The organism is Palleronia aestuarii (genome assembly GCF_003253995.1).
Taxonomy (GTDB): domain Bacteria; phylum Pseudomonadota; class Alphaproteobacteria; order Rhodobacterales; family Rhodobacteraceae; genus Palleronia; species Palleronia aestuarii.
Genome location: NZ_QKZL01000004.1, coordinates 280623 through 336397 on the forward strand (window position 1 = coordinate 280623; position 55775 = coordinate 336397).

The 55775-nt window shown below is 67.1% G+C and carries 57 protein-coding genes and 1 tRNA gene (1 of these 58 only partly in view); 29 read left to right on the plus strand and 29 right to left on the minus strand.

Annotated features, from left to right (window positions below; genetic code table 11):
- The 8 genes from LX81_RS07255 to murI all read right to left on the minus strand — a co-directional run.
- On the minus strand, positions 1-674 hold the beginning of the coding sequence (locus tag LX81_RS07255; protein WP_111536631.1) for a heme lyase CcmF/NrfE family subunit. It extends 1300 nt beyond the left edge of the window; only the first 674 of its 1974 coding nucleotides appear in the window; it begins with the start codon at positions 672-674; its stop codon lies off the left edge, out of view.
- Positions 675-746: 72 nt separating this feature from the next.
- A complete protein-coding gene (locus LX81_RS07260; protein WP_111536632.1) occupies positions 747-1169 on the minus strand; it encodes a hypothetical protein in 423 nt (140 codons plus the stop codon).
- A 112-nt stretch (positions 1170-1281) separates the two neighbouring features.
- Positions 1282-1470: a hypothetical protein gene (locus LX81_RS07265; protein ID WP_111536633.1), complete on the minus strand. Its 189-nt coding sequence runs from the start codon at positions 1468-1470 to the stop codon at positions 1282-1284.
- The gene (locus tag LX81_RS07270; protein WP_211322719.1) at positions 1460-2074 is read right to left on the minus strand and encodes a holin family protein; all 615 of its coding nucleotides are present in this window, start codon (positions 2072-2074) and stop codon (positions 1460-1462) included. Before LX81_RS07270 ends, LX81_RS07265 begins: the two co-directional genes overlap by 11 nt.
- Entirely contained in the window at positions 2065-2676 is a 612-nt protein-coding gene (locus LX81_RS07275; protein ID WP_111536634.1) for a holin-associated N-acetylmuramidase, read from the minus strand. The genes LX81_RS07270 and LX81_RS07275 overlap by 10 nt, the downstream gene beginning before the upstream one ends.
- Before the next feature lie 49 nt (positions 2677-2725).
- A complete protein-coding gene (ccmE, locus tag LX81_RS07280) occupies positions 2726-3184 on the minus strand; it encodes a cytochrome c maturation protein CcmE (RefSeq protein WP_111536635.1) in 459 nt (152 codons plus the stop codon).
- 7 nt (positions 3185-3191) lie between these two features.
- Complete coding sequence (gene argC / locus LX81_RS07285; protein ID WP_111536636.1) at positions 3192-4220, minus strand: N-acetyl-gamma-glutamyl-phosphate reductase; 1029 nt, start codon at positions 4218-4220, stop codon at positions 3192-3194.
- A 58-nt stretch (positions 4221-4278) separates the two neighbouring features.
- On the minus strand, positions 4279-5088 hold the full coding sequence (gene murI / locus LX81_RS07290) for a glutamate racemase (RefSeq protein ID WP_111536637.1): 810 nt from the start codon (positions 5086-5088) through the stop codon (positions 4279-4281).
- Between the two features lie 403 nt (positions 5089-5491).
- On the opposite strand from murI, the gene LX81_RS07295 reads away from it, so the two are divergent.
- The 5 genes from LX81_RS07295 (at position 5492) to grxD (ending at position 9829) form a co-directional block, all read left to right on the plus strand.
- Positions 5492-6409, plus strand: coding sequence for a LysR family transcriptional regulator (locus tag LX81_RS07295; protein WP_111536638.1), 918 nt, complete (start codon positions 5492-5494; stop codon positions 6407-6409).
- A 318-nt stretch (positions 6410-6727) separates the two neighbouring features.
- Positions 6728-8890: a phosphoribosylformylglycinamidine synthase subunit PurL gene (gene purL / locus LX81_RS07300; RefSeq protein WP_111536639.1), complete on the plus strand. Its 2163-nt coding sequence runs from the start codon at positions 6728-6730 to the stop codon at positions 8888-8890.
- Between the two features lie 80 nt (positions 8891-8970).
- The gene (locus LX81_RS07305; RefSeq protein WP_111536640.1) at positions 8971-9213 is read left to right on the plus strand and encodes a BolA/IbaG family iron-sulfur metabolism protein; all 243 of its coding nucleotides are present in this window, start codon (positions 8971-8973) and stop codon (positions 9211-9213) included.
- The gene (locus tag LX81_RS07310; RefSeq protein WP_111536641.1) at positions 9210-9473 is read left to right on the plus strand and encodes a hypothetical protein; all 264 of its coding nucleotides are present in this window, start codon (positions 9210-9212) and stop codon (positions 9471-9473) included. The genes LX81_RS07305 and LX81_RS07310 overlap by 4 nt, the downstream gene beginning before the upstream one ends.
- Positions 9470-9829, plus strand: coding sequence for a Grx4 family monothiol glutaredoxin (gene grxD, locus LX81_RS07315; RefSeq protein WP_111536642.1), 360 nt, complete (start codon positions 9470-9472; stop codon positions 9827-9829). The genes LX81_RS07310 and grxD overlap by 4 nt, the downstream gene beginning before the upstream one ends.
- A gap of 24 nt (positions 9830-9853) precedes the next feature.
- Here grxD and LX81_RS07320 read toward each other — a convergent pair whose 3' ends face one another.
- The 3 genes from LX81_RS07320 to LX81_RS07330 all read right to left on the minus strand — a co-directional run bounded on the left by LX81_RS07320 (position 9854) and on the right by LX81_RS07330 (position 11583).
- Positions 9854-10249 (minus strand): cell division protein ZapA, encoded by a 396-nt coding sequence (locus LX81_RS07320; protein ID WP_111536643.1) that lies wholly within the window; start codon positions 10247-10249, stop codon positions 9854-9856.
- Entirely contained in the window at positions 10242-10655 is a 414-nt protein-coding gene (locus tag LX81_RS07325; RefSeq protein WP_111536644.1) for a hypothetical protein, read from the minus strand. Before LX81_RS07325 ends, LX81_RS07320 begins: the two co-directional genes overlap by 8 nt.
- A 343-nt stretch (positions 10656-10998) precedes the next feature.
- Complete coding sequence (locus LX81_RS07330) at positions 10999-11583, minus strand: TetR/AcrR family transcriptional regulator (RefSeq protein WP_111536645.1); 585 nt, start codon at positions 11581-11583, stop codon at positions 10999-11001.
- Between the two features lie 154 nt (positions 11584-11737).
- On the opposite strand from LX81_RS07330, the gene LX81_RS07335 reads away from it, so the two are divergent.
- From LX81_RS07335 to LX81_RS07345, 3 genes are read left to right on the plus strand one after another with little or no spacing between them, the layout of a single operon-like run.
- Positions 11738-12235 (plus strand): (2Fe-2S)-binding protein, encoded by a 498-nt coding sequence (locus LX81_RS07335; protein WP_111536646.1) that lies wholly within the window; start codon positions 11738-11740, stop codon positions 12233-12235.
- The gene (locus tag LX81_RS07340; protein ID WP_111536647.1) at positions 12232-13284 is read left to right on the plus strand and encodes an FAD binding domain-containing protein; all 1053 of its coding nucleotides are present in this window, start codon (positions 12232-12234) and stop codon (positions 13282-13284) included. The genes LX81_RS07335 and LX81_RS07340 overlap by 4 nt, the downstream gene beginning before the upstream one ends.
- Positions 13277-15517 carry a xanthine dehydrogenase family protein molybdopterin-binding subunit gene (locus tag LX81_RS07345; protein ID WP_111536648.1) on the plus strand — a complete coding sequence of 747 codons (2241 nt, stop codon included), beginning with the start codon at positions 13277-13279 and terminating at the stop codon, positions 15515-15517. Before LX81_RS07340 ends, LX81_RS07345 begins: the two co-directional genes overlap by 8 nt.
- 156 nt (positions 15518-15673) lie before the next feature.
- Here LX81_RS07345 and LX81_RS07350 read toward each other — a convergent pair.
- Positions 15674-15759 (minus strand) — tRNA-Leu (locus tag LX81_RS07350).
- Between the two features lie 103 nt (positions 15760-15862).
- The gene (locus LX81_RS07355; RefSeq protein ID WP_111536649.1) at positions 15863-17188 is read right to left on the minus strand and encodes a peptidoglycan-binding domain-containing protein; all 1326 of its coding nucleotides are present in this window, start codon (positions 17186-17188) and stop codon (positions 15863-15865) included.
- A 77-nt stretch (positions 17189-17265) separates the two neighbouring features.
- Between LX81_RS07355 and lipB the strand changes: the two genes are divergently transcribed.
- Positions 17266-17970, plus strand: coding sequence for a lipoyl(octanoyl) transferase LipB (gene lipB / locus LX81_RS07360; protein WP_272939474.1), 705 nt, complete (start codon positions 17266-17268; stop codon positions 17968-17970).
- On the opposite strand, the gene LX81_RS07365 is transcribed toward lipB, so the two are convergent.
- Positions 17967-18401 (minus strand): nucleoside deaminase, encoded by a 435-nt coding sequence (locus LX81_RS07365; RefSeq protein WP_111536651.1) that lies wholly within the window; start codon positions 18399-18401, stop codon positions 17967-17969. The genes lipB and LX81_RS07365 overlap by 4 nt on opposite strands.
- 52 nt (positions 18402-18453) lie before the next feature.
- Between LX81_RS07365 and LX81_RS07370 the strand changes: the two genes are divergently transcribed.
- From LX81_RS07370 to LX81_RS07405, 8 genes are all read left to right on the plus strand, one after another.
- The gene (locus LX81_RS07370) at positions 18454-19239 is read left to right on the plus strand and encodes a pseudouridine synthase (protein ID WP_234822518.1); all 786 of its coding nucleotides are present in this window, start codon (positions 18454-18456) and stop codon (positions 19237-19239) included.
- Between the two features lie 90 nt (positions 19240-19329).
- Complete coding sequence (locus LX81_RS07375; protein ID WP_111536653.1) at positions 19330-19533, plus strand: hypothetical protein; 204 nt, start codon at positions 19330-19332, stop codon at positions 19531-19533.
- Complete coding sequence (locus LX81_RS07380; RefSeq protein ID WP_111536654.1) at positions 19533-20432, plus strand: 5-bromo-4-chloroindolyl phosphate hydrolysis family protein; 900 nt, start codon at positions 19533-19535, stop codon at positions 20430-20432. Before LX81_RS07375 ends, LX81_RS07380 begins: the two co-directional genes overlap by 1 nt.
- 17 nt (positions 20433-20449) lie before the next feature.
- Positions 20450-21604, plus strand: a complete 1155-nt coding sequence (locus LX81_RS07385; RefSeq protein ID WP_111536655.1) for a toxic anion resistance protein — start codon at positions 20450-20452, stop codon at positions 21602-21604.
- A gap of 3 nt (positions 21605-21607) precedes the next feature.
- On the plus strand, positions 21608-22570 hold the full coding sequence (locus LX81_RS07390) for a DUF2927 domain-containing protein (protein WP_111536656.1): 963 nt from the start codon (positions 21608-21610) through the stop codon (positions 22568-22570).
- 39 nt (positions 22571-22609) lie between these two features.
- On the plus strand, positions 22610-23716 hold the full coding sequence (locus LX81_RS07395; protein WP_111536657.1) for an SPFH domain-containing protein: 1107 nt from the start codon (positions 22610-22612) through the stop codon (positions 23714-23716).
- Between the two features lie 83 nt (positions 23717-23799).
- Complete coding sequence (locus LX81_RS07400; RefSeq protein ID WP_234822522.1) at positions 23800-24840, plus strand: TFIIB-type zinc ribbon-containing protein; 1041 nt, start codon at positions 23800-23802, stop codon at positions 24838-24840.
- Between the two features lie 12 nt (positions 24841-24852).
- On the plus strand, positions 24853-25776 hold the full coding sequence (locus tag LX81_RS07405; protein WP_111536659.1) for a carbohydrate kinase family protein: 924 nt from the start codon (positions 24853-24855) through the stop codon (positions 25774-25776).
- Between the two features lie 3 nt (positions 25777-25779).
- Here LX81_RS07405 and LX81_RS07410 read toward each other — a convergent pair whose 3' ends face one another.
- The 6 genes from LX81_RS07410 to LX81_RS07435 all read right to left on the minus strand — a co-directional run bounded on the left by LX81_RS07410 (position 25780) and on the right by LX81_RS07435 (position 32619).
- Positions 25780-26334, minus strand: coding sequence for a PqiC family protein (locus LX81_RS07410; protein ID WP_111536660.1), 555 nt, complete (start codon positions 26332-26334; stop codon positions 25780-25782).
- A 1-nt stretch (position 26335) separates the two neighbouring features.
- Entirely contained in the window at positions 26336-29188 is a 2853-nt protein-coding gene (locus LX81_RS07415) for a PqiB family protein (RefSeq protein WP_111536661.1), read from the minus strand.
- Entirely contained in the window at positions 29185-29829 is a 645-nt protein-coding gene (locus LX81_RS07420) for a paraquat-inducible protein A (protein ID WP_111536662.1), read from the minus strand. The genes LX81_RS07415 and LX81_RS07420 overlap by 4 nt, the downstream gene beginning before the upstream one ends.
- Positions 29793-30485, minus strand: a complete 693-nt coding sequence (locus LX81_RS07425; protein ID WP_308418330.1) for a paraquat-inducible protein A — start codon at positions 30483-30485, stop codon at positions 29793-29795. Before LX81_RS07425 ends, LX81_RS07420 begins: the two co-directional genes overlap by 37 nt.
- 176 nt (positions 30486-30661) lie before the next feature.
- Positions 30662-32359 (minus strand): adenine deaminase, encoded by a 1698-nt coding sequence (ade, locus tag LX81_RS07430; protein WP_111536663.1) that lies wholly within the window; start codon positions 32357-32359, stop codon positions 30662-30664.
- Between the two features lie 23 nt (positions 32360-32382).
- Positions 32383-32619 (minus strand): Lrp/AsnC ligand binding domain-containing protein, encoded by a 237-nt coding sequence (locus LX81_RS07435; RefSeq protein WP_111536664.1) that lies wholly within the window; start codon positions 32617-32619, stop codon positions 32383-32385.
- A gap of 110 nt (positions 32620-32729) precedes the next feature.
- Between LX81_RS07435 and LX81_RS07440 the strand changes: the two genes are divergently transcribed.
- Together LX81_RS07440 and LX81_RS07445 are read left to right on the plus strand one after the other, a co-directional pair.
- Positions 32730-33476: an SDR family NAD(P)-dependent oxidoreductase gene (locus LX81_RS07440; RefSeq protein ID WP_111536665.1), complete on the plus strand. Its 747-nt coding sequence runs from the start codon at positions 32730-32732 to the stop codon at positions 33474-33476.
- Between the two features lie 8 nt (positions 33477-33484).
- Positions 33485-34672 (plus strand): pyridoxal phosphate-dependent aminotransferase, encoded by a 1188-nt coding sequence (locus tag LX81_RS07445; RefSeq protein WP_111536666.1) that lies wholly within the window; start codon positions 33485-33487, stop codon positions 34670-34672.
- An 18-nt stretch (positions 34673-34690) separates the two neighbouring features.
- Here LX81_RS07445 and LX81_RS07450 read toward each other — a convergent pair whose 3' ends face one another.
- Positions 34691-34933: an accessory factor UbiK family protein gene (locus tag LX81_RS07450; RefSeq protein WP_111536667.1), complete on the minus strand. Its 243-nt coding sequence runs from the start codon at positions 34931-34933 to the stop codon at positions 34691-34693.
- A gap of 92 nt (positions 34934-35025) precedes the next feature.
- Between LX81_RS07450 and lgt the strand changes: the two genes are divergently transcribed.
- The 4 genes from lgt to LX81_RS07470 all read left to right on the plus strand — a co-directional run bounded on the left by lgt (position 35026) and on the right by LX81_RS07470 (position 38745).
- Positions 35026-35922: a prolipoprotein diacylglyceryl transferase gene (gene lgt, locus LX81_RS07455; RefSeq protein ID WP_111536668.1), complete on the plus strand. Its 897-nt coding sequence runs from the start codon at positions 35026-35028 to the stop codon at positions 35920-35922.
- The gene (locus LX81_RS07460; protein WP_111536669.1) at positions 35919-36986 is read left to right on the plus strand and encodes a class I SAM-dependent methyltransferase; all 1068 of its coding nucleotides are present in this window, start codon (positions 35919-35921) and stop codon (positions 36984-36986) included. Before lgt ends, LX81_RS07460 begins: the two co-directional genes overlap by 4 nt.
- A gap of 1 nt (position 36987) precedes the next feature.
- Entirely contained in the window at positions 36988-37746 is a 759-nt protein-coding gene (gene pgeF / locus LX81_RS07465) for a peptidoglycan editing factor PgeF (protein ID WP_111536670.1), read from the plus strand.
- A 237-nt stretch (positions 37747-37983) separates the two neighbouring features.
- On the plus strand, positions 37984-38745 hold the full coding sequence (locus LX81_RS07470) for a Hint domain-containing protein (RefSeq protein ID WP_111536671.1): 762 nt from the start codon (positions 37984-37986) through the stop codon (positions 38743-38745).
- A 45-nt stretch (positions 38746-38790) separates the two neighbouring features.
- Here LX81_RS07470 and LX81_RS07475 read toward each other — a convergent pair whose 3' ends face one another.
- The gene (locus tag LX81_RS07475; protein WP_111536672.1) at positions 38791-39291 is read right to left on the minus strand and encodes an Lrp/AsnC family transcriptional regulator; all 501 of its coding nucleotides are present in this window, start codon (positions 39289-39291) and stop codon (positions 38791-38793) included.
- A gap of 167 nt (positions 39292-39458) precedes the next feature.
- Between LX81_RS07475 and trxB the strand changes: the two genes are divergently transcribed.
- Positions 39459-40469, plus strand: coding sequence for a thioredoxin-disulfide reductase (gene trxB, locus LX81_RS07480; RefSeq protein ID WP_111536673.1), 1011 nt, complete (start codon positions 39459-39461; stop codon positions 40467-40469).
- A 340-nt stretch (positions 40470-40809) separates the two neighbouring features.
- The gene (locus LX81_RS07485) at positions 40810-42516 is read left to right on the plus strand and encodes a bifunctional sulfate adenylyltransferase/adenylylsulfate kinase (RefSeq protein WP_111536674.1); all 1707 of its coding nucleotides are present in this window, start codon (positions 40810-40812) and stop codon (positions 42514-42516) included.
- 270 nt (positions 42517-42786) lie between these two features.
- Here LX81_RS07485 and LX81_RS07490 read toward each other — a convergent pair whose 3' ends face one another.
- On the minus strand, positions 42787-43026 hold the full coding sequence (locus LX81_RS07490; protein ID WP_111536675.1) for a hypothetical protein: 240 nt from the start codon (positions 43024-43026) through the stop codon (positions 42787-42789).
- A 29-nt stretch (positions 43027-43055) separates the two neighbouring features.
- Positions 43056-44309 (minus strand): S8 family serine peptidase, encoded by a 1254-nt coding sequence (locus LX81_RS07495; RefSeq protein ID WP_170133866.1) that lies wholly within the window; start codon positions 44307-44309, stop codon positions 43056-43058.
- Positions 44310-44788: 479 nt separating this feature from the next.
- On the opposite strand from LX81_RS07495, the gene LX81_RS07500 reads away from it, so the two are divergent.
- Together LX81_RS07500 and LX81_RS07505 are read left to right on the plus strand one after the other, a co-directional pair.
- The gene (locus LX81_RS07500; protein WP_170133867.1) at positions 44789-46183 is read left to right on the plus strand and encodes an efflux RND transporter periplasmic adaptor subunit; all 1395 of its coding nucleotides are present in this window, start codon (positions 44789-44791) and stop codon (positions 46181-46183) included.
- The gene (locus LX81_RS07505) at positions 46180-49320 is read left to right on the plus strand and encodes an efflux RND transporter permease subunit (RefSeq protein ID WP_111536678.1); all 3141 of its coding nucleotides are present in this window, start codon (positions 46180-46182) and stop codon (positions 49318-49320) included. Before LX81_RS07500 ends, LX81_RS07505 begins: the two co-directional genes overlap by 4 nt.
- 54 nt (positions 49321-49374) lie before the next feature.
- On the opposite strand, the gene modC is transcribed toward LX81_RS07505, so the two are convergent.
- The 5 genes from modC to gph all read right to left on the minus strand — a co-directional run bounded on the left by modC (position 49375) and on the right by gph (position 53153).
- Positions 49375-50469, minus strand: coding sequence for a molybdenum ABC transporter ATP-binding protein (gene modC / locus LX81_RS07510; protein WP_111536679.1), 1095 nt, complete (start codon positions 50467-50469; stop codon positions 49375-49377).
- Positions 50469-51164 carry a molybdate ABC transporter permease subunit gene (gene modB / locus LX81_RS07515; protein WP_111536680.1) on the minus strand — a complete coding sequence of 232 codons (696 nt, stop codon included), beginning with the start codon at positions 51162-51164 and terminating at the stop codon, positions 50469-50471. Before modB ends, modC begins: the two co-directional genes overlap by 1 nt.
- A gap of 2 nt (positions 51165-51166) precedes the next feature.
- Positions 51167-51943 (minus strand): molybdate ABC transporter substrate-binding protein, encoded by a 777-nt coding sequence (gene modA, locus LX81_RS07520; protein ID WP_111536681.1) that lies wholly within the window; start codon positions 51941-51943, stop codon positions 51167-51169.
- Between the two features lie 64 nt (positions 51944-52007).
- Positions 52008-52385: a winged helix-turn-helix domain-containing protein gene (locus LX81_RS07525; protein WP_234822519.1), complete on the minus strand. Its 378-nt coding sequence runs from the start codon at positions 52383-52385 to the stop codon at positions 52008-52010.
- 108 nt (positions 52386-52493) lie between these two features.
- Positions 52494-53153 (minus strand): phosphoglycolate phosphatase, encoded by a 660-nt coding sequence (gph, locus tag LX81_RS07530; RefSeq protein WP_111536682.1) that lies wholly within the window; start codon positions 53151-53153, stop codon positions 52494-52496.
- A gap of 199 nt (positions 53154-53352) precedes the next feature.
- On the opposite strand from gph, the gene LX81_RS07535 reads away from it, so the two are divergent.
- Both LX81_RS07535 and LX81_RS07540 read left to right on the plus strand, forming a co-directional pair.
- Entirely contained in the window at positions 53353-54450 is a 1098-nt protein-coding gene (locus LX81_RS07535) for an ABC transporter ATP-binding protein (protein WP_111536683.1), read from the plus strand.
- Positions 54451-54548: 98 nt separating this feature from the next.
- The gene (locus tag LX81_RS07540; RefSeq protein ID WP_111536684.1) at positions 54549-55700 is read left to right on the plus strand and encodes an extracellular solute-binding protein; all 1152 of its coding nucleotides are present in this window, start codon (positions 54549-54551) and stop codon (positions 55698-55700) included.
- Positions 55701-55775: the final 75 nt, after the last annotated feature.

A 55775-nucleotide genomic window follows, 5' to 3' on the forward strand; every position in this document is an offset into this window, starting at 1 on the left:
CCGAGTGCGATCCCCACGGTAAGAAACATCCAGGCCGCCAGGGTCCAGGGCCGGACCCACCGCCCCCAAGCTGCATCGACCCGCCCCTCGATCAGCGCAGCGACGGCGAAGGAGAAGGTCATGGAGAGGCCGACATAGCCCAAGTAGAGGAAGGGGGGATGGAACGCGAGGCCCGGATCCTGCAGAAGCGGATTGAGATCCCCCCCGTTCATCGGCGGCATATCGATGCGGGTGAAGGGGTTCGATGTGAAGATGAGGAACGCCAGGAAGGCGACGCTTATCGCACCTTGCACGCCAAGGACCCGCGCACGCAGCGTCGGACTGAGATTGCCGCCGAACCAGGCCGCGAGGGCCCCGTAAAACGCCAGAATGAGGCACCAGAGCAGCATCGAGCCCTCGTGGTTCCCCCAGACGCCGCTGATCTTGTAGAGCATCGGCTTCGCGGTGTGCGAATTCGCCGTCACCAGGCGGAGGGAGAAGTCGGACGTGACGAAGCCGTATGTCAGCGCCGCGAAGGACAGGAGCAGGACGAAGAACTGCGCCGTCGCGGCGGGCTCGCCTGCCGCCATCCAGCCACGCCACCCACGCGACGCGCCGGCGAGCGGCAGGACTGTTTGAACGACGGCCAGAATAAGACCGAGTATGAGAGCGAAGTGCCCGAATTCGATGACCATGCTGCGATCATAATCGCAACATGCGTCAACGCCAATGGGACGCACGCCGATGTGCGCCCATGCCGCGCAGGCCTAGAACGCGATGACCGCCAGAGCCGACAACGCGACCGCCGCAGAGGCGGGGATCACGAAGAAGAATTGCGGCAGATTGAACGAGCGCTGGATGACGGCGAGATGCATGATTGCGCCGGCGATATAGAATGAGACGAAGACGAAGAGCACGGGATGCTCCAACATGCCGATCGGCCGTCCTAGCAGAGTGTAGATCCACCACCAGCCAATGACGAACGCGCTGCCCGTCCAGCTGAACGCCATGCCGAGCGCAAGCGGCGTGGCCCGCATCCGCCACAGCCACAAAAACGTTCCCGCAATGAGGGACGACATGATGGCGATGGCTCCATAGGACAAAAGATATGTGTCGGCATAGCCCGAGATCCCGTAGCCCGCGAAAACGGCGATCAGGACGCCGGCGAACAGGCCCATCGCATGTTTCATGACTTGAACATCTCCTTGACGGCTGCATCGAGCTTGTCGGCGGCCTTTCTGTTGCGCTCGAGATCCTCGGCCAGACCGCGTCCAGTGATCGATCGCCAGAGTTCCCGCCAGGTCATCTGACGTATCCCTGTGCGACACGTTCCTTCAGAAGCGTGGCCATCTCGATGAGGACGACGGTGTTCTTGTTCAGCACTTCTCGTGTGGCCTGGTCCTTCTGGGCGTCGCGATAGAGCAGGTAGAAGACGAGAAGCACCCAAGGCCCGTGTTCCGAGACGAGTTTGAAAATGAAGTCAGGCTCCATTCCTGGCCCTCCATTTCGAAAGTGCCGCATTTTCGGAAAGGTCGTTGCCAGGTGGCCGGACTTTCGGGGTGTTTGCCCCGGCATCTCCGCGACGATCGCCATTCGGGCTTTCGGGGAAACCGTACGACGACGGGGGATCACGGGGGTCGGGCGATTGCAGGCTCCCGAGGAGCGCAGGCGTCTTGATCAACGCTTCCACCACGGAGGCACGGAATTCCTGACCCTTCGCCTGATGGCGCGCACCGAAGTAGAACGAGACGATGGCGCCAAGCAGCCACCAAAGCGGCTCCGGAACCACGGCAATCCCTTGCATCCGTTCCGAAAACCAGACGGGATCGACCATCGCCGCGACGAAAAGGCCGATCGTGCCAATGGCCATTGCGGGTCGCGGCAAACGGTTCAGGGCGTCCATGATCCGGTCGAAGAGGCCTGGCTTCTGCGTACGGGCGAATTCGGCCGCGAATTGCTCCAACGCCGCGATATCCTTTGCGGCACCTCGGCGCGCGGACGCCTCGGCATTCTCGCGGAAAATTTCGACCGTATCTCGAATGACGTTACCGCCGCCCCCGAAGACGACACCAAGCAGGCGGTCGATCAACCCCACGAAGCGACCCGCGCGCGGTGCTCGGCCTCTGACAGATGATATTCCTTCGAGATGAATTCCTCGGCCCGACGGATCCAGCCACCCTTGCCGCCATCGCGCCTGCGAGCGAACTTCCGAAGGCTGCCGCGACGATCGCCGAGGGAATAGTAGTAGTTGCGCCGGGCGATCCCGTAAGCATCGCAGAGATGTTCCGGTGCATCGCTCGAAGCCGTGCAGCACGCCTTCTGCGTCTGCGGGCCGATCACGCCATCGACACTGATCGAATGCCCCATGTCGCACAGCAGGCGCTGCAGAATTTTCACGGCATTCGCCCCCGAGTTCACGTACATGTCGAAGACGCTCGCCTGCAACGGCTCGGGCAGAAGCGCGATCCGGGGGCGTTCGAAGTAGTGCCGGATGAAGATATCGCAGGCGTGCTTCTGATCGAGCAGATGCACATCGCGGATGTCGACATCGCCATCGCCGTCGAGATCGACCCCCAGTTGCCGCAACGTCCCGATCGTCACGCCAAACTTGGTCGCGCCGCCGGGATCGTCAGGATCGTTGACGAAGCCGCCTTCCCGGGCGACGATCTCTTCGGCGATCTGTCTCACGGAAATCATCGTCGGGCCCTCCTGCATGTCGTGACAGGCAGAAGGTCGCTCAGGCGGATTAATTCGTGGGTAAGGGTGCGTTCGCTGGCTGGTAAACGCCCTGCTCTTTCAATGCATCGACGACCTCGGCAGGCATGTAGGTCTCGTCGTGCTTGGCGAGTATTTCGGTCGCGACGAAGCTGTCATCGACATACCGTCCGGTCCCGACCATTCCCTCGCCCTCCCCGAAGAGATCGGGCAGGACACCGGTATAGGCCACGGGGATGCTCGCGCCGCCATCGGTGACACGGAAACGGATCGTCTCGCCCTCCATGCGGCGGAGGCTTCCCTCCTCGACGAGGCCGCCGATGCGAAACACTTCGTCGGGAGGCGGCGGGGCTTCCGCGATCTGGCTCGGGGTGCGGAAGAAATTGATGCCGTCGCGCATCGCGTAGCCGATGAGCCCGGTTGCCACGACCAGGGAGATCGCGGCGAGCGCGATGATCTGGATGCGGCGCTTCTTCTTCAGGCCCTTCATCGCGTCCTCACGGAAAGACCGGAGCCATCATGAGCCCGGCTGTTTCCTCGAGTTCTAGCATGAGATTGGCGTTCTGTAATGCCTGTCCCGACGATCCCTTGGTCAAGTTGTCGAGGGCGGCCAGCACGATGGCGCGGCCATCCCGGCGATCTCCCACCACGCCCAGATGAACGAAATTCGAGCCGCGGACATGGCGGGTGGAGGGTGCTTCTCCCATGGGCAGAACGATCACGAAGGGCTCCGCGGCATATCTCTCGGCAAGGGCGGAATGGATCGCTTGCGCCTCGCCCTTGACGTAGACCGTCCCCAGGATACCGCGATTGGCCGGGATCAGGTGCGGCGTGAACTGTACTTCAACGGGACGGCCGGCGAGCGCGGAGAACTCCTGGTCGAACTCACCGAGATGCCGGTGAATGCCGCCGATCCCATAGCCGTGGGTTCCCTCGCTCAATTCCGCGTGGAGGAGGTTCTCCTTCAGCGACCGCCCTGCCCCGGAAACGCCGGTCTTGAGGTCGATGACGATATCGTCGAGATCGATCAGCCCGCCCTCGATCAACGGGCGCAGCGCGTATTGTCCAGTCGCGGCATTGCACCCCGTGCCGGCCACGAGCCGGGCCGTCCGGATCTCGTCACGGTAGAACTCGGTAAGCCCATAGACGGCCTCGGCCTGCAGATCCATCGCGCTATGCGCGCGACCGTACCACTTTTCGTAGTCGGCGGCGGCCCGAAGCCGGAAATCCGCGCTGAGATCGACGATCCGGACATTCCTCGGCAGAGAGGAAATCACCTCCTGAGACGTCGCATGGGGGAGCGCGCAGAAGACGAGGTCGACCGAGGCGAAATCGATCTCGTCGATGCGGACGAGGGACGGCAGATCGAGATGGCGCAGATGCGGAAAGACCTCGCCCATGCTCTGGCCCGCCTTGCGATCGGCCGAGAGAGCGGCGATCTCAAGATCGGGATGGGTGGCGATCAGGCGGACGAGCTCGGCTCCGGTATAGCCGGAGGCGCCGAGGATGGCGACGGAATGTGGCATGAGGCATGTCCTCGTGTGGATCGTTCGGGTCATGACAGCGCGATAATGCGCCGCGGGATCAGGCAGCGTCGAAGGCGATCTGTCGTCGGAGAAACCGCGTGGCGCTGCGTCCGACGCGGATCGGATCGCCCGTCGTCAGGAACGCGGAGGTTCCTCCGCCCGCGATGCCCGGATGCCGTTCGAGATAATCGGCAAGGCTCGCGGCGACGAGATCGGCCTGGGAGAAGAGTTCGACCTCCGGGCCGAGGGCATCCTCGAAGACGGCCTCCATCAGCGGGTAATGCGTGCAGCCGAGGATCGCCGCCTCGGGATGCGGCATCTTGCGTTTTAGCGCATCGACATGCGACCGCACCAGGGCCTCGGCGAGGATGAGGTCACCTTCCTCGATCGCGTCGACCACGCCACCGCAGGCTTGCGCCTCGACATCGACGCCGATCGCCCTGAAGGCGAGCTCGCGCTGGAACGCCCGGCTCGACACGGTGGCCGGCGTGGCGAAGAGCGCGACGTGCTTCACCCGTACCTCCCGGGGGGGAGAATTGTCGCCCCAGCGCCGCTCGGTCAGCGCCTCGATCAGCGGGACGAAGACGCCCAGAACGCGTTTACCTTCAGGCAGCCCGTTCTCTTGGATGCGCCGCAAGGCGGCTGCGGATGCGGTATTGCAGGCAAGGATGACCAGATCGCATCCCGCCGCGAAGAGGCGCTCGACCGCTGCGCAGGTCAACTCGTAGACGTCTTCCGCATCGCGGACGCCGTAAGGCGCGTTGGCCGAGTCGCCCAGATAGACGAATGAGACATCCGGCAGGCGACGCGTGATGGCGTCGAGCACGGTAAGACCGCCCAATCCGCTATCGAAGACCCCCACCGCCATCGTCGTTCATCCCATCGCCACCGGACGGCCCGTTCACCGCCCGTTTTGCAGGCCATATGACCGTGACCGCCAAAAGTCGACGCGTAATCGCCAAGTGCTACGCCGAGTGACGGAGGGACGGTGCGGGAAAGCTTCATGTCACGCCACTGGGCGACAATCCGATCAAGCGCGCAAAAGGGCATCAATGGCGCTCATTACAGAGGCAGGTTTTTGCCAATAATAGAATGACCCAACGTAAACGCGCGCTACAGTCCCTTCGGCCATTCTCAACCCACCTTAGGTCTGGCGCAGCGAATCACGCGCTCGGCTTTCGAGCAATTGTTACGGTCCGCAACCAAAGGGTGTACGGTACAGCATGTGTAATTTCATTTCGGGATCGAAATTCGAGGGAGAGCGATACTAGATGGATTGGGACAAACTGAGGATATTTCACGCGGTGGCGGATGCAGGGAGCCTCACGGCGGCCGGGGATATCCTGCATCTCAGTCAATCGGCAGTCAGCCGGCAGATCCGGGCCCTCGAGGATTCGCTCGACACCACCCTCTTTCACCGCCACGCCCGTGGGTTGATCCTCACGGAGCAGGGCGAGTTGCTCTTCGATGCCACGAACGCGATGAACCGCCGCCTCGACACGGCCGCCGCGCGTATCCGCGACAGCCGGGAAGAGGTGTTCGGAGAATTGAAGGTCACGACGACGACGGGCTTCGGCACGCTCTGGCTGGTTCCACGGCTCCCGAAACTCTATGCCAAGTACCCCGAACTCAAGATCGACCTGATGCTCGACGAGCGCGTGCTGGACCTGCCGATGCGCGAGGCCGATCTCGCCATCCGCATGAAGGAACCAAGCCAGGCCGACCTGATCCGCAAGCGGCTGAACACGGTACGCATGCGGCTCTACGCGATGCCCGACTACCTCGCGGAACGCGGCACGCCGAAACGTCTGGCCGACCTGACCACGCATCGCCTGATCTCGCAGAACACGAGATCGACACAGGTGTCCGCCGGGGAGATGTTGACCGACACCCTGCATTCAGTTGGCATCCCGTCCACTCTCACGGTGAACAATTACTTCGGCGTCCTGCAAGGCGTTCTGAACGGGCTCGGCATCGGGGTCCTGCCGGATTACGTGATCGCCGACTTCCCGCGGATGGTCCGGGTCCTACCGGATCTTGAATCCGCGAAGATCCCCGTCTTTCTCGCTTATCCTGAGGAATTGCGCTCCTCCAAGCGAATTGCCGCGTTCCGCGACTTCGTCCTGGAAGAGCTCGCGCTGAGTGCGAAACTGCGTGAGGAAGCGAAGAGGCATGCACGCAGCGCATAGCGGCCCTGCTCCAGGCGGTTTTCGATCTGCCTTGATTGCAGACATTGCGAAAGCTAACTGCTCATACCGAAGGCGGCGTTGACACGGTCACGCCTCTTCACCTCCCTGTTGGACTGGCCGGGCCCCGTGCCCGGCCTTTTTTTTGCCCCACCCGTTTTCCGCCGGATGCCGCCGCAGGGACGTCGCGCAAGATTCGTCCCACGGGCGGGACGAAGGGCATGGCCGCAACCTCGGAGTGGCTGGAAACGGTCCGACCGGCGATCTTCCCCCGTGCGGCGGGCGCATGTATAGCGCCCCTGTCTGCCAAGCGAGGATGCCATGAGCGAGCCCGAGATCACGCCGGACCTGATCGCCGCGCACGGATTGAAGCCCGAGGAATACGACCGGATCCTCGGCATCATCGGGCGCGAACCGACCTATACCGAACTCGGCATCTTCTCAGCGATGTGGAACGAGCACTGCTCCTACAAATCCTCCAAGAAATGGCTCCGCACCCTGCCGACGGATGGCCCGCAAGTGATCTGCGGGCCGGGCGAGAATGCCGGCGTGGTCGATATCGGCGACGGCCTAGCCGTCGTGTTCAAGATGGAGAGCCACAACCACCCCTCCTATATCGAGCCCTACCAGGGGGCGGCGACAGGCATGGGCGGCATCCTGCGCGACGTCTTCACCATGGGCGCGCGGCCCATCGCGTCGATGAACGCGCTGAGCTTCGGGCGTCCAGACCATCCGAAGACCCGCTCGCTCGTTCACGGCGTGGTCGAGGGGATCGGCGGCTATGGCAATTGCTTCGGGGTGCCCTGCGTGGGAGGCGAGGTGCGGTTCGACGCGTCCTACGACGGCAATTGCCTCGTCAACGCTTTCGCCGCGGGTCTCGCGCGCTCCGATGCCATCTTCTACTCCGCGGCGTCCGGCGTCGGGCGTCCGGTCGTCTATCTCGGCGCGCGGACGGGCCGCGACGGCGTGGGCGGCGCGACCATGGCCTCCGCGGAGTTCGACGATACGATCGAGGAGAAGCGCCCGACCGTGCAGGTCGGCGATCCGTTCACCGAGAAGTCGCTGATGGAGGCCTGCCTGGAACTCATGGCCACCGGCGCGGTGATCTCCATCCAGGACATGGGCGCCGCGGGGCTCACCTGTTCGGCGGTGGAGATGGGCGACAAGGGCGGGCTCGGGATCCGGCTCGACCTCGATGCCGTGCCGGTCCGCGAGGCGGGCATGACCGCCTACGAGATGATGCTGTCGGAAAGCCAGGAGCGGATGCTCATGGTGCTCGATCCCGCCAAGGAGATCGAGGCCAAGGCGGTGTTCGACAAGTGGGACCTCGATTTCGCCATCGTGGGCGAGACCATCGCGGAGGACCGCTTCGTCGTCGTCCATGGCGGCGAGACGAAGGCCGACCTGCCGCTCCGGACGCTGTCGGGGTCGGCTCCGGAATACGACCGCCCATGGGAACCGACGCCGCCACCCGCCCCGCCGCAGGACGTCCCGCGGATCGATCCGATCGAGGGGCTGAAAGCGCTCCTCGGATCCCCCAATCACGCGGCGAAGAACTGGGTCTACGAGCAATACGACACGCAGGTCATGGCGGATACGGTGCGCACGCCGGGCCTCGGCGCCGGGATCGTTCGGGTCCACGGGACCGGAAAGCTCCTGGCGTTCACGGCCGACGTCACCCCCCGCTACGTGGCCGCAGATCCGGTCGAGGGCGGCAAGCAGGCCGTGGCGGAGGCGTATCGCAACCTGGTGGCCTGCGGCGCGCGGCCGCTCGCGGCGACCGACAACCTGAATTTCGGCAATCCCGAGAAGCCGCGGATCATGGGCCAGCTCGTCGGCGCCATCGAGGGGATCGGCGCGGCGTGCCGCACGCTCGATGTCCCGATCGTGTCGGGCAACGTCTCGCTCTACAACGAGACCGACGGCACGGGTATCCTGCCCACCCCGACGATCGGCGCCGTAGGGCTGATCGAGCGAGAGGACGATCTCATCGACGGCCGCGCGCAAACCGGCGACATGCTTCTCCTGCTGGGCGGGGCGGGCAGTCACCTCGGGCAATCCGCCCTGCTTCTCGAGGCGCAGGGCCGGCGCGAGGGTCCGCCACCGCCCGTCGATCTGGACCGGGAGCGCCGCCACGGGGAGTTCGTGCTCGCCAATCGCGCCTCCATCCGGGCTGCGACCGATCTCGGCGACGGCGGGCTCGCCCTCGCCGCCTTCGAGATGGCCGACGCATCCGAGACCGGCCTGACCATCGGGGAGGAGCTGTCCATCGCGGAGCTCTTCGGAGAGGATCAGGCACGCTACCTGCTCGCCGCCTCGACCGAGGCGGCGGAAGAACTCGTCGCCCGTGCCAGGGAAGCGGATGTCGCTCTGGAGGTGATCGGTCGCTTCGGTGGGGATGCGTTGTGCTTCGGGTCAAGCTCGACGGAGATCGCCTCCCTGGTAAAAGTCCACCGCGAGACCTTCACCAACCTCTTCGGATGACCTGCCCGTCCCTTCGCCTTGCGAAAGGATCCCTTGCCGCCTAGATGGATGGAAGGACGCTGAGAGGGAGAGACCGCGAGATGGCCATCGAAGCCACCGAGATCGAGGACCTGATCCGGCAATCCTTTCCGGATGCGAAGATCAGTATCACCGACCTCGCCGGTGACGGCAATCACTACGCTGCCGAGGTGATCGACGAATCCTTCCGCGGGAAGAACCGTGTCGAGCAGCAGCGCGCGGTCTACGCGGCGCTGAAAGGCAAGATGGACGGGCCGTCGGGCGATCTGCACGCACTGGCCCTCACGACCCGCCCGCCGGAATGAGTGTCTTCGGCCTGTCCGCGCTGCTTGGCGCCGCGATCATCGTCCTGTTGGGCGTACGCGCGGCGTTCGTCCTGCGCGCGGAGCGCGGCGCTAGGAGAGGATCGGAACCGGGAACGGGACATCATGTCTTGGTCTCCGAATACTTCTCCGGCGGCGGGGGCGGAGGACAATCGTGCGAGTACAGGGTTCCGCGGGACCCGCAGGAATACGCGCGGCTCTTCGTGCCGCGGCAATCGAACGGAATGGACGGAACGAAATGACCGCCGAGAACAAGATCAAGGATACCGTGACCGCAAACGACGTGGTGCTCTTCATGAAGGGGACCAAGTCCATGCCGCAATGCGGGTTTTCGAGCCGCGTCGCGGGTGTGCTCAATTTCATGGGTGTCGAATACGCCGACGTGAACGTGCTCGAGGACCAGGAAATCCGTCAGGGCATCAAGGATTACTCCGACTGGCCGACGATCCCGCAGCTCTACGTCAAGGGCGAGTTCGTTGGCGGCTGCGACATCGTGACGGAGATGACGCTCTCGGGTGAGCTTGATCAGCTGCTGGATAAGAACGGCGTCTCCTATGACAAGGACGCCGCGGAGAAGATCCGTGAGGCCAATGCCTGATCTTCCGGGGAAAGCGGACGGCGTCTAGCCCTCCGCCTTCTCCTCGACCGCATCGGCCAAGGCTTCGGAGCGCGCCGCCAGTTCGGCCAGCGTTTCGAGCAGCGGCGCAGGGATCGTCGGGACCTCGACGCGTTCGGGCGCGGCGGACGATGTACGTCGGATGCGTGCGAATTCCCGCTCCAGCGACTTCAGCCGTTCCCCGCGATCGGCGACCTCCGCCTCGAGGTTCGCTGTACGGTCGGCCAGCATCAGCGCCGCCATGAGCAGCATCCGCGGCTCCGACAATCTTCCATTCTGCGCCGGAATCTTTGCGGCCTCCGCATCGAGCAATTGCGCGGCGGAGTGAAGCGCCGGCTCTTGTCCCGGCTCGCAGGAAACCTCGAAATTCCGGCCGCCGATCGTGATGGTTTCGTCAGGCATTCTGAACCTCTTCGTCCGCGTCTGCGACAACGGGATGCAGCAGACCGATGATCGCATCGAGTTCCGCGCGATCGCTCTCTCGCGCCGCACGCAGGGCATCGAGTTCCGCTTGCATCGCCGAATTGATGAGATCAGCCGTGGGCCCGCCCTCCGTTCCGGCTTCGCGCAGCGCATGGTTGGAGTTCCTGAGCGCGTCGTTCACCGCCTTCAATCGGAGACGATCGGCCTCGAGGGCCGCGATCGCCGCACGGCTTCGATCGAGCTCTGCGGCGATCGCCGCTGTCTCAGTCTCGACCGCTTCGGTCGGGGCCTCCGGCTCATCAATCCGGGTGATCCGGTCCAGGCTTCCCCCGATCCGGTCGAGGGCCGCCGTGAGCCGCCGTTGCAATTCCGTGATGTCCTGCATCCGCTTCGCTCCCGAAAGTGCTGCCAATCGTCGCGGGTTCGCCCGCGATCAGCGGATCGCTGTGATTCGCGTATCTATTGCACAATAAAACGCAATCCAACGGAGAATTCAGCCCCCTAATATCCTCCCCGCGGGGAGCAGCCGATCACGAATCGTCAATCCGCCAAGTTACTCCGGTTCGTTTCGCTTGCAGAGTGTGACATTCTCCGCTCCCCAGCCCCCAAGGCAGGTGCCAAGAGGCCTGTCATGGCCCGCCTTACACGGATTCGTCCTCCGAGGCGTGTATTCCGGTCTTATGGGTTGCCGCCTTTCGTCGAGCGCACCCGGAAGGACGAAACAAATGTCACCGGCCCGAAGGCTGCGCCCGCAATCCGTCCACGAAGATGTCGAGGCGCCTAAGAACCTGTTGTCGCCAGTCGGGCCCGGGCGGATGCGCATAGCAAAAAGCGTACATCGTTTCGATTAGATCGTCCGCCCGCACGTCGGCGCGCAGTTTTCCGCGCGCGGCACCCTGGTTTAGCAGGCGATCCACGGCCAGCCTCAGACGCTGGGACAGATCGGCATAGGATGCACGGGCATCCTCGGTCAGGGCGACCGAGAGCGCGCCCAGCAATCCCCGTTTCGTTTCGACCACCGCGACATTCGCGTGGAGCCAGGCGCGCAGCCCCTCGAGCGGATCGTCATGCGCTTCGAGCGCCTCTGCACCGGCGACGACCTGTTCGAGATCGGCGCGGTAGACGGCGTGGAACAGGGCCTCGCGATGCGGGAAATGGCGGTAGAGCGTGCCCACGCCCAGCCCCGCCTGCCGCGCAACGGCCTCGAGGCTGGCCCCGGGGCCGCCTTTGCCGAGAACGTCCCTCGCGGCCGTGATCAACCGGGCATGGTTTTCCAGGGCGTCGCGGCGTGGCTTCCGTTTCCCGTCCTCCACGTGGTCCTCGAACCTCCCTTGCAAACCGGAGGCGCCCTCCGTATAGATGAGTTGTCAGCTTTCCAGACCGGCGTCGTGGCGGAGCATAGTGCCCTTTCCACCCCGTTGCGAGCGCCGGACCCGCCCTACATTGTCCACGAACAAGGAGAGATGCATGCCGCTCTCGATCCGCCTGACCCTCAACGGTACTCCGCGCGATATCGCCCTCGACGATCCGCGGGTGACGCTTCTCGACCTGCTGCGCGAAAGGCTGGCGCTGCCCGGCACCAAGAAGGGCTGCGATCGCGGCCAGTGCGGGGCCTGCACGGTCCTCGTGAACGGCCGCCGCGTCAATTCCTGCCTGGCGCTCGCCGCCACGCTCGACGGCGCGGAGGTGACGACGATCGAGGGGTTGGCACAGCAGGACGATCTTCACCCCGTTCAGGCCGCCTTCATCGAGAATGACGGCTTCCAGTGCGGCTACTGCACCCCGGGGCAGATCATGTCCGCCGTCGGCCTCATCCTCGAGGGCGAGGCGGGCGACGATCCGGAACGGATCCGCGAGGGGATGAGCGGCAATCTCTGCCGCTGCGCCGCCTATCACGGGATCACGCGCGCGGTGCAGGAGGCCACGCGGCGGATGGACAACCAGCGCCAGGGAGACGCCGCATGAAAAACTTCGAGTTCCTCCAGCCCCTCAGCGCCGCGGACGCCGTCGCCGCCTGGACGCCCGACGCGGCCTATCTTGGGGGCGGGACCAACCTCGTCGACCTGATGAAGACGGGCGCGATGGGCCCCGACCGGGTCATCGACATAACGCGCCTGCCGGATCTCGACCGGATCGAGACGACGGAGGACGGGGGTCTTCGCATCGGCGCGCTCGTGCGCAATTCCGATCTCGCCCGCGATCCGGACCTCCTCCGTGCCGCGCCGATGGTTGCCGAGGCGCTGCTCGCCGGCGCGTCGGGACAACTTCGCAACGCGGCGACGGTCGGGGGCAACCTGATGCAGCATACGCGGTGCCCGTATTTCATGGACGCCGACGCCGCCTGCAACCGTCGTGTTCCGGGCTCGGGATGCGACGCTCGGGGCGGCGCGTGGGAGAACTCCGCGATCCTCGGACAGAGTGCTGCGTGCATCGCCACGAACCCATCGGATTTCTGCGTTCCCCTCGCGGCGCTCGGAGCCCTGGTCGATGTCGAGGGGCCGTCGGGCGGGCGCACCGTCGCGCTCGAGGCGTTCCACAAGCTTCCCGGCGACACGCCGGAGGCGGAGACGGCGCTCGAACCCGGCGAGCTTGTCGTCGCCCTCCGCCTGCCCGCCGAGGCCGCGTCCTTCGCGGGGCACAGCCGCTATCTCAAGGTTCGGGAGCGGACCTCCTACGCTTTCGCCCTCGTTTCCGCCGCGGCCGCGCTCCGCATGGACGGGGGACGCATAACCGAGGGCCGCCTCGCCCTCGGATCGGTCGCCGCGCGGCCCTGGCGGATTGCCGAAGCCGATGCGCTCCTCGCGGGCGCCATGCCGGACGATGCGCTTTTCGCACGTGTCGCGGAACGTCTGCTCGAGGGCGCCGAGCCGTCGAACGACACCGGCTGGAAGATCGATCTCGCCCGACGCACCGTGATCCGCGCGCTGCAGATGGCCGCCGCGGGCACGCCCGACCGCCTGCCCCCCCTGCCCGCCTCACCTTTCGGACCCTCGGAGGTTGCCGTCCATGCCTGAAGATTTCACCCGCCACGAACGTTTCGGCTCCAATTCCGGCCAGCCGATGACCCGCCGCGACGGGATCGCGAAGGTCACCGGGACCGCGACCTTCGCCGCCGACAACACCCGGCAGGGTCTCGTCCATGCCGTCTACGTTCCCGCCACGATCGCGCGCGGGCACGTAACCGCGCTCGACACCGAGGCGGCGACGCACCATCCCGGCGTCCTCGGCGTCATGACACCCGCCAACCGCCCCGACCTGCCGGGCGATCTCGATGCGAAGCCCACGCGCTTCTCCATGCGGATCGAGGTCCTGCAGGATGACAAGGTACGCTATGCGGGCCAGCCGATCGCGCTCGTCATGGCCGAGACGCTCGAGGCCGCGACGGAGGGAGCCCGTCTCGTCCGCGCGACCTACGAAGCGGAAACCCCGCGGACCCGGCTCGACGATGCCGAGACGTTCGAAGTCGAGACGCCCGATTTCGGCATGCCCGGAGAGACGGTCCACGGTGATCCGGAGGCCGGGCACGCGGCCGCGGCGTTCTCGATCGACGCCACCTACACGACCGCACCCCAATACCATAACGCAATGGAAAGCCATGCGGTCGTCGCCGAATGGGAGGGTGACCGCCTCGTTCTCGACACGCCGAGCCAGGCGCTCGCCATGTCCTGCGAAGCCTACGCACATCTCTTCGGCATTCCTGCCGAGAACGTGACGCTCCGAAGCCCGTATCTCGGTGGCGGCTTCGGGTCGAAGGCGATCCCGACGGGCCCGCTGGTCCTCGCCGTCCTGGCCGCGCGTGATCTCGGGCGCCCCGTGAAACTCGCGCTCACGCGCAAGCAGATGTTCGGCCCCGTCGGGCATCGCGGGCAGACCCGGCAGCGCATCCGCCTCGGCGCCGATGCCGAGGGGCATCTCACGGTCATCGATCACGAGGCGCTGGCCGCGACCTCGAGTTTCGAGACCTTCCTCGAATCGGCGGCCAATGCGAGCCAGGGGCTCTACGCCGCGAACGCGCTGCGCTCCCGCCACAAGGGCGTGCGCCTGGATATCGGCACGCCCGGTCCGATGCGCGCGCCCGGAGAGGCCTCGGGTTCCGCCGTGCTCGAATGCGCGATGGACGAGCTCGCCGAGATCGTGGACCTCGACCCGCTGGAGTTCCGCCTGCGCAACTACGCGGAGACGGAGCCTGGAACGGGGCGGCCCTATTCATCGAAGGCGCTCCGCGATTGCTACGACCAGGGGGCCGCGGCCTTCGGCTGGGCCGACCGCCCCCGCGAGAGCGGCACGATGCGCGATGCGGAAGGGCATCTCGTCGGCTGGGGCATGGGCACCGCCCTTTTCGCCGCGCCGATGTTCGCAGCCGAAGCGCGCGCCACGCTGCATGCCGACGGCACCGCCACCTTCGAGACCTCCGCCGCCGATATGGGCCAGGGGGCGTGGACCGCGCTCGCGCAGATCGCGGCCGACAGCCTCGGCCTGCCGATGGACCGGGTGGAGTTCCGCTCGGGGCATTCGGCGCTTCCCAGCGGTGGCGTTGCGGGCGGATCGGCGCATACCGCGACGGCGGGCGGGGCGCTCCACGCGGCGGGCGGCGACGTGCTGCGGCAACTGGGTGAGCTCGCGGCCCAGCAGCCCGACTCGCCCCTTTTCGGCGCCGGGAACGCACAGTTCGAAGCACGCAAGGGTCGCCTGCACATTGCCGGCGAAATCGATCGCAGCGATGCGCTCTCCGACATCCTGTCCCGCGCCGGCCGTGTCGAACTCGTCGGATCGGGTAACGCCGCGCGCGGTCAGGAGGTCACGGAGCAATATGCGATGAACTCGCATGGCGCGGTGTTCGCGGAGGTGCGGATCGATCCCGATCTTTGCCAGATGCGGGTGACGCGCCTCGTGGGCGCCTTCGCAGCGGGCCGGATCATCAATCCGCGGCTTGCGGAGAGCCAGCTCCTGGGCGGCATGATCTGGGGGCTTTCCTTCGCGCTCCACGAGGAAGCCCGGCACGACGCGAGGACGGGACGGATCGTCAACGCCGATCTCGCGGAATACCACGTGCCGGTGAACGCGGACGTGCAGGGGCTCGAAGTCATCACCGTCCACGAAGACGACCAGCACGTGAACGCGCTCGGGATCAAGGGCGTGGGCGAGATCGCCATCACCGGCACCGTGGGAGCCATCGGCAACGCGATCCGGCACGCGACCGGCAAGCGGATCCGCCATTTCCCGATCCGCCTGCAGGATCTGCTCTGACACGGAAGGCGGCGCGACGTACAGCGCCGCCACCGATCACGGGATGATCACGGGCATCGCGGCTAAGCGGTAGATCCGATAAGGTTTGAGATTTTGCGAGTCAGGCGAGAGAAGTGCCTCGAAAGCAGCTTCACCGCCTGCGCAATATCCCGGGCCTGGTGCGGTTGAGAAGACTCGAACTTCCACGGGTATTACCCCACAGCGACCTCAACGCTGCGCGTCTACCATTCCGCCACAACCGCACGCACCGGCTCGGGTGGCGCGGGTGTAGCGAAGCCCGCGCGGCTTGTGAAGGGCTTTTTCCGCATTAATTGCCGGGGACTTCACAGGCCCCGGCAAGCACCCTCATTGCAAGGGCAGCAGGACCGGCAGCAGGACCGAACCGCTCTGCGCGGGCTCACGTCCCGTGGGTAGCGACGCGACCGCCTTGCGGATCAGGCCCGTCCTCTCCGGCTGGCCCGGTGCGAAGACGGCACGGCCGTCCTCGGCCGCCGAAAGTCCCGCCTCGTACCATTCCGTCGCCCGCTCCGGCGCGGCCGGAACCCCGAAGCCGAGCGCCAAGTGATGCCCCATGAGTTCCCCATAGGCATCCTGATCCAGGCTTGCCAGGATGAGCGCGGAACCGAGCGCGACCCCCATGTCGTCGGTCCGGTAGCCTTCGGAAAGGCAAACCGTCGCCGTCGCAGCAAGGTCCGGCGCGGCGATGCCCGTGCCGCGAACGAGATCGCCCACACCCTCGAGGACCTCGTCGCGACCCTCCCGGGTCAGGGCGGCGACATGCGGGCGCATCTCCTCCCCGTAGGCCGCGCAGGAGGCCGCGATCCGGTCGGCCGGCACGCCGATGCCCGCGGCAAGATCGGCGCCGTCGCGGATCGCATAGGCCCGGGCGAGGCAGAACTGCTCGGAGAGCGCCGCCGCGCCGTTGGATGCGGCGCCGGAGGAAAAGCCGTTCGTCGCGGTCAGAAGGCTCGTATCGGCGCAATGCGACGCGAGCGAGGCGCCGACCGCGGGCGGCGGGGCGAAGAGGTTGACGAGTGTCGTTCCGGCAGCCGGCGGGCGAGCAAGCGACACGATCTCGTTGGCCGACGGGGATTGGCGCAACGACGCCTGCTGCAGACCCGCAGGGTGATCCCCGGCGGCCATCCGCGTCCCCTGCGATGCGCCCGGCTCCTTCAGCATGACGCGTGCTTCCATGTCGTCGGAGGCCGCCTGCCCGGCCGAGAGATCCCCGGCCTGTGCGCGCTCGAACGCCTCGACGAGATGCCCTCGCTCCGTGGCGTCGAGTTCGCCGTCGGACGGATACCCCATGAAATCCTGGTAGGCGGAGATCGCCTCGCGCGATTGCGGGCCGATCCGCCCGTCCACCGTGCCCGCGTCGAAACCGAAGAAGTTCAACGCTTCCTGCACGGCGCGTCCTTCCTCCGTCGCGGGGATCATGGCCCGGTCAGAGGACGGGTTCGATTGCCTCGCGCGCGAGACCCCGGGGGATTTGGAGGATTCGGTCGACGCCGCGGGCGCCTGGTTCGCCGCGCGATTGCGGACGAAGTGGTTGTAGGCCTGGCTGGCGATCGCACCCGCGACGAAATCGACGATGTCGGCCCGCGCGGGGGCGGTAGAGACCGTTAGCGCGGTCGCGGCGGCGAGTGCGGATAGAAGGCGTGTGGAACGCATCTCGAGGGACTCCCGAAAAGTGAAGCTTGGTTAACCGTCTCTTAACACCTTTTTCCGTGGCGCAGCAGCGCTTTCTTCTGCAAAAGGGCCGATGGCAGGAACGAAGGGGACGATCCGACGTGGTGGAATGGCGGATCAGCGCCGAGCCCGTCGCCTACGAGGCGGCGCTCGAGGAGATGGAGGCGCGCGCGGTGGCGATCCGCGAAGCGGGCGCGGAGGAACTCGTCTGGCTCCTCGAACATCCGCCGCTCTACACGGCGGGCACGTCGGCGAAGCGTGCCGACCTTGTCGATCCCGACCGCTTTCCCGTCTTCGAGACCCGACGGGGCGGGCAGTACACCTATCACGGCCCCGGACAGCGGGTCGTCTACGTCATGCTCGACGTCGCGCGACGAGGCCACGACGTGCGCCGCTTCGTGGCCGATCTCGAGGCCTGGGTCATCGCGACGCTCGCGGAGTTCAATGTTGTCGGAGAAATCCGGCCGGGCCGGGTCGGCGTCTGGGTCGTCCGGCCCGAAAAGCCCGCGGGACCGGACGGTGCTCCGGCGGAGGACAAGGTCGCGGCGATCGGCGTACGCTTGCGGAAATGGGTGTCGTTTCACGGGCTTGCGGTAAACGTCGAGCCGGATCTGAGCCATTTCGACGGTATCGTGCCATGCGGGATCGCCGATCACGGCGTGACGAGCCTCGTCGATCTGGGGCTGCCCGTGGTCATGTCGGATGTCGACACCGCGCTGCGCCGGACCTTCGACACCGTCTTCGGCGCGCCCGATCCCGCCTAGTCCCGGCGCGCCGCGAAGAAGTCGCGCAGCAGCGCCGCGCATTCCTCCGCCGCGATCCCGTCGTAGATCTCGGGCCGGTGATGGCTTTGCGGATGGGAGAAGACCCGCGCGCCATGCTTGACGCCGCCCGATTTCGGATCGTCGGCCCCGTAATAGAGACGGGCGATCCGGGCCGCCGCGATGACGCCCGCACAGGCCGCGCAGGGCTCGAGCGTGACGTAGAGGTCGGCGCCCGGCAGCCGCTCCGCACCCAAACTCGCGCAGGCCGCGCGAATCGCCTGCACTTCCGCGTGGGCGGAGGGATCGTTGCGCGCACGGGTCTCGTTGCCGCGCACGGCGAGGACGGCTCCGTCGGCAGCGACCACGACCGCGCCCACCGGGACCTCGCCCCGATCGGCGGCGTCGCGCGCGGCGCGCAGTGCGAGGTCCATGTGGGAACGAAAGGGGCTTTGCACGGATCGTGCATCGCCCTATGCGAACGGCATGGCAAGCCCTCCCTCTCCCCCGCCCGGCGACCGGATCGCAAAGGTAATCGCGCGCGCCGGACGCGCTAGCCGCCGCGATGCCGAGAAGCTGATCGCGGAGGGGCGCGTCAAGGTGAACGGCAAGCGGATCGATAGCCCGGCCCTGAACGTGACGGAGAAGGACCGGATCACCGTCGACGACACGGCGCTCGATCCGCCCGCCGCGCCGCGGCTCTGGCTCTACCACAAGCCGGCGGGCCTCGTGAGCACGGACCGCGACGAGAAGGGCCGCCGCACGATCTTCGACGCGCTGCCCGAAGGGATGCCGCGCGTCGTGTCGGTGGGCCGGCTCGACCTGAACTCCGAAGGTCTTCTGCTTCTGACCAACGATGGCGGGATCAAGCGGCGTCTGGAACTGCCCGCGACGGGATGGCTGCGAAAGTACCGGGTCCGCATCAACGGCACGCCCGACGACGCGGCCTTCGAGCCGCTCCGGCGCGGGATCGAGGTGGAGGGCACGCGCTTCCAGCCGATGAGCGTGACGCTCGATCGCCAGCAGGGCGCCAATGCCTGGGTGACGATCGGCCTCAGGGAGGGCAAGAACCGCGAGATCCGCCGCGCGATGGGCGATCTCGGCTTCGCCGTGAGCCGGCTGATCCGGGTGAGCTTCGGTCCGTTCCGCCTGAACGACCTTGCCGCGGGCGCCGTGGAGGAGGTCAAGGCCCGGGTGCTGCGCGACCAGCTCGGTCTCGGGACCGAAGGGCACGCACCCGCCAAGACGCGGAACGTACGGCGGCGTCGCTGAGGCTCGTGGACTTTACATCCGGACGCGGTGGCCACACATCCTTAAGGCACGGCCGGTGATCGTTCGGGCCAAACGCAGCGGAGACGGACGATGTCGCGACTGATCCTGGCGATGGCGGTTCTGGCGGTGGTGTCTTCCATGGCCTACCTCGCCCTGTCCCTGCTGCGGGGCGCGGCTTCCGCCGGGCGCGAACGCATCGAACGGATCGAATTCGGAGGGGGAACCATGCAGAAGATGTCCTATGTCCTTCTGGTCGCCCTCATCCTCTACACGGCGATCTGGGGAGGGGCCTGATGGCCCGGCGGTTCGGCGACCGGTACAGTCCCTCCGACATCCCGAAGGCCGACGCGCGCACGAAATCGGGCGGTGATCGCTGGCAGGGCAAGCGGCGGGCACGCCACGGGGCGCGACTGAACGCGCTCTTCATCGCGCCTTTCCCGCTCGTCCTCTTCGCCTTCGGACAGGACCCTGTCGGTCTCGCGCTCGATCTCGCGGCCTTCGGTGTCCTCATGGGGGCGGCCACGCTGACGCGCGAGGGTGTCCGGGCGGAGGAGGCGTTCGAGGCCCGCAAGGTCGCGCGCCGCCCCGCGCTTCCGCGCAAGATCATGGGATCGGCGCTGACCGGGATCGGTCTCGCCCTCGCGGCCGCCGGGGCCGGGAGCCTCGCGGGGCCGATCGTCCTGGGCGTACTCGGTGCCGTTCTCCACGTCATGGCGTTCGGCCCCGATCCGATGCGCGACAAGGGCGTGGCGGGCGGCGATACGTTCGAGACGGAGCGCGTCGCCCGCGCCGTCGACGAGGCGGAGGGGCATCTCGCCCGGATGCAGGCCGCCCTCGCCCCGCTCGGCGATCGGACGCTCGAGGATCGGCTGGCGCGCTTCTCCGACACGGCGCGCAGGATGTTCCGCCGGGTGGAGGAGGATCCGCGCGACCTGTCCGGCGCGCGCCGCTGGCTCGGGGTCTACCTCCTGGGGGCGCGCGATGCGACGGTGAAATTCGCCGATCTCTACGCGCGAAATCGTGATCCGGAGGTCCGCAAGGACTACATCCTGTTGCTCGACGATCTCGAAGAGGGATTTGCCCGCCGCACGGAGACGATGCTGCTTGACGACCGCTCCGATCTCGATGTGGAGATCGAGGTGCTGCGCGACCGGCTCGCACGCGATGGCGTTCTCGCCCAACGGAAAACCTGAAGACGGAACCCTCCGCCATGTCCGACGAAACGAGGAAGAAGGCCGCGGCAGCCAGCGCCGATGTCGAGGAGCTCACCCGGCTGAGCCTTCCCGATCCGGCGAGCGACGTCGTGTCCTACGCGGCGGCCGATCCGGCGAAAGCCAGCGAGATCGAACGGCGGCTGGCGGAGATCGACATCTCCGACACCAATTCCATCGTCCGCTTCGGAAGCGCCGCGCAGGCGGAATTGCAGCGGATCAGCCAGTCGATGCTCGCCGATGTCCGCAACAAGGATGTGGGCCCGGCGGGCGACAGCCTGCGCGGCATGGTCGCCACGCTGCGTGGCTTTTCCGCGGCGGAGCTCGATGTCCGGCGCAAGCGGACGTTCTGGGAGAAGATGCTCGGCCGCGCAGCGCCGATGGCCAAGTTCATCGAACACTACCGTGACGTGCAGAGCCAGATCGACCGACTGACGGCCGCCCTAGAAGGTCACGAGCACCAGCTTCTCAAGGACATCAAGTCGCTCGACAAGCTCTACGAGAAGACGCTCGCCTTCTACGACGAGCTCGGCCTCTACATCGCGGCGGGCGAGGAGAAGCTCCGCCGGGTCGATGCCGAGGAGATTCCCGCCCGGGAGGCCCGCGTCCTCGACGACGACGTGATGGCGGCGCAGGCGCTGCGCGACCTGCGTTCCGCGCGCGACGATCTCGAGCGCCGCGTCCATGACCTGAAGCTCACCCGGCAGGTCACGATGCAGTCCCTGCCCTCCATCCGGCTCGTGCAGGAGAACGACAAGAGCCTGGTGATGAAGATCAACTCCACGCTCGTGAACACCGTGCCGCTGTGGGAGACGCAGCTCGCGCAGGCCGTCACGATCCAGCGGTCGGAGGACGCGGCCGATGCCGTGAAGGGCGCCAACGACCTGACGAACGAGCTTCTCTCGGCCAATGCGAAGAACCTCCGGCAGGCCAACGCCAAGATCCGTCAGGAGGTCGAGCGCGGCGTCTTCGACATCGACGCGGTGAAGGCCGCCAATGCCGATCTCGTCGCCACGATCGAGGATAGTCTCAGGATCGCCGACGAGGGCAAGGCGCGGCGTGCCGCTGCTGAGGCGGATCTGGGTCAGATGGAAGCGGAACTCAAGCAGACCCTCGCCGCGGCGCGGTCGCGCGATGGCGGGCGGACCGGCTGATCCATGCAAATCCCCCGGTTCCCCCTTGCCGCCGTCTTCGTCGCGGCGCTTTTTCTCGCGGGGTGCGAGAGCCCGGGCCCCGTCGATCCGTCACCGCGCCCCGCCGCGCGCCCCGCTCCCCCCGCGGCCTCGCCAGACGCGCCGGATCCTCCTCAGAGGTCCGAGAGCAGCCGGCTTCTCTCGACCTATTACGCGCGGGTCCAGAACGACCTTCTCTCGCAAGGCCTCCTGCGCCGCGACGGTGGCGGGGTGGATACGCCCTTCGATGCCGACAGGCTCGCGCGGACCTTCGTCCGTGTCGCACTTTTCGAGGAATACGCGACCGATACCGGACGTCTGGTCGCGCGGGAGACCGAAAGCCGCCTGCATCGCTGGGAGCAGCCGGTGCGGATCGACACGATGTTCGGCGCCTCCGTTCCCGCCGGCCAGCGCCTGCGCGACCGTGCCAATGTCGAGCGCCTTGCCAACCGGCTCGAGAGCGCGACCGGGCATCCCGTTTCGACCGTCCCGTCGAACGGGAACTTCACCGTCTTCATCGTCGACGAGGACGAGCGCCGCGCGCTCGGTCCGGAGCTCCGGCGCCTGGTGCCGGGGATTTCGGAGATCGCGCTCAACTCCATCCTCGCACTGCCGAAATCGAGCTATTGCGTCGTCTTCGCGCTCGATCCCAGCGATAGCGGCCGTTACACCCGCGCGATCTCGATCATTCGCGCCGAACATCCCGACCTCCTGCGGCTCTCCTGCATCCACGAGGAAATCGCGCAAGGCCTCGGCCTTCCCAACGACACGCCCACCGCGCGACCCTCGATCTTCAACGACGACGAGGAATTCGCGCTTCTCACCCGCCACGACGAACTGCTCCTGAAGATGCTTTACGATCCACGCCTGCGCCCCGGCATGCGGCCCGACGAGGCGGCGCCGATCGCCCGGCGCATCGCCGAAGAGCTTGTCGGCGGATCGTCCTGAGGCGATAAAGGGCCGCGCGGCTTGGCAGGGGCAAGGGCGATGAGCATCTTCGACTTTCTCTCCGGACAATTCATCGACGTCATCCACTGGACCGACGACAGTCGCGACACGATGGTCTGGCGCTTCGAGCGCTACGGCCACGAGATCAAGTACGGCGCCAAGCTCACCGTCAGGGAGGGCCAGGCGGCGGTCTTCGTCCACGAAGGGCAGCTCGCGGACGTGTTCACGCCCGGCCTCTACCTTCTCGAGACGAACAACATGCCGGTGATGACCACGCTCCAGCATTGGGATCACGGGTTCCGCTCGCCGTTCAAGTCCGAGATCTACTTCGTCTCCACGCGGCGCTTCACCGATCTCAGATGGGGCACGAAGAACCCTGTGATCCTGCGCGATCCGGAATTCGGCCCGACCCGCGTACGCGCATTCGGTACCTATGCGATGAAGGTCGCGGATCCGGCGCGGTTCCTGCGCGAGATCGTCGGCACCGATGGCGCCTTCACCGCCGACGAGATCAGCTTCCAGCTCCGGAACGTCATCGTGCAGGAGGTCTCCCGCGCGATCGCCTCGTCGAACATTCCGGTCCTCGACATGGCGGCCAATACCGACGATCTGGGCCGTCTGGTGGCGGCGGAGATCGCTGTGACGATGGCTGAGTACGGGGTGGCGATCCCGGAGCTCTACATCGAGAACATCTCGCTGCCCGCCGCGGTGGAGGCGGCGCTCGACAAGCGGACCTCGATGGGCGTCGTGGGCGATCTCGGGCGCTACACGCAGTTCCAGGCCGCGGAGGCCCTCGCGCGCGAGGGCGGCGCGGCGGGCGACGCGATGGGTACGGGCCTCGGCGCGGGGATCGGGCTCGAGATGGCGCGCCAGATGGGCCAATCGGGCCCCTGGGGGCCGCGCCCCGCCGCCGCGCCGCCGCCGCCACCGCCACCGCCGGTGGAGCATGTTTGGCACATAGCGGAGGGCGGGCGCACGCATGGCCCCTATTCGCGCGCCAGAATGGGCCGGATGGTCAGTGAAGGGACGCTTTCCCGCGACAGCTATGTCTGGACCCAGGGCCAGGACGGCTGGATGCGGGCTGAGGACGTCGCCGAGCTCGCGCAGCTCTTCACCGTGATGCCGCCGCCCCCGCCGGACGCGTGAGCCCCTCCTCCACCGGACCCTGGGGCGCGGCAGGCGTCGATCCCGCCGATCACCGCTTCCCCTGCGAGGCCTGCGGCGCGGCGATGCGCTTCGATCCCGCCCGCGGCCTGCTTCTCTGCGATCATTGCGGCAACACCGCCCCTCTCGCAGAGGACAAGGCCCCGCCCGCCATACGCGAGCTCGACTTCCAGACCGCCCTGGAGGCGGCCCTTCCAGCGAGCGAGATGGAAGAGACGCGCATCTCCCGCTGCCCCAATTGCGGGGCGGAGGTGGAGTTCGATCCGGACATCCACGCGACCGATTGCCCGTTCTGCGCCACGCCCGTCGTGATCGACACCGGGACGCATCGGCACATCAAGCCGCGCGGCCTCCTGCCCTTTTCGATCGACGAGGCGGCCGCGCAGGAGGCGATGCGGGATTGGCTCGGGTCGCTCTGGTTCGCTCCGAACGGTCTGGCGCGCTATGCCCGCAGGGGCCGCAGGATGCAGGGCATCTACGTCCCCTACTGGACCTTCGACGCGGAGACCCGCTCGCGCTACCGCGGCGAGCGCGGTACGGTCTATTACGAGACGCGGACCGTGATGCGCGACGGCAAGCCGCAACGGGTCAGCGTGCAGCGCGTGCGCTGGCGCGGTGTCACGGGGCGGGTCGCGCGGTTCTTCGACGACGTCCTCGTCCTCGCCTCGACCTCGTTGCCCGCGGACCATACGGACGGCCTCGCACCGTGGGACCTGACCGCGCTCACGCCCTATTCCCCCGATTACCTCGCGGGCTTCCGTGCGGAAGGCTACCAGGTCCCGCTCGAGGAGGGGTTCACCCGCGCGAGGGCCGTCATGGACGCGCAGATCGCGCGCGATGTGCGCTTCGACATCGGCGGCGACCGGCAGCGCATCCACGCGATCGAGACGGACGTCTCCGCCGTGACCTTCAAGCACGTCCTGCTGCCCGTCTGGCTCGCGGCCTACCGCTACAACGGCAAGAGCTTCCGTTTCGTGGTCAACGGACAGACGGGCCGAGTCCGCGGTGCCCGACCCTATTCGACGATCAAGATCGCACTTGCGGTCATCGCGGGGCTTATCCTCGCCGCGATCGTGGGGTACGTCTACGCGATGCAGGGCGGTTGAGGGAGGGCCAGGATGATCTTGTGCTGTGGAGAAGCGCTGATCGACATGTTGCCGCAGACGGGCGTGGGAGGCGATGCCACCTTTGCGCCCCATGTCGGAGGGTCGGTCTTCAACACCGCCATCGCGCTGGCGCGCCTCGGTGCCCCGACGGGCTTCTTCACGGGGCTGTCGACCGATCTCTTCGGCCAGATGCTCGAGCGGGCCCTCGCCGATGACGGGGTGGAGACGCGGTTCGCCCGCCGCTCCGACAGGCCGACGACGCTCGCCTTCGTGACGCTCACGAACGGTCAGGCGCAATACGCCTTCTACGACGAGAACACCGCCGCGCGGATGCTCGAGCCCGACGACTTGCCCGAGACGGATGCGGCCGACGCACTCTTCTTCGGCGGCATCTCCCTGATGGTCGAGCCCTGCGCCACGGCCTACGAGGCGCTGGCCGCGCGCGACGCGCCGGGCAAGGTCATGATGCTCGACCCGAACATCCGTGCGTCCTTCATCACCGACGAGACGGCGTACCGGGAACGGATCGGCCACATGCTCGGCCTCGCCGACATCGTGAAGCTTTCCGACGAGGATCTGCGCTGGCTCAAGGGCGCGGGCGACCTCGCCGCGCTCGCGGAGGAGGTGCTCGATGCGGGGCCGCGGCTCGTCTGCATCACCGAGGGTGCGCATGGCGTGACGGGCTACATGCCGGGCGGCCGTGCGGTCCGCGTTCCGGCGCATACCGTGGAGGTCGTCGACACGGTCGGGGCCGGGGACACGTTCAACGCGGGCCTTCTGGCGTCGCTCGCGCGCCAGGGCATGCTGAAGAAGGACGCGATCGGCGCGCTCGATGCGGAGACGGTCGGACGCGCGATCGCGCTCGGCGCCGAAGCGGCCGCGGTGACGGTCAGCCGGGCGGGCGCCAACCCGCCCTACGCGCGCGAGTTGACCTGAGTTTCAGAGGCCGTCGCGGGCGATGAGCGCGGCCAGATCACCGATCGCCCGCCCCTTCGCCGCCGCGATCGAGGGCAGATCGAGCGCGTCGTAGGGCTCCGCGATGGCGAACCGGCGCGCGACATCGGCCCGCGCGCCCTCGACGGGCGCCACGAAGTACTGCCCCGCGATGCGATAATACCCGTCATTGCCCGCCAGCGCCCGGCTGAACCGCACATCGACACGGGCATCGGGGAAATCGGAGAACGGCCACGGCTCCGCGGCGACGCGGGCCCGGGTCTGAGCGGCGAGCGAGAAGGCGAGCCCTTCGGTGAAGGACCGGGTCGGATCGTCCGCCCAGAGAAGGCCGGGATTGCTCACGAGACCGCCCGACGCATCCTCGAAGTAGATATTCTCCTCCGACGCGTAGCGGGGAAGCGTGACCTCCCGCACCTCGATCGCGCCGTAGGAGACGGGGATCTGCACCGTCGCGATCTCCGGCGGGAGGTCGTAGCGCACAGGGGCGGACCCGCAGGCCGCGAGAAGGAGGAGGGTCGTCAAGGCGATCGATCGGGTCATGTCAGCGTCCGAAAAGGAGGGAATTGGGGGAGCGTTCGATCTGCCGGGCAAGCGCGTCGACCGCCTGAGCCGCTTCACGGATGTCGCGCAGCGTCGAGCGGGCCTCGGACCCGAATGCGCCGTTGACCTGGTAACCCGAGACGGCTCCTTCGGCCTCGGCGAGGATCGCGTTCAGGCGATCGACGATATCTGGCAGGCCGCTCGACGCCTCCGCGATCGCGCCGGCCGCGCTTTCGGCTGCCGCGAGGGTGGCGTTGGCATTGGCGATGAGCCCACCCTCCTGGACCTGGATGAGGAGGCGCTCGACCTCGCCCAGCGCCGCGGAAAGATCGGCCGGCAGCGCTCGCGTGTCCTCCGACGCGACGAGCGTGTTGGCACTGTCGAGCAGTGCGGAAGCCCGCGCTGCCAGTTCCTCCAGAGGGAGGGAAGCGGCCTCGGTCACAAGCTCGTCGATCCGGTCGGCGATCTCCTGCGCGCGTTCGGTGATGGCGGGCACGTCGTCGGCGGCCTCCGCCACCGCGGCGGCGGCCCGCTGCGCCTCCGACAGGACCGGCTCGAGAGCGCCTCGAATGTCGCGCACGGCGCTCTCCGTCGCCTCGAGCGTTCCCGTGGCCTGCGCGATCACGCCGCTGTCCTCGACATTTTCGAGGAGCGAGCGAACTTGGCGCAGCGTGTCGTTCACTTCCGCGGGAAGCGACTGCGTACCTTCGAGCAGCAGGAACTGGTCGACACCCGTCAGGACCGTGTTCACGTTGTCCAGAACCTGATCGAGCGGCAGCGCGTCGATGTCGGTCACGAGCGCGTTGGTGCTTTCAAGCAGCATCTCGAGCTGGGCCACGGCATCGGGAACGCCGTCCGCCGCGTCCTGCGCCGACGACATGAAGGCCCGTGCATCGGCCAGAAGCGGCGTCAGGGCTTGCGAGAAATCGGCCGCGATCTGGCGGATGTCGTTGATCGCCGCATCCGCATCGGCCACGAGGCCGCTCGACCGTACGTCGTCCACGAGACCCTCGACCTGGCCGAGGACACTGGAGACATCGCCGGTCAGGCCCTGAGTCGCGGGCGCGGCGAGAAGCGTGCGCAGAGCGGCGATCGAGCCTTCGGCCTCGTCCACGACCGATTCGAGAGGCAATCTGTTCACGGTCGTGATCAGCTCGTCGAGCGACACGATGGCGGTATCGATCCCGTCGAGCGTTTCGGGCACCTCGTCCACGGCCTCGTAGACCGAGTTGGCCGCCGTCTCCGCCGCGTCGAGCGCCGCGACGAGCGATTGCACCGCGCCCGCCTCCGTCAGCTCGACGACCACGGCCTCGAGCTGTCCGGCCGTCGATTGGAGCGACGCCATGATCTCGCCCGCCTGTCCGGGCAAGGCCTGCACGTCCTCCGAGCCCACGAGATTGCGCACGTCGCCCAGGAGCGACAGGACCTCGCGCGGCGTCTCGGTCACGCCCTCGTCGTTGAGGATGGAATTGACGCTCGCCATGACGTCGATGGCACCGTTCAGCAGTTCCTCGATCGGCAGATTGTTGACCCGGTTGAAGACCCCCTCCGCGGTATCGGCGAAATCGGAGATGTCCGGCTCGATGCTCGGAATGCGCGGATAGGGTTCCGCGTTCCGGTCGAAGCTGGCATCGGGCGCGTCGTTGATCTGCACGAGCGCGACTTGGAGGCCGCCGAGGATCGAGGCGGTCTGAAGTTGCGCACGCAGCCCGTTGCGGACCGCGAAATCGAAGAAGTCGATCACGTCGATATCCTCGGAATCGTCTTCGAGCCCCATCCGCGCCGGGTCGACCTGGATCAGGACCTGCAGACGGACCTGTCGATCGCCGAACTGCTCCTCGTCCATGACGCCGGTGAGCGCCTCGACCTGGCCCACGCGGATCCCGCCGAATTCCACCTCGTCGCCGACCTCGAGACCGGGCACGGTCTGGTCGAAGAGGATGGCGAGGGTGACGGGATCGGAATCGGCATTGTTGGCATAGACGCTGGCCCGCGCCGCATCCTCGCTGTCATAGAGTCGGAAGACCGCGTTCTGATCGACCGCTTCACCGCCCGAGACGGTGGTGTCGAAGGTCACGCCGCCGGTGACGAGGGACGCGATCGACGCCACATTCAGCTCCGCGCCCTGGGCGCCGAAGCGGAAATTGAAGCCCGACGTGTCCCAGAACCGGGTCGCCGAATTGATGAGACGGGATTCGGGTGCGCTGATGAAGGCGTCGGCCTCGACCGAGACCCCGTCGTCGGAAAGCCGCAGGTTGGCGATCTGGCCCACCTCTATCCCGCGATAGAGGATGGGCGTGCCCTCCGACAGACCGTCGACCGAGGCCGAGCGCAGTCGGACGGTCAGCCCTTCCTGCCCGTAGCGGATGAGAGGCGCCGACCTGAGCGCGGTAAACTCCCGTTTCGCCTCGTCTGCGACGCTGTCCCAATTGCCCTCGATGAAGACGCCCGAGAGGATCGTGTTGAGCCCGGTCACGCCCTGGGCGGAAACCTGCGGCGTCACCACCCAGAACTCGGCCTCCGAATCGATGAAGGGCGCGACCTCCTTGTCCACCCGGACATCGACGAGCACGCGCTCGAGGTCCTGGCTGAAATGCACGGCCTCCACGAGGCCCACGACCACGTCGCGGTAGCGCAGTTGCGTCTCGTCCGCACGGATGCCGGCGGCGTCCTCGAAGGCGATCTGGATGATCGGCCCGCGATCGGCGTAGCGCTGCCAGACGACGCCCAGCGAGACCAGGAGCGCGAGGATGGGCACGATCCAGACGATCGACACCCGGCTCAGAAGCGAACGGCGGGCAGAGCGCAGTTCCGGTTCAGCCGCGCCGTCTGTCTCGGGGGGTGTATCCGTCATTCCGAAGGGGGCCTTCCGTCCTGGGTGTCCCAGATCATGCGTGGGTCGAAACTCTGAGCCGCGAGCATCGTGAAGATCACCGAGAGCGCGAAGGTGATCGCCGCCGGCCCCGGATGGATCGCCGCCGCCACGTTCAGCTGCACGAGAGCCGACATGATGGCCACGACGAACACGTCGATCATGGACCAGCGACCGATGAACTCAACGAGCTCGTAGAGTTTATGCCGCCGGTGTGGCTCCATGGACAACGGTTTGGACACGGAATAGGCGAGCCAGCCCACCGCTATGAATTTCCCCACGGGAATCAGCACCGAAGCGACGAAAATTATGAGCGCGATTCCCACCGCGCCGTGCGCGGCGAGGTCGAGCGCACCCTCGACGATGGTCGAGCGTTGCGTGGTGAAGAGCATCCGAGTCTCGAGCATCGGATAAAGGTTGGCCGGAATGTAGCAAAGGATGCCCACCGTCAGCCATGCCCAGACCCGCTGCAGCGAGCGGTAGTCACGCGAGACGAGTGTCGATCCGCATCGTGCGCAACTCTCCGTGCCGAGCGGCCACACCTTCGTGCATCGCGTGCAGGCGACGAGGCCGCTCTCGCGCGCGGTCAGCGGCGGGGTCGCGATGCGTCCAGAGAGCGCCATATGGTCCACCGATCCATCATTCCGTCCTGAAAGACTGTCACGACGACCAGCGCCGCGAACATCCAGAAGGCGGGACCGTAATCGACCTGCGCGAGATCGGCCACCTTCACGAGTGCGACCGCGCAACCGATCACGAAGATTTCGGCCATCGACCACGGCCGCAGATCCTCCGCCCAGCGGAACGCCCGCCGCGCGCCGGGAAGGGCCCGGCGGTTGAAGGCGAGCGGCGTCAGCACGTAGATGACGAGGAGCGAACGCAGGACGGGGATGAAGACGATGAGTGCTGCCGTCGCGACGGAAAGCGCCAGCATCCAGCCGCCATCCATGAAGGCCAGCGCGGCGTCGAAGACAGACGCCGAATTGCTCAGCCCCTGAACGTGGACCTGCAGGAACGGGAAGAAGGTCGCGCCGACCATCAGGATCGTGACCGTCACGGCCAGCGCGATGACCCGGAGGAACGCCCCCTGCCGCGGCGCGATGAGCACGGTGTGACAGCGCGAGCAGACGACGCGCATGTTGTTCTCCGGCGTCCGCGCGACGTAGAGCGCGTCGCATTGCGGGCAGGCGATCAGGTCTTCGATCTCGTCGGTCTGTCTCGCGTCGGTGATGCCGTGTCCCCCTGTCGCATCCGAAAGGCGGGCGGAAGGCCGCGCCACGATCCGCACCCGAGAATGGTCATCCGTCGTCCGGAGGCAAGCCCGCTCGCGGCGAATCCGGCCCCAAGGCGTGGCTGCGCCATCCCGTTCACGCCGTATTGTGCGGATTGCCTCCGCGATCGATGCAGGCGTGCAACATCGCGGGCGGATCGCTTGGACGGGCCGTTTCGTCGCGGTCAGGGCAGGATCTCGAACCGGGTGACGTCGATCATGCCGCGATCGCTGATCTTCAATGCCGGAATCACGGGCAGTGCGAGGAAGGCCAGTTGCAGGAACGGCTCGTCCAGCACGATGCCGAGCCCCTTTGCCGCCTCGCGCAATTCCTCGAGCGCCGCCCGGACGGTCTCGAAAGGCTCGAGGCTCATGAGCCCGGCGACGGGCAGCGCGAGTTCGGCGCGGATGACGCTGCCCTTGGCCACGACGAACCCGCCCTCGATCTCCGCGAGACGTCCGGACGCGAGCGCCATGTCGGCGTAGTCGACGCCCACGCAGACGATGTTGTGATGGTCGTGGCAGACGGTGGAGGCGACGGCGCCCGAGCGGATCCCGAAGCCGCGCACGAAGCCCGACGCCACGTTGCCATTCTTGCCGTGCCGCTCGATCACCGTGATCCGGGCGAGATCGCGCGCCGGATCGGGCGGCTTGTCGCCCCCGTTCGGCGCCACGTCCTCGTGGAGATGATCGGTCAGGATCCGTCCCGGCTGGATGCCGATCACGTCCGTCGCCGTCCGGTTCGCTCCGTGGCGGAACGTCCCTGGCGTGACGGGTGGTGCCTTCACGGAAGCCCGTCCGACGGGCGCCACCTTGCCGCGCGCGGCGAAGGCCGCCTCGGTCAGTTCCACGCCGCCGCACCAGACCGCCTGCGCGTCGCACGCCGCGAGCGATCCGAGCGCCACGATGTCGGCGCGCTTGCCCGGCGCGATCTGCCCGCGATCCTTCAGCCCGAACGCTTCGGCAGCCGAAAGCGAGGCGATGCGGTAGGCGACGAGCGGATCGACGCCGCCCGCGATCGCATGGCGGATCATGTGATCGAGATGCCCCTCCTCGCCGATATCGAGCGGATTGCGGTCGTCGGTGCAGAAGGCGAGATAGGGCGCGAGCCGCTCCGTCATCAGCGGCATGAGCGCGTCGAGATCCTTCGAGACGGAGCCTTCGCGGATCAGGATCCGCATTCCCCGCTGCAGCTTCTCCCGCGCCTCCGCGAGCCCCGTCGCCTCGTGCTCCGTCGCGATCCCCGCGGCGACGTAGGCATTCAGGTCGCGCCCCGACAGGAGCGGCGCATGCCCGTCGATCGGCCCGTCCGCGAAGGCCGCGAGCTTCTCGAGAAGACCCGGATCGCCGGAGACGACACCGGGATAGTTCATCACTTCGGCGAGCCCCATCGCCTTCGGATGCGCGCGAAGCGCGGCAAGCTCCGCCGCTTCGATCCGGGCACCGGAAGTCTCCATTTCCGTCGAGGGCACGCAGGAGGAAAGCTGCACGATCACGTCGATGAGCGTGTGCTCCGCCTGCGCGAGCATGAAGCGGATGCCGTCCATGCCGAGGACGTTGGCGATCTCGTGCGGGTCGCAGATCGCGGTCGTCACCCCGCGCGGGCCCACGCAGCGGTCGAATTCGAGCGGCGTGACGAGGGAACTCTCGATATGCAGATGCGTGTCGATGAAGCCCGGCACTAGGGTGAGGCCCTTCACCTCGCGCACGACGCGCCCCTCGTAGGTCGCGCCGATTCCGACGATCCGGTCGCCGCAGATGGCCACGTCCCCCGCGATCAGATCGCCCGTCACGACATCGAGCACCGCACCGCCGCGCAGCACGAGATCGGCGGGCTCGCGACCCGCACCCTGCGCGATGCGGCGGGCGAGCCGCTCCGTCACCGCCGGCCCTTCCGCGCCGTGGGTCAAAAGGCCCGGAACGTCAGCGTGGTGAGCGTCCGCACGATCCCGTCGATGTCGAGCAGGCGGTCGTTGATGTACTTGCCGACATCTTCCCCCTCCGGGATGTAGAGCTTTACGAGAAGGTCGAAATCTCCGGACGTGGAATAGAGTTCCGAATGGATTTCGCGCAGGACGATCTCGTCGGCGACGCGGTAGGCGCTGCCCGGTTTGCAACGGATCTGGACGAAGACGCAGGTCACGCGGCCCTCCTTCTTTGGCGGGCATATGACCACCCCCTGCGAATGGAGACCAGCCCCTTTGCGCGCCCGCGACAATCGCGTATCGCTGGCCGGGAAAAAGGGGGAGCATCATGAACAGCTACGATTTCTCGTCCCGCCGCGCGATCGTGACCGGCGGCGCTCAGGGTCTCGGGCGCGCGGCGGCCGAACGGCTGGCGGCGGGCGGTGCCACTGTCGCGCTCTGGGACTTCGATTCCGATCTCGCGCAGGCCACGGCAAAGGAGATCGGCGCCGGTGCCGTCGGCGTAAAGGTCGACGTGTCGGACTGGTCGAGCGTGGAGGAGGCGCTGAAGGAAACGGAGGAGGCGATCGGGCCCGTCGACATCGCGGTCAATTCGGCGGGCATCGCCGGGGCGAACGCCAAGGTGGTCGATTACGACGTCGCGGAATTCGCCCGGATCGTCGCGGTGAACCTGAACGGCACGTTCCACGTAAACCGCGCGGTCGCCCGCGGCATGTCGGAGCGCGGCTACGGCCGGATCGTCAACATCGCCTCGGTCGCGGGCAAGGAAGGCAATCCCAACGCCTGCGCCTATTCCGCCTCGAAGGCGGGAGTGATCGGCTTCACCAAATCGCTCGGCAAGGAACTCGCCGACAAGGATATCGCCGTCAATTGCGTAACGCCCGCCGCGGCGCGCACCCGCATCTTCGACCAGATGAGCCAGGAGCATATCGACTTCATGCTGTCGAAGATCCCGCGCGGGCGGTTTCTGGAACTTTCCGAAGCCGCGTCGATGATCGCCTGGCTGTGCTCGGAGGAGAACAGCTTCACCACCGGCGGCGTCTTCGACCTGTCCGGCGGCCGGGCCACCTATTGAGCGGCGCCATGTCTTTCCACCCGGATTTCGCGCCCGCGCTCTCCCGCCTCGGCACGGAGAGCGCCTTCGAGGTGCTCGCACGGGCTTCCCGCCTCCAGGCGGAAGGTCACGACATCATCAATCTCGGTATCGGGCAGCCCGATTTCCGCACCCCCGAGCATATCGTGGAGGCAGGCCGCAAGGCGCTCGCGGACGGCCATCACGGATACACGCCCGCGAACGGCCTGCCCCGGCTTCGCGAGGCGGTGGCCCAGGATCTCGAGCGGCGCCACGGGCTTTCGGGAGAGACTTCGGTCGATCCGGACAATGTCGTGGTCGTGCCCGGCGGCAAGCCGACCATGTTCTTCGCGGCGCTCATGTTCGGGCGACCGGGCGTCGAGATCCTCTATCCCAATCCGGGCTTCCCGATCTACGAATCCGTCATCTCCTTCACCGGTGCCATGCCCGTTCCGATCGCCCTGAAGGAGGAGAACGGTTTCGCCTTCGACGCCGCGACCGTTCTCGCGCAGATCACCGACCGTACGCGGCTCATCATCATCAACTCGCCTGCCAATCCCACGGGCGGCGTCACGCCCAAGGCGGAGATCGACAAGCTCGTGGCGGGACTGGCCGAGCATCCGCAGGTCGCGCTGATGTCGGACGAGATCTATTCGCAGATGCTCTATGGCGGGCGGGAGCATGTCTCGCTCCTTTCCTACCCCGAGATCCGCGACCGGCTGATCCTGCTCGACGGGTGGTCGAAGACCTACGCAATGACGGGATGGCGAATGGGCTTCGCCGTCTGGCCCGACAGCATGGTGGAGCATGCAACGCGGCTCTGCATCAACGACCATTCCTGCGTGAACGCCGCGGCACAATTCGCGGGTCTCGCGGCGCTAACGGGTCCGCAGGATGCGGTCAGGGACATGGTCGCGCAGTTCGACCGCCGCAGGGAGGCGATCGTCGGCGCGCTGAATTCCGTACCGGGCATGCGCTGCGCCGATCCCGGTGGCGCCTTCTATGCCTTCCCGAACATCGAAGGGACCGGTCTCACCTCCAAGGAGGCGCAGGACCGGTTCCTGTCGGAAGCGGGCGTCGCCACCGTCGCGGGCACGAGTTTCGGAGCGTTCGGAGAGGGCTACCTACGCTTTTCCTACGCCAACAGCCTGGAGAACATCGAACGGGCGATCGACCGGATCAGGCGCGTGATGCAGTAGCGGCACGCGCCGCCGATCTCACTCCGCCTTGCCCATCGCGTCGAGCCGCGCCTTCAGCGCCTCGTTCTCCTCGCGTGCCTTCTGGGCCATCGTACGAACGGCGTCGAATTCCTCGCGGGTCACGAAGTCGCGCTCCGCGAGCCAGCGGTCGATCATGCCGTTGACGGCGGTGTGCGCTTCGTCGCGCGCGCCTTGCGCCACGCCCATCGCATTCGTCATGAGCTGCGACAGGTCGTCGAACATCTTGTTGCGGGTCTGCATTCTCGGCTCTCCTTCGGCTTCATCCCGATATGGTCGCCGGGGGCAGAATTCTCAAGGTTGACTTCCCCCCGGCGCCACCGCTTTCTCGCGCCATGCTCGCCGCCATCCCCTTCCCCGACATCTCCCCGGAAATCTTCGCGATCGACGTGGGGGGCTTTCATTTCGCCCTGCGCTGGTATGCGCTGGCTTACGTGGTGGGGATCGTCCTCGGCTGGGCGCTCGCCCGCGCGGCGGTGCGCCGGCCCCGGCTCTGGGCGCAGGGCCGCAGCCCGATGGACGAGGCGGGCGTGGAGGAACTCGTCACCGCGGTGATCCTCGGCATCGTGCTCGGCGGACGGCTCGGCTTCGTGCTCTTCTACCAGCCAGCCTACTATCTCTCGAACCCCGTGGAGATCCTCTACATCTGGCAAGGCGGGATGTCGTTTCACGGCGGGATGATCGGTGTGGCGGTCGCCGCGCTCTACGTCTCCCTGCGACGGTCGGTCCCGATCTGGTCGGTGCTGGATCTCTTGGCACTCGCCACGCCGCCGGGCCTGTTTCTCGGCCGGATCGCGAACTTCATCAACGCCGAGCTCTGGGGCCGGCCGAGCGACCTGCCCTGGGCGGTGATCTTTCCGGGCGCCGCGGCGCAGGATTGCCCCGGCGTCGAGGGGCTCTGCGCGCGGCATCCCTCGCAGCTCTACGAGGCCGGGCTGGAAGGGCTCTTGCTCGGCGCATTGCTTCTGACCCTCGCCTTCGCGCGCGGATGGCTCGCGCGGCCGGGACAGCTGACCGGCGCGTTCCTCGCGGCCTACGGCCTGTCGCGGATCGCCGTCGAATTCGTCCGGCAGGCCGATCCGCAATTCATCACGCCGGACAATCCGATGGGCTACGTCGTGCAGATCGGCGCCGCCGGCCTCTCGATGGGGCAGCTTCTTTCGGTGCCGATGGTCGCGCTCGGGATCGCCATGATCCTGGCCGCGCGGCTGCGTACGCCGGGCCGCCCGTGACTCCACTCGCCGATCTACTTGTCCGGCAGATCGCCGCGACCGGTCCGATGACCATCGCCGAGTACATGCAGGCCTGCCTCCTGCACCCCCGATACGGCTATTACACCACGCGCCCCATGCCTCTGGGCGCGGCCGGCGACTTCGTGACCGCCCCCGAGATCAGCCAGATGTTCGGCGAGCTCGTGGGCCTCGCGCTGGCGCAGGCGTGGCTCGACCGCGGCGCGCCCGATCCGGTGGCCCTCGTCGAGCTCGGACCCGGGCGCGGGACGCTGATGGCGGACGCGCTGCGCGCGACGCGCGCCGTGCCGGGCTTCCACGCCGCGATCCGGCTCCATCTGCTCGAGGCCTCCCCGACACTGCGGCAAGAGCAGGAGGCAAGGCTCGCGGGCGCGCAGCCCACATGGATCGAGACCGTCGATGCGTTGCCCGAGATGCCGATCCTGCTCGTGGCGAACGAGTTCCTGGACGCGCTGCCCATCCGGCAATTCGTTCGCGACGGGGCGGGCTGGCGTGAACGGCTCGTCGGCGTCTCCGAGGGGCAGCTCACCTTCGCTCTCTCCGACATCGCCTTCCTCGCGGCGCTCGAGCACCGGCTGGAGGATACGGCGCCGGGCGACCTCGTCGAGACCTGCGCCCCGGCGGAGGCGCTCTCCGAAGAGATCGGCGCCCGGATCGCGCGGACGGGTGGCATGGCGCTTCTCATCGATTACGGGGCGGAGCACTCGAAGGGCGACACGTTCCAGGCGCTGCGCTGCCATCGGAAGGAAAGCCCCCTAGAGACACCCGGAGAGGCCGACCTGACCGCGCATGTGGCTTTCGGTCCTCTTGCCCGCGCCGCGCCCTGCGCCGCCGCCCCCCTGACCACGCAGGGCCTCTGGCTCGAGCAACTCGGTGTCACGCCGCGGGCGGAGGCCCTCGCCGCCCGTCTGACGGGTGATGCGCTCGACGCCCATATCGCCGCACATCGGCGGTTGACCCACCCCGGCGAAATGGGCGACCTCTTCAAGGTCCTCGCCCTCCATGACGGTCGCGTCTCCCCGCCCGGATCGCGGCACGGACCCTGACATGACGCTCGAGATCCTCACGTCCGACGCGCTTTCTCCGTTTCGCCACGGATTCTTCACGCGTCGCGGCGGGGCCTCCTCGGGTGTCTTCGCGGGTCTCAATTGCGGCTTCGGCTCCTCCGACCAGCGCGAGATCGTGGCGATCAACCGCCTCCGCGTCGCCCGGGCGATGGAAGTGGCGCCCGACGCGCTGCGCGGCGTCAACCAGGTCCATTCCGACATCGCCGTGGCAGCCGGGCCCGACGCGCCGGCCGCACCGCCCGATGCGGATGCGCTCGCGACCGCGACCCCGGGCATCGCGCTTGCCGTCCTGACCGCCGATTGCATGCCGATCCTCTTCTGCGACCCGGAAAGCGGTGTCGTCGGCGCGGCCCATGCGGGCTGGCGCGGCGCACTCGGCGGGGTGATCGAGGCCACGCTCGCGTCGATGGAAGAGCTCGGCGCGCGGCGCGACGCGATCCGGGCCGTGATCGGACCCTGCATCTCGCAGCGTGCCTACGAGGTCGGACCCGACCTGAAGGATGCGTTCCGCGCGGCAGATCACGAAGCCGACCGGTTCTTCGTAGGCGGTAAAGGCGACCGACTGCATCTCGATCTGCCGGGCTACGGCCTGTCGCGGTTGCGCCGCGCGGGCGTCGCGGCCGCCGAATGGATCGGGCAATGCACCTATCACGACGATGCCCGGTTCTATTCCTACCGGCGATCGTCGCATCGCCGCGAGGCCGATTACGGACGCCTCGTCTCCGTCATCCGCGCCTGACCGCCGAATCGCCCCGCGACGGCCACGATACCGCCCACATTCCGCGCGATGACTGACACTCGGCCTGATCGGGGTGGTGAAGGGCGACATCAGGACATCGGCAGCGCCGCGTGATCTCCGCGCGAGCTGCCCGCGTCGGCTGATATGCGCCGGCCGCATTCCCCGACCGGACCGAACCGCGGGTGGGCCATCCGGCCCTGCCCTGCGTCGTCTGGAACTGCCATGTGAGGGGAAACCATGCCGCACCGCGAACCGATCGCCCATCATCACCCCAAGCAGCGCAGTACCGCCTGGACGGTCCGGCGCGTACCCAACACCTTCGCCATGCCGCCACTCTCGGAGCGCTATCAGGCGATGTGGCTCGGCGCCGACGGGGAGATCGACGATTGCGTCCGGATGGGCCCGCGGGTCCCGCTCTTCACGCAATCCTTCGGTGCGCTGGCGCGGGGCGCCATCGTCCCGACCGCGCAGGGGCCGGTGGCCGTCGAGGATCTGCTCCCCGGAATGCGGGTCGCGACCTCCCAGGGGCCGGAGACGCTGCTCTGGATCGGGTCGCAGACGCTGGTTCCCAACGGACGGCGCCGTCCGCTCTACCGGATCCCCGCCGAGGCGCTCGGCCTGGGGCGTCCGTCCTTCGACCTCGTGCTCGGCCCGGCGGCGCGCATCGTCTCGCGCTCAGGCACGTTGCGCGACCGGATCGGCAGCGAGGCCGCCCTGATCCCGGTCGAGGCGATGACCGACGGCATGACCGTGATCGAGGTCGCGCCGATCTCCTCCGTGCAGCTCTTCCATCTCGGCTTCGCCTCGCACCGGACTTTGTCGGTGAGCGGAGTAGAACTTGAGAGCGTCCATCCCGGGCGGATCGACGCGTCGATCGGGCGGGAGCTCCTCTCGCTCTACATGTCGATGTTCCCGCATCTCGACGGGCCGGCGGGTTTCGGAAAGCTCGCAATGCCGCGTCTCAGCCTCGACGAGGCGGGGCAGCTCGACGCGGCCTGACACGCTTTCCGTCCGCTCGGTCCGAACACCCGGACGGGCGGGTGCCTACGCGCCCCGCAGCAGGCGTTCCTCGAGAACCTCGAAAGAGACGCCCGGTTCGCGCTTGGCGTTGCGGATGACGAGGGAGGTCTTGACGCTGCCGACATTGGCCGTGGTCAGCAGTTCGGAGGTCAGGAAGGACTGGAACGTCGACAGATCGGGTGCCGAGCATTTCAGGATGAAATCGACCTCGCCGTTCAGCATGTGACATTCGCGCACGAGGGGCCAGTCGCGACAACGCTGCTCGAAGGCGGAGAGATCGGCCTCGGTCTGGCTCTGCAGGCCCACCATCGCAAAAACCTGGACCTCGAAACCCAGCGCGCGCGGATCGACGTCGGCATGATAGCCACGGATATAGCCCGCCTCCTCGAGCGTGCGCACCCGCCTGAGGCAGGGCGGCGCCGAGATGCCGACCCGGCGCGCCAGTTCGACATTCGTCATCCGTCCGTCGGACTGGAGTTCCGACAGGATTCGCCGGTCGATCGAGTCGAGCTTGTGCCCAGCCATTCAGGTCCCCCGCAACATTCCGATCCTATGCGCCGAAAGACGCTGAGGCGCAATTATGTTTCAACGTTGCGCAAGATTCTTTCCGGAGCCTAGGGCGGGAAGCGGGGCTTTCGCGGTGCCGGAGAGAACCCTATATTCGGTGCCCAGCGCAATCGAAGGAACGTCCCATGAGCGAGACCCGTCACGTCAAGGTGCTGATCGTCGGCTCCGGCCCGGCCGGCTACACGGCCGGCGTCTATGCCGCGCGCGCGATGCTGGAGCCGGTCCTGATCCAGGGGATCCAGCCGGGCGGGCAGCTCACCATCACCACCGATGTGGAAAACTGGCCGGGCGATGCGAGCGTCATGGGCCCCGACCTCATGGTCCGGATGGAAGCCCATGCGCGCGAGACCGGGGTGGAGATCGTCTCGGACATGATCGCCTCGATCGACCTCGCGAACCGCCCCTTCACCGCCAAAAGCGACAGCGGCACGATCTACAAGGCCGATGCCGTGATCCTCGCGACCGGCGCGCAGGCGAAATGGCTGGGCTTGCCGTCGGAGGAGGCATTCAAGGGCTTCGGTGTCTCGGCCTGCGCGACCTGCGACGGGTTCTTCTACCGCGGTCAGGAGGTCGCCGTGATCGGCGGCGGCAATACGGCAGTGGAGGAGGCGCTGTTCCTGACGAACTTCGCCTCAAAGGTGACGCTCATTCACCGCCGGGGCGAACTCCGTGCCGAGAAGATATTACAAAAGCGGCTCTTCGATCATCCAAAGGTGGAAATCCTCTGGAACCACGCCCTCGAGGAGGTGACGGGGACGACGGCCCCCCGGGGCGTCGAGGGCCTGCGCGCGCGCCACGTGGACACCGGAGAGATCAAGGAGATCGCCGTCACGGGCGTCTTCGTGGCGATCGGCCACGCGCCCGCCTCCGAACTCGTCGCGGAGCAGCTCGAGACGCATCACGGCGGCTACGTCGTGACGAAGCCCGACAGCACCGCGACCTCCGTGCCCGGCGTCTTCGCTGCGGGCGATCTCACCGATCACGTCTACCGCCAGGCGGTTACGAGCGCCGGAATGGGCTGTATGGCCGCGCTGGAGGCCGAACGCTTCCTCGCCTCCGTGGGAGAGACCGATGGCAAGGTCCAGACGGAGCCCCTGGGATGGGGCGCCGAGGTGGAACCGAGTCCGGCGGAGTGAACGGGCTTCGGTCCGCGCGGTGAACAATCACGGCGCGGACCGGGAAATTGTCGCCGCGAAATGCGGAAATGGTGTCAATGCTCGCGAAATTCCTGAGTGCGACCGGTCGTTCCGTCGGCAGGGGCACAGGCGACCGGTAGGCGTCGGAACAAGGTCCGACGCCGTCGCGGGAGCGTGGAACGCCCATTTCCATCCCGGCGCCATAAGGCGGATTTTCGACCATTCTGGCCGTCTCGGGCGCCCTCTCGTCGGTTCCGCCTTGATCCGGCCCGCACCGCCGCGATATGGCGCGCCCCGAAAGCGACGTTCGTCGCACCCCCAGAAAAGCTGATTCCGACCCATGCATTTGCCGAACCTCGCCCCCATCCCGGAACTCTACGTCTCCTATGACAGCGCCCAGAAGCTGAAGGCCGAGGCCGGCGATCTCGTCTCCCACGATCTGACCCCGCGTCAGACCTGCGATCTCGAATTGCTGATGAATGGCGGGTTCTTCCCGCTCAAGGGCTTTCTCGGCCGTGAGGATTACAATGGCGTCGTCGAGAACATGCGGCTCGCCGACGGCACGCTCTGGCCCATGCCCATCACGCTCGACGTATCGGAAGCCTTTGCCGAGAAGGTCAGCGAAGGCCAGGACATTGCGCTGCGCGACCAGGAAGGGGTCATTCTCGCCACGATGACGGTGACCGACATCTGGACGCCTGACAAGGCGCGCGAGGCGGAGAAGGTGTTCGGCGCCGACGACAGCGCGCACCCGGCCGTGAACTACCTGCACAACCAGGCTGGCAAGGTCTATCTCGGCGGGCCGGTGACGGGAATCCAGCAGCCGATCCACTACGATTTCCGCGCCCGTCGCGACACGCCGAACGAGCTCCGCGCCTATTTCCGCAAGCTCGGCTGGCGCAAGATCGTGGCGTTCCAGACCCGCAACCCGCTTCACCGCGCGCATCAGGAACTGACGTTCCGCGCCGCGAAGGAGGCAGAAGCCAACCTTCTCATCCATCCGGTGGTCGGTCTGACGAAGCCGGGCGACGTCGATCACTTCACGCGGGTTCGCTGCTACGAGGCGGTTCTCGACCAATATCCCGCGGCGACGACGACCATGTCGCTGCTCAATCTCGCGATGCGCATGGCAGGCCCGCGGGAAGCGGTTTGGCACGGCCTCATCCGCAAGAACCACGGCGTGACCCACTTCATCGTCGGCCGCGACCATGCCGGACCGGGCAAGAACTCCGCGGGAGAGGATTTCTACGGCCCCTACGATGCGCAGGAACTGTTCCGCGCCCATCAGGACGAGATGGGCATCGAGATGGTCGACTTCAAACACATGGTCTACGTGCAGGAGCGTGCGCAATACGAGCCCGCCGACGAGATCGAGGAGGGCGTGACCGTCCTCAACATCTCCGGCACGGAGCTGCGCCGTCGTCTTCAGGAAGGCTTGGAGATCCCCGAGTGGTTCTCCTTCCCCGAGGTCGTCACCGAACTGCGCCGCACCCGTCCGCCGCGGGCGCGACAAGGCTTCACCGTGTTCTTCACCGGCTTCTCCGGCTCAGGCAAATCGACCATCGCCAATGCGCTCATGGTCAAGCTGATGGAGATGGGCGGACGCCCGGTTACGCTCCTCGACGGCGATATCGTGCGCAAGAACCTGTCTTCCGAACTGGGCTTCTCCAAGGAGCACCGCGATCTCAACATCCGACGGATCGGCTACGTCGCCTCGGAGATCACCAAGAACGGCGGCATCGCCATCTGTGCGCCGATCGCGCCCTACGCCACGACGCGGCGCGCCGTTCGCGAGGAGATCGAGGCCTACGGCGCGTTCTGCGAGATCCATGTCGCGACGTCGCTCGAGGAATGCGAGCGGCGCGACCGCAAGGGGCTCTACAAGCTGGCGCGGGAAGGCAAGATCAAGGAATTCACCGGGATCTCGGACCCCTACGACGAGCCGCAGAACCCCGAGCTCAGGCTCGACACCGAAAACGTCGATGTCGACAATTGCGCCCACCAGGTGCTTTTGAAGCTCGAATCGATGGGTCTGATCGCCGCTTGAGCGCGCCTGGGTCCCTGCACGGCGGGGACCCCGACACGGGTGGGATCGCAGGTCACGGGATCGTCATCCGTTCGTCTTCGGCTCGACACAATGACTGTCTAGAGCGACCTCAGGGCCCGCGCGCGAGGCAGTTACGTTCAATCGCGGTGTCAGTTCGGGCCAATTCTTGCCTGCCCATTCACGGCAAAGCATTTCAGGGCGCGTCCACGGGGCGCGCCCGTTTCGTATGTCCGCGCGATATTGGTCTGCAGAGAGAACCGCTCGCCGGTATCAGGACGCGGAGCGCAATGCCTTCGCCCCGACGCTGATCCGAACATCGAAGACGTCGTGCATCGCCCGGACCCGTTCGATCTCGCCCGGCGTGCAGATCGCGTGGATGGCGCCCGCCGCCGCGACCACGCCGTCGATCTGCATACCCTGCGCCTGCAATTCCCTAGCGATCCGGTCGGTCGCCTGAAGGGCCGTGTCCGACAGCGTGATCAGGACACCGATGCGTTGCTTCTCACCCATGCAGGCTGCTCCACGTGATTCTCGGTTCGCTATGATACCGCGACCGACGGGCCGTCGCACACCTCCTTCTCGATACCCGGGGCCTGCACGAGACCCGCACCGCCGTCGCGCGCCGAAAGGCCGAGATCGCGCGCACTCCGCACCAATGCCTGCCAGAGCCGCTCTCCCCGCAATGTCGGATCGACCTCCGCCAGAAGCGCCGCGATCCCCGCGACATGCGGGCAGGCCATGCTGGTGCCCTGCTGCGACGCATAGAGCCGCGGCGCCGGGACGGAGGAGAAGATACCCACGCCCGGCGCCGCCAGATCGACTTCGCCGCCCCCCGCATCGATCCCGCCGCAGGAGAAGTCCGCGACCGCGCCGGTCGGTGCGATCGCCGCTACCGCAAGGATCGAGGGCGAGTTCGCCGGTGCGCCCACGGGCGCGATATAACCGAAATCCCGCGCACTCTCGTTGCCGGCCGCCGCGACGATCAGGCAGCCCCGTTCGAGCGCGCGCCGTCCGAGCCGTTCGTACGCGGCGCTCGGGAGCTCGCCCGGCTGCGTCGGACGTCCGAGCGACATTGAGATCACCTCGCACCCCTCCTCGATCGCCCACGCCATGCCCGCAAGGATGTCGATCTCCCGGCCGGACCCCGTGTCGTTCAGCACCTTTCCGATCACGAGGTCGGCCCCTGTCGCCACGCCGTAGCGCGGAACGTTGCCCCGCGCGTCGGGGCCCGCGGCGGTGCCCCCGCAATGCGTGCCGTGTCCCTGGACATCCTGCGCCGTTTCCCCCGCGACGAAGCTGCGCGCGGTGATCTGTTTTCCGACGAAATCGGGATGGCCGAGCGCGAAGCCGGTATCAAGAATGGCGATCCGTATGCCGGCCCCCGTCGCCATGGACCGGTCTGCCCCCGTCGCGGCGATGCCCCAGGTTCGCGCCGCGTCATCGACGGCGAGGCAGGGAGCGTCGGCGGAATACATGAAGAATTCCGGCCGGGCCTCTTCCACCGCCGGGTCCTTCGCGATCGCGCGGGAGACGCTTCCCACGGCGCCGCGATCCGCGATCGGCACCAGCCCCACCCCCAATCCGCGCACGAGAACCGGGCCGTCGAGGATGTCGGGATCGATCTCCGCCGCCTCGAAGATAGAGACGGAACGCGCCGGGGCCAGCCCCGCGCCATGAACCGAGACCCGCTCGATCGCCGCCATCTGCTCGTCCGCGACCCCGTCGCGGAACGTCACGAGGACATGACCGGTCGGACGTGGCCGCATGAGATCGAGATATGGGGGTATCGGCATAGCCTGCTCCGGCATTTGGTAACAATCAGTGCACAAGATGATGAAGTGTCAGGGATTGTCCATGGAGGCGCATGTCACGGATACGCGCCCTCCCCGGCCGCTCGTCTTGCGATATTGGGCCTCCATCGCGCACGGTATTGGTTGTTTATGCTGAGGGTCGAGGCAGCGGATCGGCGGCAGGGAGAGAATGCTCAGAGCCTTCGCCAGCACCGTCTGTCCTGTTTCCGAATCATCACCGGGATGCTGGCGAAGCGACAGAAGATCGACCGCGGCGGACACCGATTGACTGGTCAAAGTCCCGCCGGGAATTAGAACCCTTACCGAATGACAATTGGAGACCGCCGGGATGCGACGTTCTGGCACTCTTCTCCCGGGCTGCCGGGATCGGCGAGAAGGTGTGCATGTTACAGCCGCGAACAAGACACCCGGACGGATCCGCCGGGGAAGCCCGTCCCGTCCTGTATATCGCTGCGATCGCGATGAGCGGCCTGGTCGCCGCCACATCCGTCGCCGCGCAATCGGAGGGTGACGATACGTCGAACCCGACGGTAGATCTCCCCGTCATAGGCGAGGTCGGCATTCCCGGCTTTCTCGCCCGGCTCTTCGGGATCGACGGTGACGCCGAGAGCGGCTCCGGACAGGGCCAAGGCGCCTCCGGCGAGGGACAGGGGGGTGACCGTCCGCCCGCGATCGTCTTCGAGACCGCGGAGCGTCGGTCCGTGGCTGAAAGCTTCCGCTTCCTGGGCCGGATCGCGCCCATCGAGCGGGTGGATTTGCAAAGCCGCGTTCCGGGCTTCGTCGAGGAGGTCGCGTTCTCCGGCGGCGCGGATGTGTCGGAGGGAACGCTCCTCTTCCAGATCGAGCAGGCGCAATACCAAATCGCGGTCGAGGCCGCGCAGGCCCGGCTCGCCGGTGCGGAGGCTCAGACGCTCGAAACCGAACGCGCCCTGACCCGGGCCGAGGAACTTCGCGGATCAGGCACGGTCAGCCAGTCGAACCTCGACGACGCACGCGCGGCGGCCGAAGCGGCGTGGGCGGACCGGCTGCAGGCGCAATCCGATCTACGGCAGGCCGAACTCGAACTCGAATACACCTCGATCGAGGCGCCCATCGACGGGCAGATGTCGGCTCCGCTCGTCACGCGGGGCAATTACGTCACCGCCGGCAGCGGCACGCTGGCCGAGCTGGTGCAGCTCGATCCGATCTGGGGTGTCTTCTCGTTGGGAGAAAACCGCCTCGCCACCTGGCAGCGTCTCGGGATCGGCACCGGAGAGCCCGCTCCGATCGCGGAGACCGAAGGCGAGGACGACGCGGAGGCCGGGTCGGCCGAAGGTTTGCAGGGGGAAACGGGGGCGTCGGCGCCCGACGATTTCGACCTCACCCTCGTCCTGCCCGACGGGACCAGATACCCGCAAGACGGCGCCTTCGACTTCGTGGGCAACAGTGTCGATCCGCAGACCGGAACGGTTGAGGTGCGCGTCCGCTTCGACAATCCCGACGGGCTCCTCCTGCCGAACCAGAACGTCACCCTCCTCGTCACGGAGGCCGACCCCCCAATGCTGCCGGTGATCCCGCAGGCCGCGGTGCAGCTCGCTCGGGAGGGTCGGGCCGTCTGGGTGGTCCGTGACGACGATACCGTGACCCGGATGCCCATCGAGACGACCGACGGGCCGAGCCCCGGTACGGTCGCCGTGACGCGAGGGCTCTCGGGCGGCGAGCGCGTCGTGGTGCGCGGCGCGCTCAATCTCGAGGACGGGCAGCAGGTCGATCCGCGCATGGCGGAACGGCAATCGGGCGGTTCGGGCGGTTCGGGCGGTTCGGGCGGTTCGGGCGGTTCGGGCGAAGGTGGCGGGTCCGGGAGCGGCGGGCAATGATCTCGGGGACGTTCATCGAGAGACCGCGCCTTGCCGCCGTCGTCTCGATCGTCATAACGCTCGCCGGGATCCTGGCGATCTTCAACCTGCCGGTCACGCAATACCCCAACATCTCGCCACCGACGGTACAGGTCTCCGCCTCGTATCCGGGCGCCGATTCGACGGTTCTCGCCGACACGGTCGGCGCGCCGCTCGAACGGGCGATCAACGGAGTCGAGGGCATGATCTACATGTCCTCCTCCTCCTCGAACCAGGGGACCTATTCGCTCACCATCACCTTCGCGATCGGCACAGACCCCGACATCGCGCAGGTCAACGTCTCGAACCGCGTCCAGCTCGCGACGCCGCAGCTTCCGACCTCGGTCGTGGACCAGGGCGTCACCGTACGCACGCAGAGCCCGAACTTCCTGCTCGCCGTGGCCTTTCCGATCGACGCAGATTCGTCGCTCTCGATCATCGACGCGGCGAGCTACGTCTCCACGAACCTCACCACGGCGGTCCAGCGGATCAACGGCGTGGGCAACGCGCAGGTTCTCGGCCCCTCGAACTACGCGATGCGGGTCTGGACGGATCCCGACAAGCTCACGCAATTCGGCCTCTCGCCCACCGACGTGGCCGACGCGATCCGCAGCCAGAACCTCGCGGCGGCCCTGGGCCAGATCGGCGGCGCGCCCGCCGTGGACGGGCAGGCCGTCGTCTACACCGTCACGGCGCAGGGCCGCCTCTCCGACCCCGACGCCTTCGGCGACATCGTCGTGCGCGCGGGCGACCAGGGCGGACTGGTGCGCCTGCGCGACGTGGCCGAGATCGAGCTCGGCAGCGAGGATTACTCCACGAATTCCTTCCTCGGCGACAGACCGAGCCTGACCATGCAGGTGAACCAGTCGCCCGGGGCCAACGCAATCAACACCGTGGGCCTGATCCGCGACGAGCTGGAGCAGCGCGCGGGAGAGTTTCCCGAAGGCCTGTCCTACGAGGTCGTCTACGACACGACGGAATACGTGCGCGTCACGATCGAGGAGATCGTCAAGACCCTCCTTCTGACCGCCGGCATCATCGTCCTCGTTGTCTTCACCTTCCTGCAGGGGGTGCGGGCGACGATCATTCCGCTCATCGCCATCCCCGTGTCATTGGTCGGCACCTTCGCGGCCCTCCTCGCGATCGGCTTCTCCATCAACGTGATCACGCTCCTCGCGCTGATCCTCGCCATCGGCATCGTCGTCGACGACGCCATTCTGGTGGTGGAGAACGCCCGCCGGGTGATGGAGGAGAACCCCGATATGGAAAGGCGGGAGGCCGTGACGAAGGCGATGGGGGAAATCACCGGCCCGATCATCTCGACCACGCTGGTGCTTCTCGCCGTGTTCCTGCCGACGGCTTTCCTGCCCGGCCTGACGGGGCAGCTCTACCGGCAGTTCGGACTGTCGCTCTCGATCTCGATCATGCTGTCGTCCATCGTCGCGCTCACCCTCACGCCCGCGCTTTGCGGCGCGATGCTGCAGCGGGCGAACAGCAAGCTCTGGGTGTTCCGGCAGTTCAACAAGCTCCTCGAGAAATCGCGCGACGGCTACGGCCGGGTCGTGGGCTTCTTCGTGCGTCGTGGCATCCTCGCGATCGCGGCACTCGCGGGCGCGATCGCGCTGGCCTGGATCTCCTATGCGAACCTTTCGGGAGAACTCGTGCCGGCCGAGGATCAGGGCGCGATCCTGATCGACGTCTCCCTTCCCGACGGGGCGTCGCTGCAGCGCACGACGGAGACGATGCGCGAGATCGGGGACCTGGTGCAGAATACCGACGGCGTGGAGAACGTGATCCAGGTCGCGGGCTTCTCCTTCCTCGGTGGGTCTCGCTCATCCGTGGGAATCGCCATCGCCACGCTCGCCCCCTGGGGGGAGCGGCGCGACCTCTTCGCCATCCTGGGTCAGCTCAATGGCCAGTTCGCGACGATCCCCGGCGCGCAGATCACCGCCTTCCCGCCACCCTCCATCCCCGGCACGGGCTCCGTCGGGGGCTTCTCGATGGAAATCCTCGCGACGCAGGGCCAGGAACCGGCGGAGGTCGCGCAGGTGGCCCGCTCGTTCATCTCCGCGGCCAACCAGCGGCCGGAGATCGGCAATGCGCGCACGACCTTCTCCGCCGACGTGCCGCGCATCTTCGTGGATGTCGACCGCGAACGCTCCGAACAGCTGGGTCTCAGCGTCGCCTCGATCTACGACACGCTCGGCCAGACGCTCGGGGCGGGCTTCGTGAACCAGTTCCTCTACGAGGGGCGGGTCTACCAGGTGCGCCTGCAGGCGGACGAGCGGTTCCGCACGGAGCCCTCGGACATTACCGGGCTCTATGTGCAGAACCGGGCGAACGAGTCGGTGCCGCTGTCCTCCGTCGCGGAGCTTAGAACGGAATTCGGGCCCTATATCCTGCCGCGCTTCAACCTCTTCACCTCGGCCTCGATCTCGGGCTCGCCCGCGGGCGACTCCTCCTCCGGCGCCGCGCTCACCGCGCTCGAGGAGGTCGCCCAGGAGACGCTGCCCGAGGGCTACGACTACCAGTTCTCCGGTACGTCGTATCAGCAGCAGCAGGCGGGCAACCTCACGATCATCGCCTTCGCGCTGGCCTTCGTCTTCGCCTACCTCTTCCTCGTGGGCCAGTTCGAGAGCTGGCTCCAGCCGCTCGCCATTATGCTGTCGGTGCTGGTCGGCGCGGCGGGGGCGACGACGACCCTGCTGCTCGCGGGTCTGACGGCCAATGTCTACGCGCAGATCGGCATCGTGATGCTCATCGGGCTCGCGGCAAAGAACGCGATCCTGATCGTCGAGTTCGCCAAGAACCGGCACGCGGAGGGGATGCCGATCACGGAGGCTGCGATCATGGGCGCGCAGCAGCGTTTCCGGGCCGTCATGATGACCGCGCTGGCCTTCGTCTTCGGGCTCCTGCCGCTCGTCCTCGCGAGCGGAGCGGGGGCGGCGGCGCGTAACGCGATCGGCACGGCGGCGCTTGGCGGCATGCTCGCCGCGACCCTCCTCGGGATCATGATCATCCCCGCGCTCTACGCGATCCTGGAACGCGCGGGCGAAGGCCGGCGCGGCGTCTTCTGGGGTCGCGAGCGGCACGAGGAGAAAAAGGAGCAGACCGCCTGAACGGGGTATCGGTCGTGGCGTCCCCGGTTCCGAAATCCTCGCAGGAGCTCCGTCTCAGTCTGTCCCGGCGCCCGGCCCGATATCGGCCGGGGCGATGGCGACGGACTTGACGGCCGCGTGAACGGACATCCCGACCTTCAGCCCGAGCGCCGCCGCGGAGCGGCGGGTAATACGCGACAGTAGGCGTCCGGCCTGCGTCTCCATCGTCACGAGCGCGCCGGGTCCCTCGCCCGGGCGGATTTCCACGATGCGTCCGGGAACGATGTTGAGGGTCGAGATCCCCTCGGGCCGCGTGCGGCAGAGAATGACGTCATGGGCCGGGATGCGAAGCCGCAGGATGGTGCCCGGCGGCTGGTCCACGCGGGGCAGGAAGAGCGGCACGCCGGCGGCATCGAGTTCGGTCAGCCCGTCGGAATGATGCGTGGCCACCCGAGCGAAGAGAAGCGCCCCCACCTCGCGCGGCCCGCCCGGCAGGACCGACGGATCACCCAGCACCCTCTGGGGCGAACCGAGATCGGCGAGCCGCCCGTTCTTCAGCGCGACGACCGTTGTGGCGAGACGCGCCGCTTCGGACACGGAATGGGTCACGTAGAGGATGGGCACGGTGGCCGCATCGCGGAGCCGCTCCAGATACGGCAGAATTTCCGCCTTACGCGCCGCGTCGAGCGAGGCGAGGGGCTCGTCGGCCAGGATCAGGCGCGGCGCGGAGAGCAGCGCGCGCCCGATCGCGACACGGCTCGTCTCCCCGCCCGAAAGCGCGCTCGGCCGCCTGTCGAGGAGATGGCCGATCCCGAGCAGGTCCACGACGCCGGCGAAATCTCCCCGGGGAGCGTCCTTCGGCGCGAACCACGCCCCGTAGCGAAGGTTCTGCCGGACGGTCAGGTGCGGGAAGAGCCTCGCATCCTGAAAGACGTAGCCGATCCGGCGGCGATGGGGCCGGACGCGGATGCCCCGCGCGGTGTCGAGAAGCACGGCGTCGCCCACGGCGATCCGTCCCGCATCGGGCGTGAGGATCCCCGCGACCGCGTTGACCACGCTCGTCTTGCCGGAGCCCGACCGGCCGAAGAGTATGGTGACGCCCGCCGGCGCCTCGAAGGAGAGATCGAGGGAAAAGCCCGGAAAGGCGTGACGCAGCTGCACCGACAGCATCACGCACCTCCGATGCGGGCCGCGACGCGGCGGGCGAGCACTTCCGACAGCAGCACGGCCCCCATCGCCACGACGACGGAGACGAGCACGAGCTTCAGCGCCGACCCCTCGCCGCCAGGCACCTGCAGAAAGGCATAGATCGCGGTGGGGATCGTGCGCGTCTGACCGGGGATGTTCGAGACGAAGGTGATCGTCGCGCCGAACTCTCCCATCGCCTTGGCGAAGGCCAGGATCGTGCCGGCGAGGATACCCGGCAGGATCATCGGCAGCGTGAGGGTGACGAAGACCCAGGGCGGGGACGCGCCGAGCGTGGCACCGGCCTGTTCGAGCCTCCTGTCCACCGCCTCGATCGAGAGGCGGATCGCGCGGACCATCAGCGGAAACGCCATGATCGCCGCCGCGAGCGCCGCGCCGGTCCAGCGGAAGGCGAAGACGATGCCGATCTCCGCGAGCCATGCCCCGAGCCAACCGCTCCGCCCGAAGGTCAGGAGAAGGAGGTAGCCCGTCACGACCGGCGGCAGCACAAGCGGCAGGTGGACGAGGCCGTTGAGGAACTGCTTTCCCGGAAAGGACCAGCGCGCCAGCGCGTAGGCGGTGAAGAGGCCGAAGGGCAGAGAGGCCGCCGTCGCCCAGAACGACACCTTCAGCGACAGGGCCACCGCCCGCCATTCCTCGGGTCCGAGCCATCCGGTCACGGCTATTCGCCGACGACCACGAAGCCCTGCCGCTCGAAAGCCGCGCGTGCTTCCGGGCCCGCGAGGAACGCGAGGAACGGCGCCTTCCCCGTGGAGCCGTCCGTCGTGAGGGCGGCGGCAGGATATACGATCGGCGGATGCGACGCCTCCGGGAACGTCCCGACGATCGTCACGCCGGCTTCTGCCACCGCATCGGTGGCGTAGACGATTCCGTAGGGCGCTTCCCCCGTTGCGACGAGGCGAAGCGCCGTTCGAACGTTGTCGGATTGCGCGACCTTCTCCGCCACCCCGTTCCAGAGGCCGAGGGTTTCAAGGGCGGCCTTGCCGTAGATCCCCGCAGGCACCGCATCGACGAGCGCCATGGCGAGGCGTCCATCGCCTAGCATCCCCGCGAGGTTGAGCGATCGCCCGATCTCGACTTCGGGCGCCTCCCCGTGTGCCACGAGGACGAGCGAATTGCGCACCAGGTCGACGCGCGTTCCGGGTTCCACCAGCCCGGCGGCCTCAACCTCGTCCATCCATTCGGCATTGGCGGAGATGAAGACGTCCGCCGGCGCGCCCTGAAGGATCTGACGCGCGAGAACGGAGGAGCCGGCGAGCGACACGATCAGGTCGTGACCGCTCTCAGCCTCGAACCGCTCTTCGATCTCGGTCACTGCGTTGGTCAGGCTCGCCGCAGCGAAAACGACGATCTCCTCGGCGGCAGCCGGACGGCCCGCCGCGGCGGACAGGACGAGCGACAGGAAGAGGGCATGAAAGCGTCCGGTCCGGCGCATCATCGTGGATCCGTCAAGTGATATGTTTTCCTAACCATATCGCGAAGGCGGCAGGAGGTGACAAGCGTCAATCCTCGGACGGGTCACGCAACAGCGACCTCAGGGCGGCGATCCGGGCCGAGCCCGCCTCGGCCAGCACGTCCTCGAGCTTGCGGTAATGCACGAGGACGGCCTCCCCCGCGTCCGTAAGACGCGCGCCGCCGCCCTTCACGCCGCCCCGTTCGGACCGGATCAGCGGGTCGCGGAAGGCCCCGTTCATCTCTCCCACCAGCATCCAGGCGCGCTTGTAACTCATGCCCATCGCCTTCCCGGCCGCGGAGATCGATCCCGTTTCACGGATCTTCTCGAGCAGATCGGCCTTGCCCGGCCCGAGCATCGCGGCATCGCCGAAGACGATCCGGATCCTGAGATTGCCCGCGCCCTGCGGGTCCGAACGATCACCCATGCGCGCGAGTATTGCGCCGCCATCCACGAGGCGGCAAGCGATGGCTCGAGACCTCGGGCGTTATGGCGAGCCGGATACACCGCTCTCGCTTCGCGCGGTCACGAAATGTCAGATGTCGCGCCGCTTCTCCCAAGTCTCGACGATCGCGGGCAGATCGGCGAAATTGCCGAACCGCGCAATGGCGGATATCTCTTCGGCCGCGCTGCGCCGGTAGCCGTGAACGTGCAGCACGAAATCCTGCCCTGCGGCACGGGCCGTGGCCGCGTCCGTCTCGCTGTCGCCGACATAGAGGCAAAAATCCGCGCCCATCTCCTCCATCGCGTGACGCATCGGTGCCGGATCGGGCTTGCGCAGGGCGAGCGTGTCGCCCGCAACCACGCTGACCATGCGTCGCGCGAGATCGAAGCGTTCCAGCACATGAGCCGTCGCCGCAGCGGGCTTGTTGGTGCAGAGCCCGAGGCGATGGCCCGCCGCCGTGATCGCGTCGAGCGCGTCGATCATGCCGGCATAGGGCTCCGTGCGCTGCGTCGCGGTCCGGTACTGCGCAAGGAAATCCTCGTGGAGCGCGTCGAACTCGCCAATCGGCAGGTTCCGGGCCTGCAGGGTCCGCTCCACGAAGACCGTCGTCCCCTCCCCGACGAAGGAACGGACCGTCCGGGCATCGAGCGGGGCCGCGCCCGCGTGGTCGAGTGCCACATTGATCGAGGCCTGGATGTCGGGAACGGTATCGAGAAGGGTTCCGTCGAGATCAAAAATGATGGCCGCCATGCCGCAAACCCCCCGTGCGCTGTCTCATATTAATGTTTGCGGAGGCGAATTTACGCAAAATCCGCCTGATTTCGGTAAATTGTCCCGCTTAGCGATTACAAACCTGCGATCACGCGCCATTCGCTTGCATCCTAGCTGGGCGTTTAGTTTAGTTTTCCGCAAGACCGCAACAGCGGCGACATAAAGCGGGGAGACACGGGTGCTGGACACCGGGAGCGAACAGGCGTTCGTCGCCTTCGAACGCGTACAGAAGAGCTATGACGGGGAAACGCTCGTCGTCAAAGACCTGAACCTCGACATCGCCAAGGGCGAGTTCCTCACGATGCTGGGGCCGTCCGGCTCCGGCAAGACCACCTGCCTGATGATGCTCGCGGGGTTCGAGACCGCGACGCACGGAGAAATCCGCCTCCAGGGGAAGGAGATCAACAACATCCCGCCGCACAAGCGCGGCATCGGGATGGTGTTCCAGAACTACGCCCTTTTCCCGCACATGACGGTGGCCGAGAACCTCTCCTTCCCTCTCGAGGTGCGCAAGATCGGCAAGTCGGAGCGGGAGACCAAGATCAAGCGCGCGCTCGACATGGTGCAGATGGGGCAGTTCGGAGGCCGCCGCCCGGCGCAGCTCTCGGGCGGACAGCAGCAGCGGATCGCCCTTGCGCGGGCGCTCGTCTTCGAACCCGAGCTCGTGCTCATGGACGAACCGCTCGGCGCGCTCGACAAGCAGTTGCGCGAGACATTGCAGTTCGAGATCACGAGGCTCGCCCACGACCTCGGCATCACCGTGGTCTACGTCACCCACGACCAGACGGAGGCGCTGACGATGTCGGACCGCGTCGCGGTCTTCGACGACGGGCGCATCCAGCAGCTCGCGGCCCCGGACGCGCTCTACGAAGAGCCGCAGAACAGTTTCGTGGCCCAGTTCATCGGCGAGAACAACACGTTGCACGGCACGGTGAAGCAGATGGGGAAGGAAAGCTGCACGGTCGAACTGGCTTCCGGGGAGGTGATCGAGGCGCTGCCCGTCAACGTCTCGCAGGTGGGTGACCGCACGCTCGTCTCGATCCGACCCGAACGGGTCGAGATCGACCCCGCCCCGGGCACGATGGAGCATACGCTCGATGCCGAGGTGAAGGAGTTCATCTACATGGGCGACGTGTTCCGGACCCGCCTCGCCGTGGCGGGGAAGGACGATTTCGTCGTGAAGACCCGCAACCGGGCGAATCAGACCCGGCTGCGGCCCGGACAGAAGATCCGGATCGGGTGGATGCCGCAGGATTGCCGGGCGCTCGACCCCTGAAACGGGGGTCGCGCCCGATCGATCCTCCGCTCCGAGACCCGAGGACGGGGGATCCGCGAAAGACCAAACGGGTGTCAATGTTAGGAGAAGTGTTCGATATGAAGATCAAGACAATGCTACTGGGAAGCGGCGCGGTCATGCTGATCGCAGCGAGTGCTGTCGCCCAGGACGGTCAGACCACGGAAAGCCCCGTCGCGGGCGAACCCATGGCCGACGAGATGACCATCGTGTCCTGGGGCGGCGCCTATCAGGACAGCCAGCTCAAGGCTTACGTCGAGCCCTATCTCGAGATGCATCCCGAGGTTCAGGTGACCTGGGACGAGAGCTCCGCGGAGGCCGTCGCGGGCATGCGCGCGCAATCCGAGGCCAACAACGTGACCTGGGATCTTGTCGACGTGACCGCGGCCGACGCGATGCGCCTCTGCGACGAGGGCCTCGCCATGGAGGTCGATATCGACGAGATCGCGGCCCCCGCCCCCGACGGGACCGAAGCCTCGGAGGATTTCGGCGAGGACATGCTCGTCAGCGACTGCTTCATCCCGCAGATCGCCTATTCCTACACGTTCGGGTATCGCACCGACGTCGCCGAATGGGATGGCAACACGCCGTCGAGCATCTGCGACGTGTTCGATCTCGAGACGTTCCCCGGCCGCCGCAGCCTCGAGCGTCGTCCGCACAACAACATGGAATGGGCGCTGATCTGTGACGGTGTCGCGATGGACGACGTCTACGACGCGCTCGAAACCGAGGAGGGGCGCCAGCAGGCCTTCGCAAAGCTCGACACGATCAAGGACCAGACGGTCTGGTGGACCGCCGGCGCCGACACGCCGCAGCTTCTCGCCGATGGCGAGGTGGTCTTCGGCTCGACCTATAACGGGCGGCTCTTCTCGCTGATCGTCGAGCAGGACCAGCCGGTGGAGATGATGTGGGATACGCAATCCTACGACCTCGACGGCTGGGTCATTCCCGCGGACCTCGGGGAAGAGGAACTGAACCGCGTGAAGGACTTCCTCTGGTTCGCCACCGACACCCAGCGCCTTGCCGACCAGGCCAAGTACATCAGCTACGGCCCGGCCCGCGCCTCCTCCGCCCCGCTCGTGGGCGAGCACGCCACCCTCGGGATCGACATGGCCCCGCACATGCCGACCAACCCCGAGAACGCGACGAACGCCTTCGTGCAGAACTACGAATGGTGGGCCGATTACCGCGACGATCTCGACGCGGAATTCCAGGCCTGGCTCGCTCAGTAAGACCCGAGCGGATCCGCGCCACGCGCGGATCTCCGACCCATCGACCGCGGGGCCGCTTTCCCGGTCTCGCGGCTC

Coding starts and splice junctions, on each gene's coding strand:
- LX81_RS07260 (WP_111536632.1), bottom strand. CDS start 1,169: ATGAAACATGCGATGGGCCTGTTCGCCGGCGTCCTGATCGCCGTTTTC.
- LX81_RS07265 (WP_111536633.1), bottom strand. CDS start 1,470: ATGGAGCCTGACTTCATTTTCAAACTCGTCTCGGAACACGGGCCTTGG.
- LX81_RS07275 (WP_111536634.1), bottom strand. CDS start 2,676: ATGATTTCCGTGAGACAGATCGCCGAAGAGATCGTCGCCCGGGAAGGC.
- ccmE (WP_111536635.1), bottom strand. CDS start 3,184: ATGAAGGGCCTGAAGAAGAAGCGCCGCATCCAGATCATCGCGCTCGCC.
- argC (WP_111536636.1), bottom strand. CDS start 4,220: ATGCCACATTCCGTCGCCATCCTCGGCGCCTCCGGCTATACCGGAGCC.
- murI (WP_111536637.1), bottom strand. CDS start 5,088: ATGGCGGTGGGGGTCTTCGATAGCGGATTGGGCGGTCTTACCGTGCTC.
- LX81_RS07295 (WP_111536638.1), top strand. CDS start 5,492: ATGGATTGGGACAAACTGAGGATATTTCACGCGGTGGCGGATGCAGGG.
- purL (WP_111536639.1), top strand. CDS start 6,728: ATGAGCGAGCCCGAGATCACGCCGGACCTGATCGCCGCGCACGGATTG.
- LX81_RS07305 (WP_111536640.1), top strand. CDS start 8,971: ATGGCCATCGAAGCCACCGAGATCGAGGACCTGATCCGGCAATCCTTT.
- LX81_RS07310 (WP_111536641.1), top strand. CDS start 9,210: ATGAGTGTCTTCGGCCTGTCCGCGCTGCTTGGCGCCGCGATCATCGTC.
- grxD (WP_111536642.1), top strand. CDS start 9,470: ATGACCGCCGAGAACAAGATCAAGGATACCGTGACCGCAAACGACGTG.
- LX81_RS07320 (WP_111536643.1), bottom strand. CDS start 10,249: ATGCCTGACGAAACCATCACGATCGGCGGCCGGAATTTCGAGGTTTCC.
- LX81_RS07325 (WP_111536644.1), bottom strand. CDS start 10,655: ATGCAGGACATCACGGAATTGCAACGGCGGCTCACGGCGGCCCTCGAC.
- LX81_RS07335 (WP_111536646.1), top strand. CDS start 11,738: ATGCCGCTCTCGATCCGCCTGACCCTCAACGGTACTCCGCGCGATATC.
- LX81_RS07340 (WP_111536647.1), top strand. CDS start 12,232: ATGAAAAACTTCGAGTTCCTCCAGCCCCTCAGCGCCGCGGACGCCGTC.
- LX81_RS07345 (WP_111536648.1), top strand. CDS start 13,277: ATGCCTGAAGATTTCACCCGCCACGAACGTTTCGGCTCCAATTCCGGC.
- LX81_RS07355 (WP_111536649.1), bottom strand. CDS start 17,188: ATGCGTTCCACACGCCTTCTATCCGCACTCGCCGCCGCGACCGCGCTA.
- LX81_RS07365 (WP_111536651.1), bottom strand. CDS start 18,401: ATGGACCTCGCACTGCGCGCCGCGCGCGACGCCGCCGATCGGGGCGAG.
- LX81_RS07370 (WP_234822518.1), top strand. CDS start 18,454: ATGGCAAGCCCTCCCTCTCCCCCGCCCGGCGACCGGATCGCAAAGGTA.
- LX81_RS07375 (WP_111536653.1), top strand. CDS start 19,330: ATGTCGCGACTGATCCTGGCGATGGCGGTTCTGGCGGTGGTGTCTTCC.
- LX81_RS07380 (WP_111536654.1), top strand. CDS start 19,533: ATGGCCCGGCGGTTCGGCGACCGGTACAGTCCCTCCGACATCCCGAAG.
- LX81_RS07385 (WP_111536655.1), top strand. CDS start 20,450: ATGTCCGACGAAACGAGGAAGAAGGCCGCGGCAGCCAGCGCCGATGTC.
- LX81_RS07390 (WP_111536656.1), top strand. CDS start 21,608: ATGCAAATCCCCCGGTTCCCCCTTGCCGCCGTCTTCGTCGCGGCGCTT.
- LX81_RS07395 (WP_111536657.1), top strand. CDS start 22,610: ATGAGCATCTTCGACTTTCTCTCCGGACAATTCATCGACGTCATCCAC.
- LX81_RS07400 (WP_234822522.1), top strand. CDS start 23,800: ATGCGCTTCGATCCCGCCCGCGGCCTGCTTCTCTGCGATCATTGCGGC.
- LX81_RS07405 (WP_111536659.1), top strand. CDS start 24,853: ATGATCTTGTGCTGTGGAGAAGCGCTGATCGACATGTTGCCGCAGACG.
- LX81_RS07410 (WP_111536660.1), bottom strand. CDS start 26,334: ATGACCCGATCGATCGCCTTGACGACCCTCCTCCTTCTCGCGGCCTGC.
- LX81_RS07415 (WP_111536661.1), bottom strand. CDS start 29,188: ATGACGGATACACCCCCCGAGACAGACGGCGCGGCTGAACCGGAACTG.
- LX81_RS07420 (WP_111536662.1), bottom strand. CDS start 29,829: ATGGCGCTCTCTGGACGCATCGCGACCCCGCCGCTGACCGCGCGCGAG.
- LX81_RS07440 (WP_111536665.1), top strand. CDS start 32,730: ATGAACAGCTACGATTTCTCGTCCCGCCGCGCGATCGTGACCGGCGGC.
- LX81_RS07445 (WP_111536666.1), top strand. CDS start 33,485: ATGTCTTTCCACCCGGATTTCGCGCCCGCGCTCTCCCGCCTCGGCACG.
- LX81_RS07450 (WP_111536667.1), bottom strand. CDS start 34,933: ATGCAGACCCGCAACAAGATGTTCGACGACCTGTCGCAGCTCATGACG.
- lgt (WP_111536668.1), top strand. CDS start 35,026: ATGCTCGCCGCCATCCCCTTCCCCGACATCTCCCCGGAAATCTTCGCG.
- pgeF (WP_111536670.1), top strand. CDS start 36,988: ATGACGCTCGAGATCCTCACGTCCGACGCGCTTTCTCCGTTTCGCCAC.
- LX81_RS07470 (WP_111536671.1), top strand. CDS start 37,984: ATGCCGCACCGCGAACCGATCGCCCATCATCACCCCAAGCAGCGCAGT.
- LX81_RS07475 (WP_111536672.1), bottom strand. CDS start 39,291: ATGGCTGGGCACAAGCTCGACTCGATCGACCGGCGAATCCTGTCGGAA.
- trxB (WP_111536673.1), top strand. CDS start 39,459: ATGAGCGAGACCCGTCACGTCAAGGTGCTGATCGTCGGCTCCGGCCCG.
- LX81_RS07485 (WP_111536674.1), top strand. CDS start 40,810: ATGCATTTGCCGAACCTCGCCCCCATCCCGGAACTCTACGTCTCCTAT.
- LX81_RS07490 (WP_111536675.1), bottom strand. CDS start 43,026: ATGGGTGAGAAGCAACGCATCGGTGTCCTGATCACGCTGTCGGACACG.
- LX81_RS07495 (WP_170133866.1), bottom strand. CDS start 44,309: ATGCCGATACCCCCATATCTCGATCTCATGCGGCCACGTCCGACCGGT.
- LX81_RS07500 (WP_170133867.1), top strand. CDS start 44,789: ATGAGCGGCCTGGTCGCCGCCACATCCGTCGCCGCGCAATCGGAGGGT.
- LX81_RS07505 (WP_111536678.1), top strand. CDS start 46,180: ATGATCTCGGGGACGTTCATCGAGAGACCGCGCCTTGCCGCCGTCGTC.
- modC (WP_111536679.1), bottom strand. CDS start 50,469: ATGCTGTCGGTGCAGCTGCGTCACGCCTTTCCGGGCTTTTCCCTCGAT.
- modA (WP_111536681.1), bottom strand. CDS start 51,943: ATGATGCGCCGGACCGGACGCTTTCATGCCCTCTTCCTGTCGCTCGTC.
- LX81_RS07525 (WP_234822519.1), bottom strand. CDS start 52,385: ATGGGTGATCGTTCGGACCCGCAGGGCGCGGGCAATCTCAGGATCCGG.
- gph (WP_111536682.1), bottom strand. CDS start 53,153: ATGGCGGCCATCATTTTTGATCTCGACGGAACCCTTCTCGATACCGTT.
- LX81_RS07540 (WP_111536684.1), top strand. CDS start 54,549: ATGAAGATCAAGACAATGCTACTGGGAAGCGGCGCGGTCATGCTGATC.